Genomic DNA, 57,671 nt, shown 5'->3' with positions numbered 1-57,671 from the left:
GCGAGCATGAGGAGCACAGAGACGTTAATCTTTCTTATCGAGGCCATATTGCTTAATTCTTCTGTACAGTGTCCGGTCGGAGATGCCAAGCTCCTGCGCCGCTTTCTTTCTGTTGCCATTGTTTCTCTCCAATGCCTTTTCAAGCATCTGCCGGCTGAGGTCGTTGAGGTTGAGGCTCTCCGGCTCTTCGGCCTTGATTTCCTCCGCCACAGCATCCATTGCCGACGTTTGGTCGAACGGACGGCTCTGAGCATAGTTGCTGCCCACGACAGCCGGCATATGCGGTTCTTCGCCTATCATGCCGTGGTTAATGCCCGCCTGCCTGAGCTCGCGCTCCTCATCAATCTGCTTGCGCATCCCTGTGAGGTCGCGCCGCAGGTCGGAGATATTGCCACGCAACTCGTAAAGGATTTTATAGAGAATCTCGCGCTCACTCTCATACGAGTGCTGCCCGGGTTTATTGATAGTGGCAAGCTCTGTAGAGTCAGGATCTTCGGGGATGAAACGCTTGAGGTCTTCGGCGCTGATCTCACGTTTCTCGGAGAGCACCGACATTTGCTCAGTAATATTCTTCAGCTGCCTGACGTTGCCCGGCCATTTATATCGCAGCATGAGCTGTTTGGCGTCATCGCTGAGCGTGATCTTTGGCAACCGGTATTTCTCTGCCATCTGCATGGCGAAGAGGCGGAAGAGCAACAGAATGTCTTCGCCACGGGCCCGCAGCGGCGGCATCTGGATAGGGATGGTGTTGAGGCGGTAATAGAGATCCTCACGGAAGCGCCCCTCCGAGATGGCCTTGCGCATGTTGACATTCGTTGCCGCCACGATGCGCACATCGGTCTTCCGGATTTCCTGGCCTCCCACACGGATATACTCGCCTGTCTCTAAGACACGGAGCAGCCTGGCCTGCGTGGCCATGGGCAGCTCACCCACTTCGTCGAGGAAGATCGTGCCTTTGTTGGCGACACCAAAATAGCCGTCGGCCTCACCGATAGCCCCCGTATAAGCGCCTTTCTCGTGGCCGAAGAGCTCACTGTCAATGGTGCCCTCAGGGATGGAGCCGCAGTTGATGGCAAAGTATTTCTCCCTTCGCCGGGGCGAATTGTCGTGGATGACACGCGGGATGATCTCCTTACCCACGCCGCTCTCACCGACGATGAGCACGCTCAGGTCGGTTGGTGCCACCTGCAGTGCCACGTCAAGGGCATGGTTCAGCTCCTCGCAGTTACCCACGATGTTATAGCGTTGTTTGATTCTTTGCAGTTCTGTTGTGTTCATTGGGTGACAAAATTACATCTTTTTTCCGTAACGGCTGCAATTCTGACAGATTATTTTTCGTCCTTTTCAGAATCTTAGCCCTATTCACACCCTTGCCCCCGACCCAATCAATGATCGTAACGCAAAGAAGGAACAGGCGAGTAGCCTATGTATTTAATAACTATACGAAAGTATTTCAGTGCAGATTTTTATCAAAGTCCAGTTGCCTTTACAGTGTAATCGCATTGCCTTTACGCCGTAGACGCGTTGCCTTTACGCCGTAGACGCGTTGCCTTTACGGTGTAGACGCAACGCCTTTATGCCGTCATCGCGAAGCAGGCAATATAGTCAGGATTGTGGAGCGTGACACAGAGCCGTTTTCTCTCCCATGGAGCTTCGGAAAGCCATCGGGAGTTACGGCTGTGGCTTTGCCTCTTTTTTCTCAATCTTGATGAGCAACAGGCCAATGCCGACCCACAACAACTCGCGGAGACGCACGATGAGTGCCACGAAGATGCCGGCGGAGGCCGACAGCCCCAGTGCTGTGGACGACATGAGGAAACCGCCTTCACGGCCGCCAAGCTGTAGAGGAAGAAAGAAAAGAAGATTGGCAAAAAGAGAGGTAAAGGCAAGGATGAGGACGCAGTCGGGGAAGCTTGGCGAGGGCATGAGAACCAGCAGGATGAAGAAAATCTCCAATGCCGAGAGCACGCGGCAAGCGAGTTCCAGGAGTACGGAGGATACGAAAAAGACAGGTGTCTGCCGGTGCAGGGCCGCTATCTGCTGGTCGATGGTGTCGAGCTGTGTCCTGTGCCGGTCGATAAACGGGCGTGCCCAGCGGCTGACGAAAGGGATATGCCGGAGAAAGTTCATCAGCCTGTTGGCCATTCCCTTGCGGTAGCCTGTCATGAAAAACCAGATGCCTAACCCACAGAAAACCGCCGTAGCCGCCACCAGAGGCCACAGCGCCACGCCTATCGGATGGGTGACTAAGAGCAGCAACAGAGAGAGCAGCCAAAACCAGAAATGGCTGAAGATGTGGGTCATGGCGTAGAGGATGACCGATGAGGAAGCGCGCTCGGTGCCTATCTTCGGTGCAAGCTCCATGATGCGGTAAGGCTCGCCACCCATGAGGCCGCCAGGGGTGGCATAGTTGAGCGCGAAGCCGGACACCGTCACTTTGTAGAGCCACAGCAGGGAGACAGGGTGACGGGCATTGACCTTGGGAAGACTGTCATCAGAATGCTGACACACGCCTTTGATAATCATGAACCAGGAGGTGGTGTTGAGCACATACAGTGCCGCCCACAGTGCCATGACGACGAGAAACCAGTAGCCGGCATGGCTCAATCCCTGCCACACCTGGGCGAAATCGAGCTGCGTCACCATGACGGCGAGCACTACGACGCCGAAGATGAAAAACGCGTTCTGGTATTTTTTCTTCACGCTGTCGTTTCTGTATGCGTAGTGGCGGCAGACTGTGCGCTGCTGTCATTCTCCTCTCTCTTACCCGCGTCTTTGTGAGGTGCCCGCTTCTTGGGGATGGCAAATCTCACTTTCTCGCTCTCGTCCTTGCGCTCCTTATAGATCTTCTGCAAGGGGTTGGCGTAAGGCGCATCAAAGGCAGTGCGTCTCCGGAAACAGTCCACGGCAAGGTAGATGGCGTTTCTCATAGCCTGTGCATCGGCCTTTCCTTTTCCTGCAATGTCGTATCGTGGGGTGACATCGGGTGACGTGCTGATGATGGGAAGTCCTGCTAAGTAATGCACGTTGCCGTCAGGGTTGAGAGCCTTCAGGGGCGCGCGTCCCTGGTCTTCATACATGGAGAGGACGGCATCGAAGGCCATGAAGTCGCCATTGGCAAAGAACCGTTCACTCTGATAAGGGCCGAAGACACAGACGCCTGTGTCGGAAAGCTTCTGCAATGCCGGCGTGATGATCTCTTGCTCTTCCTTTCCTGGGTGGGCCTCTGAGTCGTTGGGATTGAGCGCCAGCACGGCAATGCGCGGGCTCTCAATGCAGAAATCGCGGCGCAGGGCGGTGTAGAGCATGGCCACTTTCTCTATGACGCATGCCGTCGTGATGGCTGCAGGGACGTCGCGCAGGGCGATGTCGCCCGTGAGAGATGACAGGCGCAGGGAGTTGCTCACCAGGATGTCAAGGCCTTTCTTGTTGCCGGAGACACAGCTCTCAATGAATCTCTCATTGCAGGGAAAGTTGAACCCGTCAACATGCATGTTGTCTTCCTCCACTGGTGCGGTGACGAGGACGTCGAAAAGGCCTTCCTTATAGTCGGTGATGGCACGGTCAAGGCTTTTGATGGCTGCACGGCTCGCGTCCTGTGACGGCATGCCAAGGTCGACCTTGATGTCCTCGTTAAATGCCATGAGAAGGTTGATGCGGTTGTCTTTGGCTTCGGAAGCGTTGGAGATGATGCTGAACATTTTCTTGTCGATGCCAAGCGCGTCGCAATGATAAGTAGCTATCTTGGGTGAACCATAGATGACAGGTGTACAGATGTCAAACATCATCGAAGACTCGAAAGCCTTGAAGATGAGCTCGTAGCCTATGCCGTTGGTGTCGCCGTGGGTTAATGCCACACGTATTTTCTTATTGTCCATGGGTGTTTATTGTTGAATCTTATGATGATTTACTTATTCCTTTTTGTTTCTTTTCTATTGGCCGAATACAGGGCCGCCTCTAATTGCCGGATGGCATTGCGCTTGTTTTTTGCCGGGGCAAAGACGAAGCCTTCCAGGATGACATTGCCCTTGCCGTGAGCTTCCGGCACCCGCCTGCTGACGAATGGACCGCCCATGTTGTCGCCCTCCATCTCCCACAGTCCGCGGAAGAACGTGGCACCTTTGTTCTGCATCACGGTCGGGGCTACCGTTGTCATCTGCATGCGATCCGTCTCACCCTTGATGTTCCTGCCCAAGGCACTGTCGCGGCATGCGATGAAGTCGGCCCGGGATGGCGTACGATAGACGACGAGGTTGTTCATGACCGTTGGCGAGTTGTTGCTCAGCCATAGGAAGTCCTTTCCTTTCCGGCATGCTGTCATATCCAATGGTATCCACATGCGGATGTGGAACATGCTGTCCACCATTCGCTCCGCTTTCACATTGCGATGCGTCCGGAGCAAGGACAGGGCCCTCCTCATCTCTGCCCTGCCAAGCAGGCGCAGCAGGGTCGGTGCCACGCTGCTGATGCTGTCGCCGATCATCCTCGCTGTCGGTGCCGTGACGGTAACTACCAGCTGTGGATCCGCCCACACGTTGCGCTCATAACGCACCCGCACGCTGCTGTACAACGCCGGTGAGGTCTTCACGACAACGATGTTGCGCGCTACCTTCAGTGATGCGTCGAAAGCCGAAGCACGGACTGACGACACGTCCCACTGTGGCTCGCTCTGCGGCAGTCCCGGCACGTCGGTCTGCAGAGCGCTGCTGATGATGCCGCCGCTGTCGCCCACGAGGAGCGTCTCAAAGAGCTTGCCACCCGAGGGAGGCAGCATGCTGCCATTGCGGCCGCAGGAAGAGCAGAGCAAGAGGATGCACAACACGACTGTACTGTGGCCGTGCCTGTGTGCCGGCCGCCAACCCTTAAGTATCGCATCACGTATTGTCATACCATTCATTGCTTTTTGCAGATGGTGGCCACCACTAAGGCACGGCCACGGCAAGGCGTCAACGCAGCGCATCAAAGCGCTTTGTGCTCAGCAGCCCGCAGGCAGCCTCGATGTCTTCGCCCCGACTCGCACGGATGGTACAGTAAAGCCCATGCGCCGTGAGATAATCCCTGAACGACAGCATCTTCTCTTCAGTGGCCCCGCGCAAAGGGACATTGGGGATCTGATGGAAACGAATGAGATTGATGCGGCAATCCAGCCCTTTCAGCAGCCTACAGATAGCCTCGGCATGGGCTTTGCTGTCATTGAGGCCCCCGAAAACAATGTATTCGAAGGTGAGTCGCCGCTGGTGGGCGAAGTCGTAGTTGTGCAACAGGTCCACCACCTCACTGATAGCCATGCCTTTCTCGGCCGGCATGAGCTGTTCGCGCTGCTCATGCAGCGGAGAGTGCAGACTGATGGCGACCTGGCAATTGCTCTCTTCGAGGAAACGTTTCAACTTGTCCTTGAGCCCCACAGAACTCACCGTGATGCGCTTCGGGCTCCATGCCCACCCATAAGGTGCAGTGAGAATCTGCGTGGAGCGCAACACGTTGTCGAGGTTGTCCATCGGCTCTCCCTGCCCCATGTAAACGATATTGGTGAGGTTGCCCGCTTCAGGCAAACTGTAAATCTGGTTGAGAATGTCGGCTGTGGTGAGGTAGCCATGAAATCCCTGCTTCCCTGTCTGGCAGAAAAGACAGTTCATTTTGCATCCCACCTCGCATGAGACACAAAGAGTGGCATGACCGCTTTCCTCGGGGATATAGACCGTCTCGACAAACCGTTGGCGCGCCATGTCGCCGTCTGTTGTCCGCACAGGGAAAAGGTATTTGACGGTACCGTCTTTCGACCGCTGCGCGTCAATGGGTACCATGCAGCCTATATCATATTGTTCGGAGAGGAGCTGACGGTTCTGCTTGGACAGATTGGTCATCTCATCGATGGAGGCTACGTGTCGCTCGTAGAGCCATTTGGCAATCTGAGAACCCGTAAAGGCGGGCATGCCAAGACTTTTTGCAACATCTTTCAGCTCGTCAAGCGTCAGGCCTAAAAGTATTTTCTTGTCCATGTAAGTACAATATGTACGGTGTTACATGTGCAAAGTTACAAACTTTTTCCCCGCTTTCGCTGAAAAATGTCGCAAAAGTGTTATTGAAAGTATAATAAAATGTCGATTAATTAATTCTTGTTGATGGGCAGACGGTAAGCACCCACAGCATTGATACACAACGGGCCGCGCGCGTCCAGGAACTTGACACGCACTTGCGAGGTGCTGACGGGGCGGAACCTGAGTAACCGCTTATAGCCCACCGTTGTGGTCTGGCCCGCATCGATGGTCTGCCATTTACCACTGCGGTCAAGATATTCCACCCTGAAGCGTTTCACGCGCTGGCCCAGGGGAATATACTCTTGAAGCATGAGGCAATTGAAGGTCTGCGGCTGCCGTAAACGGAAGGTCAGGGAGCCCTTGTTGACGCCATCGCCCGTGGCCCAGTATGAATCGTACTTCCCGTCTACCACGTTGGCCGGTCTGAATGCTTTGCCACGAGTCGTGCTTGCGGTAACCTTTGCCTTCGTCAGGAGGTTGACAGCAAAGGTCTTGTCGATAATCTCGCGGTAGCCGACAAGAGCCAAAGAGTCCTTCTTCGCGATTTTGCCATGGATGTTGACCGGTACATTCAGCAACAACGTGGCATTGCGGCCCACGCTCTTGAAATAAAGGTCGACAAGCTGTTCAGGCGACAATACCAGCTTGTCATTGGTGGTACTCCAAAACCAATTGGGCCGCCGGATGGACACATCGGCCTCGCCGTGCACCCAGTGAGAGCCGTCGGCATCGCCTTGTCCCAACACACGCTCATGATCTTCAACTCCGGCAGGAATCATGTGCTTGTCGGTGAGGAAAGCCCAGTCAGTCTCTCCCGCCACGCCATTCTCGTTGCCGATCCACCGGCTTCCAGGACCGCCATCGGTGTGAATGATGCACTTGGGGTCGGCGTCATTCAGCATCTTGAAAAGTGCTGGGAAATTGTAATAATGGACCTTGTCTATCGTGCGCTTCTCCCGTGCGCCGCCATAATAGCCGTCGCCGCCATTGGCACCGTCGAACCATACTTCAAAGAAGGGACCGTATTGCGTGAGGAGCTCTCTGAGCTGCTTCTTATAATAATCAACGTATTCCGGCGTGCCATAGCTGGCTTGGTGGCGGTCCCACGGTGAGAGATAAATGCCAAACTCCATCCCCTGCTTGCGGCACTCGGCTGCCAGTTCGCCCACAGCGTCGCCCTTGCCATGACGATAGGGGGAGGCCGAGATGGAATAATCCGTGTATTTGGTGGGCCACAAACAGAAGCCGTCATGGTGCTTGGCGGTGAAGATGATACCCTTCAGACCACCTTGGAGAAGCGTTTTGACCCACTGCCCGCAATCGAGTGTGTCGGGATTGAACACCGAAGGAGCAGCGTCGCCATAGCCCCATTCAAGGTTCAGAAACGTGTTGGTGGTGAAATGAATAAAAGCATAGGTCTCCATTTTCATTTGCTCTACTTGAGCCGGTGTAGGCAAAGGGGCAAGAGGAGCCGGAGCTTTCTGACCGTTTACATGAAGGCTTCCCGCCAATGCCACGGAAAGGAGAAGAGTAGATTTCAGCATGGTTCTATATAAAAAAGATAAAGATTATTAAATGATGATTATTCACTAAAAATGGCAGATAACCGATGCAAATTTAGCAATTATCCATCTGTTCAGCAAAAAAAGAGCAATCTTTTGAGATAAGAAAAGCGTTTTCAAGTTTTTTTAGGACATTATTAGTAATGTGTAGCATAAAAATAGCTACCTTTGCATGAAACACATTTCGTTCATCTTGCCTTTCATGTCAAATGCAGTCTTACATAAGCCCAATCCTTTGACAGAGCCTGTCGTTCACGTGGGAATAGTCGGCGGGCACACGATAAGCTTCAGTCTTAACGGTCCCTACACGCTCAATGGCACTCCCATGACGGGAGATCTTGAGGCGACTGTGGCGCACGGGCTCATCCATCTCAACGGAGAAGCTTATACATGCTTGCTTTTCTCGCCTGCCGGCGAGGAGTCCTCCTTCTCTCTCCATGACGTTACCATCGGCGTGAACTTCCATTGGGAGCGGAAAGAGACACAGACTTTTCGCGGCGCGCTGAAGTTGATCGCCGACAAAGGAAAGCTTTGGGCCGTCAATATAATTCAGGTGGAGCAATACCTGGAAAGTGTCATCTCCAGCGAGATGAGCGCCACATCCAACCTACCACTCCTTATGGCACATGCCGTGATCTCGCGGTCATGGCTGTTGGCACAGATACATGGGGATCCTGCAAAGGCCGCGAACGTGTCCGTTTCTGCCAGTCAGATAGCCCCCAGCCGTGTGGCAGAGGCAGCGACAAAGCGCATCATCAAATGGTATGACCACACTAACCATACGCTTTTTGACGTTTGTGCCGACGACCATTGCCAGCGCTATCAGGGTATCACGAAAGCGACATCGCCCCACGTCAAGGAAGCCATTGACCGCACTCATGGGCAGATTCTGGTGTTCAATGGAGAGATATGCGATACCCGTTTCTCAAAATGTTGTGGTGGCGCACTGGAAGAATATCAGTATTGTTGGGACGACAGGCCTAAGCCCTATCTGCGGGCCCTCGGCGACACGCCTTCGGAAAAGATCCCCGATCTCACCAATGAAGACAATGCAAGAAAATGGATTCTCTCTTCGCCTGAGAGCTTCTGCAATACTCAGGACAAGCGCATCCTTGGGCAGGTACTCAACGGTTATGACCAGGAGACAACCGACTTTTATCGCTGGCACGTAGTCTACACGCAACAGGAGCTGTCGGCTCTCATCAGAAAGAAACTCGATATGGACTTGGGTGACATCCTTCAGATCATTCCTCTGAAGCGCGGAAAAAGCGGGCGCATTTACGAGTTGGAGATAATAGGCACCCGTCAGTCTGTCATTGTAGGCAAGGAATTGGAGATTAGACGGATACTCTCAGAGAGCCATCTGCTGAGTTCCGCGTTTGTCGTAACGACGGTCTCCGGCCCTCTACGTGACGGCAAGACCATTCCCTCAGGCTTCCGGCTGGATGGTGCAGGATGGGGACACGGTGTAGGACTGTGCCAGATAGGTGCTGCCGTGATGGGTGACAAGGGATACGCCTACGATGATATTCTCCGGCACTATTACCCTAACACAAAAATAGAAACGGCATGGTAAACGTCAACCATCATATAAACACATCCGGAAACAAGCGTCGAAGTCCTTGGCTTTGGGTGCCCTCACTATCGTTTGCCGATGGTCTGCCCCCCGTTGCCGTCATGGTGGTCTCGCTTATCTTTTACAAGCAGATGGGACTCTCCAATTCAGCCATCACCTTTTACACCTCATGGCTGTACCTTCCTTGGGTACTCAAGCCTGTCTGGAGCCCTTTTATCGACCTCATCAAGACAAAACGATGGTGGGTGCAGCTTACGGAGATACTGCTTGGCGCCGCTTTCGGAGGCGTCGCCTTCACTATCCCGGCGTCATTCTGGTTTCAGGGCACCCTGTTCTTCTTTTGGGTGGCCGCCTTCACGGGCGCATCCCATTGCGTCGCTGCCGACGGCTTTTACCTTTTAGCCCTCAATGAGCGTCAGCAGGCATGGTTCATGGGCATCCGGCAAATGGCTGACCGACTGGCTACTATCTTCGGTCAAGGCGTGCTGGTGATGGTGGCCGGCAACCTGCAGGTTGTCTTCAGAGGCTCTATCAGTTATTCCTGGAGCCTCACCTTTTATGGACTTGCCGGCGTCTTCTTAGCTCTCTGGCTCTGGCACTGTCAGACTTTGCCCCGCGCCCATAACGACAAGCAGCATCCTTACGTCAGTGCGCATTCCATTCTGAGCGGCTTTGCCCTCACTTTCCGCACCTTCCTTCGCAAGCCTCACATCGTAGTGGCACTGTGTTTCATCCTGCTTTTCCGCCTGCCTGAGGCATTGCTGTCCAAGGTGAGCCTTCTCTTCCTCATCGATGCTACCCACAACGGCGGTCTTGGCTTAGCGCCGCAAGAGTATGGACTTGTTCAGGGTACTGTCGGAATGGTTGGTGTCATCATCGGGTCCATTGCAGGGGGCATCGTTATCAGCCGAGGCGGGCTCAGACGATGGATACCGCCCATGGTCGTTGCCTATGCGTTGCCTCCCTTTATCTACTTGGTTCTGGCTTATTTATTGCCACAGAGCCTGGCGCTGATCTCTGCGGCCGTGTTCATCGAACAGTTGGGAACAGGATTCGGGCTCACGGCGTATATGATGTTCCTCATCTATTATAACCGCGGTGAGTTCCGTACTTCTCACTATGCCATTGCCTCAGCGTTGATGACTCTTTCGTTGATGCTCCCTGGACTCGTCGCCGGCGGACTGGAGGAAATACTCGGATACCGTCGATTCTTCTTTCTGACACTTGTCGCGGTGATGGCTACATGCATCGTGTCTGCCCTCGTGTCCATCGAAGACGATCTCGCCATCGGGCATCAAGAACCTGAATGATTTTGATTCTAAATTCATATAAATGAAATATACACTTGTCACAGGGGCATCGCGGGGCATTGGGAGAGCCATTGCCCTGCTCCTGGCAAAGACGGGACAGCCCGTTATCATCAATTATCGTACCAATGAAGCAAAAGCCTTGGAGGTGAAAAGACTCGTGGAAGCTACTGGTACACCTGCCGAACTCTTAGCTTTCGACGTAGCCAATGAGGCTGAAGTCGATAGGGCCATGGATGCCTGGGAGGCCGCACACCCTGACGATTGGATCTCCGTTCTCGTCAACAACGCCGGCATTCGCCACGACAGTGTGATGTTCATGATGAGCGATGAAGAATGGCACAGTGTAGTCGACACGACCCTCAACGGTTTCTTTTATCTCACCCGCCGCGTGCTTAAACACATGATGCCACGGCACCGCGGAGGCAGAATCGTGAATATGGCATCGCTCTCAGGGGTCAAGGGACTACCCGGACAAGCCAACTACAGTGCCGCCAAGGCCGGTCTGATAGGTGCCACAAAGGCGCTCGCCATTGAAGTGGCACCGCGAAACATCACGGTCAACGCCGTAGCGCCTGGCTTTGTGGAAACGGACATGACCTGTGACCTTAATGAAGACGAGCTGAAAAGACAGATCCCCATGCGGCGTTTTGCCAAACCCGAGGAGATTGCTGAGGTGGTGGCTTTTCTGGTCTCACCTGCAGCCTCCTACATCACGGGAGAAGTCATCAACGTCAACGGCGGACTCTATACTTGAATTAATCGCTTCGAGGCAATGAAAAAGATTCTAACTATCGCTGTCCTCTTTCTGCCGCTTCTCGCAGGAAAGGCACAGACCGTAGACACCAGGGTGGTATCGTATAGCGTCAAATATGAGAAGGAGCACCTTTTCTTGCAGAAGGACTCTGATTACAATGTTGTAGATTATGATATTGAATGGCCTGAGGTTGCCGGATTCAGTAATGTTCCCGAACTCAAACGCTACATCAGCAGCGAGCTAACCGGCATCGCGACCGCAGACTATGACTCGTTGCTGGTAACTCTCCATCAAAGTTACGGTGCACCTGTGAGCAGCATGATGAAGACCATTCCTGACGACCGACGCTTCTGCTATGTCACAGCCACGGCCCGTATAGTGGGATACGAGCCCAATCACTGGATAGCCTATTATCTCAGTCTCAACGTTGAGCCCGGTAAGTTGTCAAGCAACAAAGCGTCTTCAGGAGAGCATGTCGTGGTCTATGACCTTTCCAGAAGGACCCTCTCCAATGTAAAAGACCTCATCAGTTCCAGTGTCGTCACCCGTAATGAGCCGCAGGACTTTTACGACCATCTGTTTGCGCCGCTCGATGACAATTTCTTCAATACGATGACTGGCTGTGAAGTTGAGGGCGTTTGGGTTGACGGTAGAAGCCTCAATTACCTTGTCCGCGCCTTTGTTGGCAGCAATAGCAGGATCTACACCGCTTCTATGCCGTTGGATACGTATGCCTACGCGCTTTCGAGACAAGGAAAAAGACTCTTTATGAAGAAGGCCGAGGCCATCGTGCCGAAAGCAATTACACAGCCATTAACGATAGATGGAGACTCTATATATAATAATGTGGAACAGATGCCGACCTTCAAAGGAGGAAGTGAGGCTTTCAAACAATACATGAGTTATGCATCCAAACCAGAAGTGATGTTGAGCGGGACGGTGAAAGAATACACGAGCTTTGTGGTTGACAAGAATGGGAGAGTGCGAGATGTGTGCGTGCTCAAGCCCATCAATCCTGTTCTCGACCGCCATGCCGCCATGACTATCAAAGGTTTGCCGGACTTTGTACCGGGGAAGATGAATGGTAACAATGTGGCAGTAAGACTCTATATGCCCATTACTTATCAGCCCTAATTAGGTCTCTTTTACATATAAATCATAGTAGATTAGTGGTTTTTAGGAATTGTTACTTTCAGAATGAAACTTATTATTATTGATTTATATCAATAATGATATACGATAAGTTTTATTTACAATAGTGTCATAAAGTGAGAAGCCTACTGTAAGAGGACGTTATGGACCGTTCACAACAGGCTCTGTAGTTTCTGACAAATGGTAAGCTGAATGGCGGTAATATAGAGAAAGATACTAATGTCGACTTTACAAACTGTAAGTTAAGAGGGCACAAAATATTGTTTTTGCATGAAAAGAAGTCTATGAGCCAACAGTTTAATGATGTCGAAAAATAATTATAAAATAACGTTAAGGAAAAGAACAAACCACATAAGAAATGCGTACCTTTGCACCGAAATAAAGAAAAACAATTATAATCTGGAAGGAGTAAACCTTATGAAGAAGATCATTTTGATGTCAGCCATGTTGCTGATGACAATTGTAAGTTTTGGACGCAGCCGTGTCAGTGAGAATGCCAAAGTGGTGGGTGACACCATCTACTATGACGCCAACCAGCGGAGCGTTAACGATGCACGGCAGGCAGCCTATTATCGTTTGCTGAAGACACAAAGCAACGGTCTCGCCAAAGAAGATGTGTTCCAGGACTATTACATGAACGGAAAGCTCCGTGCTGAAGGCGGATACAACTTCGTTGACCTGAGCAACGACAAGAACACCGTGCTCAATGGCGAGGTGACAACTTACTATCAGAACGGCAAGGAGAAACTGCACGGCACTTATGTCAACGGCAAGCGCAACGGATACTTCACCCTGCAGATGCGCGACGGCGGCGTTGCCGTCATGGCCTATAAAGACGGACAGTCACGTTACGACTACTTCATGGTGACCATGCCCGACGGCACACAGCAGAAACGCCCAATGAGCGACATCAAGTCATTGCTGTAATCATAAAGAAAGCATAATCTCTCTTACAATAATATACACTTTTATGATAAAAGATGATTCTTAATCTTTGCGATTAAGAACGGCATCTGACAGAAGCCTTGCATTCGTGAGAATGTGGGGCTTCTGCCTTTTATGACAATCGTTTCGTGGCCTATTCAGAGCATCAGCACGCGAATCTCGGCATTGCGCATCTTTTGAATCTCATTCATTGGCTTCTTGAAATAGACGCTCTGGATGGCTTTGTTGATGATGCCGTGGCCTACAGCGAGCACTACTTTGTCGGGATAGGTCGTTTTGATCCAGGTGAGAAAGTTCTGTGCGCGGCTTTTCATATGCTCCAGGCTCTCCACGTCGTCGGGCCATTCCGTATGCTCCAGGTCGGGAATAAACTTGCCTGTGAACGATCCCCAGTCACGTTCGCGTAACAGTGGGGTAGTAGTGATGTCGTCCTTCGCCACTCCGTGCGCTGCGGCAATGATGATACAAGTCTGGATAGCTCTGTGCAGATCGCTGGCTACAAAGGCATCAATCGGTTTGTCTTTCATTTTCCCTGCTACTTCACGGGCTTGTGCCTTACCTGTCTCATTGAGTTCACCGCCCTGCCAGCCCTGCAGGATCTGGGCGGCATTAGCCACAGTCTCGCCGTGGCGCACAAGATATAATTTAGTCATGCTGCCAAATCGTTATAATCGAGGTGCAAAATTACAAAAAATAACATTGTTTCGTCCATTGTTCAGGGAAAAAAGCCTATCTTTGCAATATGAAGAGTGAATTTGATAAAAGGCTATAGCATAAACTATGAAACCCTTTCGCAGTAGCATTTTCCGCGCCGTATGTGCGATCGCCATCGGCGCGTTGTTAGTCAAATACCGTGAGCAGACAGTGACGTGGATCACGGTTGTCGTTGGTGCTATCTTCCTTGTGAGCGGCATCATTAGTATCACGTCGTGGTTTGCTTCCAAGCGTAGAAACACAGACAGCAGCATGGACATTTACGATGCCCAAGGCCGTCTCATCAATGTGCCGGCGCCGCCATTCCCCATTGTGGGGCTGGGAAGCATCATTCTGGGCGGTGTGCTGGCCCTCTTCCCCAACAGCTTTGTCAACGGTCTCATGTATGTCTTGGCGGCAATGCTCATCTTAGGGGCGCTCACACAGTTTTTCAACCTCACCGTCGCACGGCGTTTTGCTAATATTGGCATTGTGTGGTGGGTCTTTCCCACCTTAGTGCTGCTTGTCGGCCTCGTTGCTGTGTTGAAACCCTCATTCATTGCCACCGCGCCACTGCTTGTCTTAGGTTGGTGCATGATGGTCTATGGAGTTGTCGATCTCATCAACTCCATCAAGATTCATCAGTGCCGTAAGCAAATGTCACAGCCCCATGGCACGCAGGATGCTGTGGCAGAGGAGGTCACAGAAGCGAAGCCTGAGGAACCAGCGTCTTGATATAATTGGTCAGCATGCCGATGCCCTTGACGTTCTCGCCGCCTTGTGGGATGATGACATCGGCAAAACGCTTCGTAGGCTCAATGAACTGCTCGTGCATGGGTTTGAGTACTTTCAGATAGCGGTCCACTACCATTGACACCGTGCGGCCGCGGTCAATGGTGTCTCGCTGGATGTTGCGGATGAGCCGCTCGTCAGAGTCGCAGTCTACGAAGATTTTCAAGTCCATCATGTCGCGCAGGCGCTTGTTGAGCAATGTCATGATGCCTTCTATGATAATCACCGGCTTGGGGTTCACGTGGATGGTCTCGGGCAGGCGGTTGCTGAGGAGGTAGGAATAAGTAGGCTGCTCGATGGCCTCTCCTTGCCTGAGCTCATTGACCTGGTGAATGAGCAGCTTCCAATCGAAGGCGTCAGGATGGTCAAAGTTGATGGCCTTGCGCTCCTCCTCCGTCATTCCCGTCGTCTCGTTGTAATAGGAGTCGAGGGGCACGACGGCGACATAGTCAGGGGGCAGCGCCTCCACGATTTTCTTTACCACAGTGGTCTTGCCGGAACCCGTGCCTCCTGCAATGCCGATAATTGTTGGATTGTCCTTCATGGTTGTGTATTTCTGAAATCTTATTCAATTATTCCAAGGTCGCAGAACATCCTCCTGTAATATGCGGCCTTATCCTCCACCTTCATGGGGAAAGCCCTGCTTGAGCTTGGCTCGCGGTAGAGACTGATGGTCCGGCGCTCAAACTCGAAGTTGATATGGCTTCCCATCTTCATCTTTTTCATTTCCCTGTTATCGATGCCATAGTGTTCGGAGAAGATGTTGGTAGCAAGCTGGCCTGCTGCCAATACGCCCCTGCAACGCGGCAGCGACCGCAGCATGCCGTCGAGATCGGCACGCTCCACCACTTCTAAGTCTTTGTCGGCTGCTGTGCCCGTGGTACGGCGAATGCGCAGGCACGTGTCGAAGATGGCGATGCCCTTCTCGGCGAGAAAGGCTCTCAGCGTATCAAGGCGGTAGGTCTTGTGGGATTCGTCCACGAAGTGCAGCTTGTCGCCAAAGAAGCATAACCCCACAATGCGCCACATGTCATTGGTATAGTTGGGATAATACCACTCCATGCACCAACGCTTGGGTGCCGGCGGAAAGGTGCCAAGCATCAGCAGGCGGGCTGTCGGGGGCAGGAATGGCTCGAAAGGGTGGGTCTCAATGTCTGTAGTTGTTATCATTTCTTCGTGTCCTTTTCCTCCAGGCACTTCTCCTCTGTCATATAAGAAGCGATGTTTTTTAGCTCCGCTTCCGTATAGTCAGGCAATGCGAAAATGTTCTCGTCCAGTGCAGCCGGCTTATTCTCAGGCTGTTCTTTAACGAGATAGACGACTGTCGGCAGGTGGTCGGAATAGCCGTCGAGCCATACGCCGCCGGCAGTGGTGCGGTGTGTGTTGCCCTTGTACTTTCCCTCCTTCTGGAAGAGGTAAGGCATGCGTTGCACCTCATTCTTGAAGAATTTCAGCGTAGAAAAGTCTTTCTTTCCATCCCTGTCAAGGAGACTCGGCGAGAGTATGATCTGGTCGAAGAGGTTCCATGAGCCCTGATATTGCAGTGTACCGGTGCCTTGCCTGACCAGCACATTGTACCAGGGGTTGTACATGTCGTCATCGCCCACCATGGACGGCTCCTCCTTGGCAGAGAGGATCACATGCATGCTCTTGTTGGTCGGGTCATCGTTCATGTCGCCCATCACGATGACCTTTGCCTGCGGATCCATCTTCAGGACGCGGTCTTTCAGTTCTTTGATCTGTGCGGCGCCTACCTCGCGATAGTAACCGTTGCTGAAGCGGCTCGGCAGGTGATTGACGATGACCACGACGTGCTCACCGCCTAACTCACCGCTGACGGCAAGAAAGCCGCGAGTACGGAAGAGTGAGTCCTGCTTTTCTGTGGGCACGTAAGGATAGAGGCGCACGCCTTTAACGGTGAACAGCGTGGGGTTATAGAGTAGGGCGCAGTCGATGCCGCGGTGGTCAGGACCTTCTACATGACAGAACTTATATCCACGCTCACTCAGCTCAGGCTGAGAGCAGAGATCCGTAAGCACCTTGTCGTTTTCCACTTCTGACACGCCGATGACCGAACAGCCTACCCTCGGAAGCATCGTTGTGCCCATGTCGCTGAGCGCGCGGGCCATGTTGTGCAGCTTGTGACTGTATTTCATGCCGTTCCATTTATAGGATCCCGAAGGGAGAAATTCATAGTCCTTCTTGCCTATGTCGTGACACGTATCGAAAAGATTCTCAAGGTTATAGAAACCTATGGCATAGACATTAAACTTCTTCTGCGCCGCGGTGGAAAAGCAGAAGAAAAGCGCTAACAGGAGTGCGGGGAAAAACTTTTTCATCTGAGTTTATTCAGCTAAATAACATGATTTACGTGCAAATGTCGTCATAATTTCTAATATATCACCAATTCTTCGCAGGAAATTTAGGATTCAATGGAGGAATATGGGCAACTTTACAATAAATTAATCGAAAAGGGAAAGATGGCACGCAACACATTGACCCTTTCAGTGGCTGTATCAAAAACATCATGTGACCACGCCGTGGTCATGCATTGACCAAGGTGTGGTCACATGATGACCACGGCGTGGTCACACGATGACCAAAGTGTGGTCACTGTGCCGCATGGGGCGCTTGGTGAGCACTTGCTCACCAAGTCTGCTATTAGTTCGGGTGCAAAGTTATCACCTTCTTTTCATGCGCGAGTCGTTTTCGCGTTTTCTTTTTAGGGAGATAATACCAATATCACATTTTTTTATTAGAAAACAGGCGAAAAAGAAGAATAATAGTTATCTTTGCATTTTCTAATTGTTATTAATCAATCATCTTTCTTATGCAGAAGAAGCTTATCATGGCCTTGGCTGCCTTGAGCATCGCCTCGGTGGGTTATGCCCAGCAAGACTCTGTCAATGTGGGTGAGCAGGCTTTCACCTTCACGGAGGCGCAGCTCGGCGAGGACGAGAACGTCACGCAGAGCGTGTCGATTATCTCCTCAGGCACCAACGCTTACGCCAACGAGGTAGGATATAGGTGGAGCCCTGTCAGGTTCAAATACAGAGGCTACAACGCCAAGTACAACGATATGTACATCAACGGAAATCCAGTCAACGATATCGAGCGTGGCGACTTCCGTTACTCCTTCGTCGGCGGACTCAACAACCAGACACGTGGCATGGAGTCGGCGCTGCCCTTTGAGAGCAACAATTTTGCCATGACATCCCTGGGCGGAAGCAACAACTACAACTTCCGGCCCTCGGTCATGCCTGTGGGTCAGCGGCTCTCTCTCGCCGGCGGCAACCGCAACTACACGCTCCGAGGCATGTACTCCTACAACTCCGGTCTCAACGACAAAGGCTGGGCGTGGTCGGCTTCCCTCACCTACCGCTGGGCCAATCGCGGCTACGTGGAAGGTACGTTCTACAACTCACTGAGCTATTTCCTCGGTGTGGAGAAGGTGTTCAACGACCATCACTCTCTCTCCCTCGTCACTTGGGGCAACCCCACAGAGCGTGGCACTCAGAGTGCCTCGACGGATGAGATGTACTGGCTCGCCAATAACTACAACTATAACCCCAACTGGGGCTACCAGAACGGCAAGAAGCGTAACGCACGTGTGGTCAACGACTATGCGCCGGCTGCCTTGCTGACCTGGGACTTCAAGATCGACGACAACACGAAGCTCACCACCTCACTGCTCGGCAAGTATTCCATGTACAGCAGCACACGTCTCAACTACAACAACACCACCAACCCGGCTCCCGACTACTACAGTCTCATGCCCAGCTACTTCTATGATGTGTGGGGCAACGGCTCCGGCTCAACGAGTGCCTCCGACCTCGTAGCCTGGACAGCAGCCCGCGACTACCTCATGGCGTCGAAGGCAAACAGGCAGATCAACTGGGACAGGCTCTACTACTCCAACAAAATGGCATCGGCACAGGGCGCTGACGCCATGTATTACCAGCAGGCCTATCACGACGACCAGCTCGCTTTCAGCCTCTCCTCTGCCTTGCACAAAGACCTCACAGCAAAGAGCGGACTCAATATCGGCCTGAATCTGAGCACTAACAAGGGCATGCACTATCAGACCATGGAGGACCTGCTCGGTGCCACCTCGTTCCATAACAGCAACTATTATGTCATCGGCACCTATGCCGAGAACGCCTCGCAGGTATTCTATGATCTCAACGACGGCAGTACGCCGAAGCAGGTGCGTAAGGGCGACCGCTTCGGCTACGACTATAACGTCTATGTCAACCGTGCACAGGCATGGACAAGCTATGAGACAAGGCTCAACGGTGCCCTTCTCTTTGTCAGTGGCCGCATTGGCGGAGTGGCTATGCAGCGCGACGGCAAGATGCGCAACGGTCTCGCTCCCAACAACTCTTACGGCAAGAGCGGCACGGCTCACTTCCTCGACGGCGGAGGAAAAGCCGGTATGAACATCAGCCTCGGACGCGGCAATACGCTCTCCTTAGGTGCCGGCTATGAGTGGAAGGCACCGACGGCAAACGTCGCTTTCTCTTCTCCACAGATCAATAATGACTTTGTAAAAGACCTCTCTACAGAGAAGATTTTTTCCTCTGAGATGGGCTATCAGTTACAGAGCAGTTGGCTGCACGCCAACATCCAGGCTTACTACACCCGCCTGCAAGACGTGACAGAGTACAGTATGTTCTATTATGACAGCAATAAATCCTTTTCATACGTCTCCCTCTCCGGCATCAACAAGCATTATTATGGTATAGAGGCAGGCCTCAACTTCAAGCTGTCGTCTACCTTCAGCATCAACACCCTGGCAACCGTCAGCGAAGCGAAGTACGCCAACAACGCCAACGTGTGCTACATGCTCTCCAACGACGGCAAGTATTACAACGACATTGTAGTGAACAAGAATATGCGTGAGGGCGGCACGCCGCTGTCGGCTTATTCCGTCGACCTCGCCTACCACTCTAATGGCTGGTTCATCGACCTCATCGGCAACTACTACGACCGCATCTATCTCTATTACACGCCCGTAAGCCGCTACTATTCCAACCTTCCGTTGCTGAAAGATGCCGCCGGCAACACGGTCATGGATGAGAATGGCAATCCCATGCACGACGTTTCCAGAGCACCGTCACAGGCTAAAGGCAAGGGCGGATTCATGCTCGATGCCTCAGTGGGCAAGAGCATCTATGTGGGCAAGCATCAGCTGTCCATCAACCTCATGCTGACCAACATTCTCAACAACCGCAAGCTTGTCACCGGCGGTATGGAGCAGAATCGCCAGACCTACGACGACAGCGGCGAGACGATACGCACCTACACCTTCCTCACTAACCCGAAGAAGTTCTATGTCAATGGCATCAACGGCATGCTCATCGTAACTTATAAATTCTAAGAAAGGAGTAAACGCTATGAAAATAAAAGCAACTTATCTGTTTCTCTTTGCCATGGTGTGCGGGCTTTTCTCGTCCTGCATGAACGGCGACTGGGATGAGCCTGACTTCACGGACGGTGCTCCTTTCGGCAACAACAGTCTCACCGAGCACAATGTCATCACCATCGCAGAGCTCATCAAGAAGTACCCCAACGTCTTTGCCTCCACTGATCAGAACAAGCAGATTGACGAGAATATCATGATCAAGGGGCGCATTACTGGCAACGACCTCGGCGGCAATATCTACAAACAGGTGGTGCTGCAGGACAACACTGCCGCCATCATCATTGCCGTCAATGAGGGAGGTCTCAACGGTTACCTCGCAGAGGGTGCCGAGATTCTCGTCGACCTCAAAGGGCTCTATATCGGCGGCTACCGTAAGATGCCTGAGATAGGCGCACCCTATCAGGGCAACAGTATCGGTCGCATGCAGAAGGACATCTGGAGCAAACACTTCAAGATCACGGGCTCGCCGGATGCCAATGCTATCCGGCCCGTCGACTTTGCCACCGTCAAGAGCAACATGAACGCCAACTGTGGCAAGCTCGTCACTCTGAAAGGCGTCACATTCAAGAACGCTGACGGCAAGGCTACTTTCACTTCAGGCACAGCCGTGGGCAACGCCGTCAACCAGGAGCTCGACGGCTACGGCACAAACGTTGTGGTCAGGACCAGCACCTACGCCGACTTCGCTGCCATGACACTGCCCTACGACGCCACAGCCAAGAAGAAACAGAGCGCCGACATCACAGGCATCGCCACACGCTACAACAACACCTGGCAGATCCTTATACGCAAGACCAGCGACATCAAAGTGAATAAATAACCATACGTAATATACACATTATTATTATAGATAATTATGAAAACGATATTCAAATTAGCCATAGCCTTGCTGGCTCTCTTCTCTTTCACAGCATGTTCCGACGTACCTATGCCATACGAGGAACCGGGCACAGGAGGCAAGGGAGAGCCAACGACGGAGGCTAAAGGCACAGGCACCGCCACCGACCCCTACAATGTGGCTGGCGCACTGAAAGTGGTCAACGCTCTCGCCGCAGGCGGGGAGACATCAACGGCTATCTATGTTAAGGGAGCCGTTAAGGAGATCAAGGAGATAGAGACTGAGAAATACGGCAATGCCAACTATTACATCACCGATGACGGCAAGAACGAGATCTACATCTTCCAGAGCTATTACCTTGGTAACCGTAAGTTCACTGCCGACGACAAGCTATCGGTAGGCGACACCGTCGTGGTATACGGAAAGTTCACCAACTACAACGGCAAGACTCCGGAGACCGTCGGCAAAGGTGCCAGTTATATCTATAGCCTCAACGGTGAGACTGCCGGTACCACACCTGTGACACCTTCCACTGGCGAGCCCAAAGGTTCAGGTACACAAGCCAGACCCTTCAACGCCACCGCTGCCAACGCGGCAGCCGCCCAGCTGAAAGACGGCGAGAAGAGAGAGAACGTCTACGTCAGCGGTGTCATCAGCAAGGTAGGCGACTTCAACTCAAAGTATGGAGAGATGAACTATTATATCTCTGACGACGGCAAGGAGAGCAGCGAACAGTTCTACATCTACAATGGTTATGGCAAGGATGGCGCCAAGTTCACGGCTGCCACAGACCTGAAAGTCGGCCAGAAAGTAACGGTTGTCGGAACGCTGATCAATTACAAGGGCAACACCCCGCAAATGCAGTACGGCTCCAAGATCGTCTCGCTCGAAGGTGAGGGAAACGGCAGCAGTACTGAACCGACCATAACCACAGGGAAAGGTATCACCATCAGTGGCACCACGGTAACACTGACCAACGCCAATGCAAACGAGGGTACAGAGAGCACGTTTATCGACTTGAGCAGACAGGGATATGAAGACACGAAGACAGTCACGGAAGCTAAATTCCCAGATGGCACAACCGTCATCTTTGGCAAGGGAGAAGCAACAACAGCACCAACCTTCTACACAAAGACCAAGGGCGTGCGCGTCTATCTCAACAACACCTTGACATTCACGGCTTCCAAGCCAATCGCAAAAATTGTCTTCACCTGCGACGTTTACAATGGCACCAACTGCGTGGGCAACGCCACGGCGACCGTCACTTTCTCTGGCAACAGCGTCGTGTACACCAATGCTGACCCCAGCCTTACCAAGGGTGGGGTGCAGCTGCGTGTTCAGACCATCACCATCACCTATGCCAAGTAAGACGACAGTGAACCCTTGCACCAAGCAACTGAAAGGAAAAGGAGACCGCAAATAAATCTACTTTTTTCTTTGGTGACTCAAAGAAAAAGCAGTAACTTTGCATCCGATTTAGCATTAGCATATAATTAATACATTACATAAAGATTAAAATGAAAAAAGGTATTCATCCAGAAAACTATCGTCCCGTCGTGTTCAAGGACATGTCCAACGGCGATATGTTCCTTACAAAATCTACATGCAAGACAACAGATACAGTAGAGTTTGAAGGTGAGACTTACCCAGTGGTAAAGGTCGAAATTTCCAGCAGCTCTCACCCCTTCTATACCGGCAAGAGCAAGCTCGTCGATACAGCAGGTCGCGTGGACCGCTTCATGAACCGCTACGGTAAGCTGAAGAAGTAATACTTTATTCACAAGTATACAGATTCGAGGGAGTGCGGTCGGACGTAGTTGCATATGCGTCCGTCCGCACTTTTGTGTTCAATAAACATTTTCCTACAAATCTCTACAAGAAAGATTCTTCTATGAAATACAGTTGGAAGACAATATCATCGCTGCTCTTTGCACTCTTTTTCCTCACCTTCTCATGCAGTGAGAACGACAACCTCCCCAAACCGGGGACAGACAACGGCACCACCGTCAACGCCAATGCCAACCCAACCACGGCAAATGCCAACTACGCTCGCCTGGAGTTCCCGCATATCAAGTTGGGCGGCAACAACCTCGTCATCGTACACTCCACGTCTGACTATGGTGTCAACTATTCCCTCGAATGGGACTGTGACAAGAAGGCTCAGCGGTGGTCGTGCTATGAAATAGATGCGACTAACAGTGTCGTCAATTGGAAAAGAAGCTATTGGAAGAACACCTCCTGGCAGGGCGATCCTTTCCAGGAAGACCCAAATATCCCTCAAGCCTACCGTACCACACTCAGCGACTATAGGGGCTCCGGCTACGATCGCGGACATATCTGTCCGTCAGCCGACCGCCAAAACTCTCGGGACGCCAATGAGCAGACCTACTATCTGAGTAATATGCAGCCACAGGTCCACGGGTTCAATGCCGGTGTATGGGAAAACATGGAGGGCCAGCTGCGCAACACATGGAACACATCTAAGTATCGCGACATCCTCTATGTCTGCAAAGGCGGGACCATTGATAACAGTTCACAGATAGCAGGTTACACGCCTAAAAGCAAGCTCATCGTACCCAAGTATTTCTTCGCCGCCATCCTCGCTGTGAAGAACGGACAGTATAAGGCTATCGGACTGTGGTTTGAGCACAAAGTCAATGATGATACCGACCTGTCCAAGTATGTCGTCTCCATTGATGAGTTGGAAAAGCTCACAGGCATTGACTTCTTCTGCAACCTCCCCGATAACATAGAGAACAAGGTTGAGTCGGCGTCAAAAAGCAAAATGCTCTCCGACTGGGGATTATAATCATGGGAAAAGTCATTGAGCGTGAGAAGCGTACCATTGCTTTCATGATACGGCTTTACTGCCGCTATCACCTTCATCTTTCACAGCCCGATAAGGTGCACGCTGAACTTATCGACTACTGTCAGCGCCGCCTTGACCGCTGTCATTGGCAAGACAGGAAACCGCCTTGCAAGTATTGCAGCTCCCATTGCTATGCTCCAAGGCAGCGCGAGGAGGTGAGGCGTGTCATGCGATGGACAGGGCCACGCATGATATTTTTTGCGCCAATAGAAGTTATCCGACATCTGTTCGGGAAGGGATAGCATTACTATAATGTAGGAAACTTATGCCTTGCAGAAGTTAATACCCAAGTGTCAGCTTTAGTAGTAAAAGTCATCTTTATTTGTTATTTATCCATTTTTGAGTAGGGTTTTGTGACCTTTTTTTGTGTTATGATATTCTTTATCCCCAAAAGTAGGTATCTGTGCTATTTGGTGTGTGTGGCCACAAGGATCGTCTTTTCAATACATGAAAAGGAATGTGCTGTTGTTTCAATCCCCATAAAAGAAGGGTTAAGCAGCCTGCTAATTTACTAATTTTTGAGTATTGCGTCATTTTTTGTTTCTTTTTAATTTTGCACTCAGAATATTAAGAAACAAGAACAATGGACAAACTTCTCTTTGGACTCTTTTCGGCAGCCCTTGCGCTTGGCAGCTTTCAGTGTGCACAAGCCCAGGTTAACGCCTCCGACTCTGTGATGAGTCATGCCGGCGGCCATCGTCTGAGTGTCGGTGGTTATGGCGAAGTGGCTTATAGCCGCAACTTTTACAGTGATAACGTCTACCGCTACTCCGAACCCTCTAAATACAAGAATGACAAGAGCTACGGCCGATTCGACATCCCCCACGCTGTCATCTATCTGAGCTACGATTTCGGTAAAGGCTGGAAGATGGGCTCGGAGATCGAATTTGAGCATGGTGGCACCGGCTCTGCCTACGAGCGCGAATACGAGGAAGGCGGCGAATGGGAGACCGAGACAGAGAAAGGTGGCGAAGTAGAACTTGAGCAGTTCTGGTTGCAGAAGACATTCTGCCGGGGCGTGAACCTGCGCTTCGGCCACATTGTCGTGCCCGTAGGTCTTAACAACTCCCACCACGAGCCACTCAATTTCTTTACGGTCTATCGCCCCGAAGGTGAGAACACCATTCTTCCTTCCACCTGGCATCAGACCGGTGTGAGCCTCTGGGGGTATCTCGGCAGGTTCAAGTATGAGGTACAGTTCCTGGAAGGTCTCGACGCGATGCACTTCGACCGTGACGGCTGGATTCACAAGGGCACCCATTCCGCTTTCGAGTTCGACCCCGCCAGCAAGTATGCTACAGCAGCCCGCCTTGACTGGTTCGCTACTCCGGGTGTACGTCTCGGTCTGAGCGGTTACTACGGTCACAGCATCAACAATACTTATATCAACGACTCTAACGACAAGCTCAAGGGCGCTGTGTCCATCGGCTCTTTTGATTTCACCGTCAACCGCTGGAACTGGATCGTGCGCGGACAGGCTACTTATGGTCATCTCGGCGATGCCTATAATGTGAAATATCTCTCGGGCCGCAGCACGAAGACCTCTCCTTACAGCAGTTCTGAGGTCGGCAAGAATGCCGTTGCCATCGGCGTAGAGGCTGGTTACGACGTGTTCTCACAGATTGAGAAACTGCGTGCCGACAACCAGAAACTCTATGTCTTCGGCCGTTACGACTATTATAACTCTTATGTCCGCGACAGTCGTCAGGCGGAGTATCCTTATGAGGCCAAGAACGTCATGAGTTTCGGCCTCAACTATTATCCTATCTCTCAGATTGTCCTGAAGTTCGACTACACCAAACGTTTTCTCAAGAGTCCCTGCAACGACGAGCCCGCCGTCAATTTCGGCATTGCCTACGAAGGGTTCTTCCTGTAATGGTGCAGCATGACCAATAGACCATACTAACAAACAAAATCACAGTTTATGAAAAAGATTTTCAAATCGGCGCTGTTCCTCATGGCAGCAGCCACGATGACTATGGGCATGGCGTCCTGTAGCAGTGATAACGACGACAACGGCCCCGCCGTTAAAGTAGGCGATCTGACCGAGGAGGATTATCTCTCCAAGACTGTCTCCGGTATTGTCAGCAACACCATCAATGCCACCTATGCAGAGATGGCTGTCAACGCCACCAACTTCTACAACCAGATGAAAACGCTGCGCGACGCTGTCGATAAGGGTAATGCCACACAGACAATGGTCGACAACGCCTGCGCCAGCTGGAAGGCGGCGCGCGCCTGCTACGAGAAGAGTGAGGCTTTCCTGCTCGGAGCTGCCAGCGACTACGACATTGACCCGCATATCGATACCTGGCCCCTTGACCTCTCTGCACTGCACAGTCAGTTGCTGAACACTACACAGCTCGCACGTTACACCACAGATGATGAGAATGCCAACATCGACAACATTCACGGAGACCTTAACCAGAACCTCCTCGGCTTCCATTCTGTCGAGTTCATCATCTTCCGTGATGGTGCTCCTCGTAAGGTAAGCTCTTTCAACAGTACTTATGATGACTATAACGATCGTGCCAATTTCATGGATATCAAGCCCATCAATGAGCTGAAGTTTGGTGTGGCTGTGGCGGGCGACCTCATGGGATCGATCTACGAGTTGGAGGTGTGTTGGTCAGGCGGAACGGCAGAACACAAGGCATGGCTGGACAGTCACGAGTGGAAGACAAGCATGCCGAGCAGCAGCCTCACTTATGGCGAGAACATGAAGAACGCCGGAAAGAGCGGCAGTCTTTACACGTCGGTGAAGAGTGCCGTCTCTGCACTGCTCGTCGGAGACCAGGGCTGCGGCGGTATCTGTGATGAGGTCGGTCAGACGAAGATGGGTAAGCCTTATGGTCTGAACACCAACTCAGAAAATGCAGAGAGCGATCCTAACTATATCGAGTCGCCGTTCAGCCACAATTCCCTGACAGACTTCTGGGATAATATCCAGAGCATCAAGAACATCTGGTTCGGTGGTTACAGCACGGATAACACAAAGACTGGAACCTATTCTTTCCACAACTACTTTGCTTCGCTCAACCCGAGCTTAGGCAAGGAAGTTGAGGCAGCCATAGATGATGCTCAGGCTAAGATCAAGGCTTGTCCCGTACCGTTTGTCAATAACTATAAGAATGCTCAGGTGAAGGCTGCCATCGATGCCTGCACGGCGCTGTCCAACAAGTTGACGAAGGCCAACGACTATATCCAGCAGCAGACGAAGTAAGGTTATTTCCATCATCATTTATCATCTATTGCGAGGGAGGCTCCGGTGGTAACTGTTCAGATGTTGCGATACAGGTGATCTCGCACCGCGGTTTAAGTTATATCGCGATGCCATATAACTTAGATCGCAAACCCGGATAAGGCAGACTGAGCGGTTACCTCCTGTGGCAGCCTCTGCAAATGAAATATAAAAACATTATGAATAGATTTTTTATTGTATGTGCGGGGTTCGTAGCGCTGGCCTTTGCATCCTGCAAAGACAATCCGGATTTGAATCCCGACAATGGCGGCAAAGGCGGTTCGGGGACCTCATGGGTTAAGGACTCTTTGGCTACGTTCTCCGATGCTGAATGGCTTCCGGGCGGCGAGAAGGGAACGACCTCCAATGAGCAGGGCTGCTATTCCAACCAGTCACCGGCTATCGACAACGAAGGACTCTACACTACCTTCAAACATGGTGAGAACTTCTTCGAGCACGATGCAAACTATTTCACGAAACCTTTCTGGGGCTTAGGTCCTGCCTGGGTTCGCACAGGCTGTGAGTACTGCCATCCGAGTTACGGTCACGGCAAGCGTCAGAACGAATACCGAGCCAACGAGATGGGCAACGGTTATCTGCTCGTTGTCTATCACCCCACAGCCGGCACCGATGCCAACGGCAAAGCTTATGCTGCCAACAGTTACATCTCAGAGGTGACGGGTATGCCGCAGACCAAGGCGATGGAACCGTTTAAGGCTCCTATTGATGAGAGCGGTATCCACATCACGTGGAAGAATGTGTCATCTATGCCCTCAGGCCTGCCGATGAAGTTCCCTGACGGTGAGAGCTATAGCCTTATCTATCCGGAGGTGACCATTGACCAGTCTGCTTTCAATACCGACCCCAAACCGACTAACTATGAGGTGCGCCTCGAGTCTACCATCGGCATGTACGGTACCGGTCTGCTCGACGCTATCTCTCAGGATTCCATGAAGGTACAGTATCAGAGGGAAGCTCAACATGCTGCCCTCAACCCGGGTATGTGGAATGCTGCAACCAACGACTGGGCTGCTTCGGCCTGGTATCCTCTTGCTGACGGCACAAAACGCGTGAAGAAGTTCACCTACGCCATGACACGCGCCACGCTGCTCGATGGTCCTGGCGGCAACGCTATCTGGAACATCACGAACGTGACACGCTCCGACCGCCACTATCTTTATACCACGAAGGCCTGGGCCAAGGCGATGAGTGAGGACGATGGTGTCGTCTCTTACATCCAGCAGCAGGGCAAGAGCCTCACATCACTGCTTCATCCCTACTATGGTGACGGCACGAAAGAGAGCATTGCTACACTCGTCAACAAACTGCTCGGACTGAACAGCAAGAGCGACTCGGCTACGTACCGTAAGTATTTCGTCGATGCCGCTCCCTGGAACGGACAGGAGGAGATGACGGACGAGAACTTCTATGAGTTCGGCATCTGGCACCGTGGTCTTGGTGTGCCAAGGGCCCGTAATCTCGACAGTGAGGAGGTACAGCGCGGTAAGAAACTCTTCTATCAGATGGGTTGCACATCCTGTCACCGTCCGTCCTGGACCATCAGGAAGGATGATGTATGGATTGACCCCGCCAGTAAGACTTATATGTCGCAGACTGGGGCGAAGATGGTCACTTATGACAACTCTGTCATCTGGCCTTATACCGACCTTGTACAGCACAAGCTCCACATGGCAAACAACATCCGTACAGGATGGTGCCGCACGACACCGCTCTGGGGTCGCGGACTGAGCCAGCAGGAGACTGGCAGAAGCGACCGTCTGCACGACTGTCGTGCACGTAATGTCGTCGAGGCCATCATGTGGCATGCTTACAGCAAAGAGAGCGATGCTTACTGGGCTGCGAAGAAGTTCTATTATCTGAGTAAGAAGGACCGCGACGCCGTCGTTGCCTTCATCAATGCAATCTGATACATTTTCATAATATTGTTCGGACCCTCTTGTGGAAGCGAACCTTCCGCAGGGGGATCTGTTTCCTTATCTCATCAACTAAAATGTACAAGTCGCTTTTGCCGGTTGTTTTGAGTGTTGTGCTGGTGCTTGCAGCAGCTTGCAGCAGTGAAGATTCCAACGACAATCCCGTAGAAACAATAACTTTAGAGACGGCGGTCACCCATGCCATCGACAGTGTGGTCATCCCTTCCTATCGTGAACTGGTTAAAGAGGAAGAATCTTACTATTCCCGGCTGTCTGATGCTGAGTATGCTTCTTTGACTCAGAGTCAATTAGAAGCAATTTGTAAGTCGTTCCTCCATGCGCGGAGCAGATATGAATGCACGGAGGCGTTCTTCTTTGGTGCGGATGCCCATTTCTATGTGGACGCCGATATCAACCAGTGGCCTTTGGACGTTATACGCTGCCGGCAGTTGCTTAGCAGCAATGCCCCCTTGGAGGATATGAGTGATTGGGACGCCAGCATCGTAGGATGGCATGGAATAGAATATGTGCTCTTCCGCAATGGGAGCCCAAGGAAAGTTGCTGACATCACTGAGAGGGAATGGAAATACCTTCAGACATTAAGCCGGAACTTGCGGCTGCGCTGCCTTCAGTTGCTTTGTGGATGGGACAAAGACGCACCTCAGATCTACCGTGATCTGCTCACGGCAGCCAGGCTCGAATACACGTCTCCTCACGGTAATGACTATCGCACTTACATGCTTGCGGCCTATACGCCTTTGCAGAACTTCAGTGCCATGCTCATTGGTGACCATGGACTGATGGGGCTCTCCGACGAGATTGCAGACACGAAGTTGGGTCGTCCTTACAACAACAACGATGCCAATTATATAGAATCGCCCTATAGTTATCAGAGCGTTAACGACTTAGTTTATAATGTCAAAAGCATCAGGAACTTGTGGTCGGCCTTAAAGCCTTATGTCAGTACAGTCTCTGCAGACAAAGCGAAAGAGGTGGATGCAGCTATTGACAACTTGGAGACTGCCTTGAAACTGATAAAGTCTCCTTTTGCACAGCATATCAGGGACGCAGAAGTTAGTGCTGCCATTGAGAAGAGTGAGGCGCTGTCGAAGATTCTCGACGAGACTAACGAATTAGTCACAAAGATTAAACAATAAGGAGTGCAAGGTGTCTGTTATAAAAACATTATGAATTTGTCAAGAATAAGAAAGCCCTTAGAGATTATATACGTGCTTTTGATTGTCGTCATGGCTGCTGCAACAGTCATCGAGAACGTCAAGGGCACGCTTTTCGTCCAGCAGAGTGTCTATGGATCCTGGTGGTTCATGGCGCTGTGGGCGTTGCTTGCGGCGCTTGCCATTGCCTATATCCTGAAGCGCCATGTGCATCGGTGGAACATCCTGTTGCTCCACGCTGCCATGGTCGTGATGCTTCTTGGCGCACTGCTCACCCACCTCACTGCCTATCAGGGTATCGTGCATCTGCGGGGCGACCAGCCGTCGAATGAGGTAGAGCAGATGACATCGATGACGGAGACCACACGCCGCACCTTGCCTTTCTATGTACGTCTCGACCGCTTCGAGAAGCTCAACCATGTCGGCACCGATGCGGCAGCCGACTATGTCACGCGCTTCGTCATCATGGACGGACCGCGCTCTGTCCACGCCCAGGTCTCAATGAACAAGATTTACCACTACCGTGGCATCCGTTTCTATCAGGCCAGTTACGACACTGATAACCAAGGCTCTTACCTGAGCGTGAACAGTGACCCTTGGGGTATACCAGTGACCTATACCGGCTATGCCCTGTTCTTCGTTGCCCTGTTGTGGTTGCTCGTGGATCCCAAGGGCACTTTTCGCAGCCTCTGCCGTGAACTCGCGGCCTCTGACAGTTTCGGAAACGCCTTGGGCATCATTCTGCTCCTCAGCCTCTCCCTGCCGGCAAAGGCGCAGACGACGATTCCCGAGAAGACAGCCGATCGTTTCGGCCATCTGCTCATCAACTACAATGAGCGTATCTGTCCCGTGCAGACCTTCGCTCTCGACTTCACGCAGAAGCTTTATGGCAGGCGAAGCTATGAAGGGCGCAGTGCCGAACAAGTGCTTTTCTCCTGGATATTCTATCCGCAGGAGTGGAATAATGAACCGTTTATCAGGGTGAAGAACAAGGAAATGCGGCGACAGTTCGGTTTGCCGGACCACGCCTCTGTCAACGCCTTCTTCCGCAATGGCAGCTATATCCTTGGACCGGCTCTCGTGGAATACGGTCAGGGCAACAACGATACGTTCCACAAAGCCTGTGCCGACATCGACGGCAAGCTTGCGCTCGTCATGCAGCTTCGTCAGGGCGATCCTCTGTCGCTCTTCCCTTACACCTTTCACGATGGAACGACACAATGGTTCTCGCCGTTCGAGAAATATCCGAAACGGTTGCCGCGGCGGGAGATTCTCTTCTTTAGAAATGTTTTTCCGCTTATCTACGGACAGCTCCTGCAAGGCAACAATGGGACAGTGGACGAGATACTGATGAAGATTGGCGAGTACCAGCAGAAAGAGGGCGGCAAGAGCCTTCCGTCGCGGCTGGCTTACCGCGCAGAGATCATCTACAACGCCTGCCCCCTCGCCACCGTTCTCTTCGTGGTCAACCTCACGCTGGGTATCCTCGGCATCATCCTCGTGTTCTGGAACCGTTTCTCATTCCTTCCGCTGAAGATATTGTTAGGCCTTTCATTTGCCGCTCTGACGTTCCTCCTCGCGCTGCGGTGGATCATCACGGGCAACATCCCGATGGGCAACGGCTACGAGACAATGCTCTCCGTGGCATGGATGACACAGCTTGCCACGCTCATATATATAATATGTACGCGCAAAGGCAGTGGACTGATGACGGCTTTCGCTTTTCTGCTCTCAGGTTTCTTTCTCTTGGTGAGTCATCTGTCGATGATGGACCCGGCGATGGGACCGCTCGTACCGGTGCTCAACTCTCCGTTGCTGAGCATCCATGTCAGTTTCATGATGATGAGCTATGCGCTCCTCGCACTGACGTTCCTCTGTGGTGTCATGGGACTGTTGTCTAAACGGCGTGCCGGACCGCTGCAGCTCCTCAGCCGCATCTTCCTCTATCCGGCCATCGTGACCCTCGGTATCGGTATCTTCCTCGGTGCGGTGTGGGCGAATGTCAGCTGGGGAAACTACTGGAGTTGGGACCCGAAAGAGACGTGGGCGCTCATCACTTTCATGATCTACGCCGTGGCGCTCCACACCCAGAGCCTCCCGTGGCTGAAGCTTCCGCACCACTACCATCTGCTCATGACCCTCGCTTTTCTGAGCATCGTCATGACCTATTTCGGTGTCAACTATTTCCTCTCCGGCATGCATAGCTACGCGTAATTATGGATCAATATCAGATATTTCACAGTCAGAGCGATGGTTCGTTTTCTGACCAGGCCGATGACCTGAGCGTACAGCTTCAGGCGTGGCTAAGTAATCAGGGCATCAGTCGTAACGATTTGCGATACAGTAAAGTATTCCTCAGTGACAGCTTCAACCAATATGAGAATCTGAAGCGGTCGTCGCTCTATCGCGATTTCCTCGCTGGCCACAACTGTACCATCGTGGGCCAGGCTCCCGCCGACGGCACGAAGATAGCGCTGCTCGTCAAGACGGGACAGGACGACGGTTTCCTCTTCCAGAGTCTTCGCCTGACCCCTGATGATATCCAGGACGACAGCAGTTATCTGCAGACGCTGACACTCTTCGAGCATTACATCAATGGTCTGAAAGAGAAGGGGTTGAACATTCGTGACCACCTCATCCGGACGTGGATATACGTGGCTGACATTGACGACAACTACGACGGCGTGGTGCGCGCCCGCAACGATGTCTTCCGGCGTTATGGTCTTACGGCGGAGACCCATTTCGTAGCGAGCACAGGTATTGGGGGCTATTCGCAGACACGCCATGCCAAGGTTGCCATCGACTTCCTCACCCTACCGGGTGTCCGTACTGATCAACTGAAATATCTGCACGCCACCTCCCGTCTCAATGCCACGCAGGAATATGGTGTGGCCTTCGAGCGCGGTACATGCCTCATGCTTCCCGACAAAAAGATGTATTATATCTCCGGCACGGCAAGTATCGACAGTAAAGGCAACGTGCTCTATCTCGGACAGGTCGAAAAACAGGTGGAGCGACTGTTGGGGAACATTGGGGCACTGCTTGCCGATGGAGGCGCTACGACGGGTGATGTGCAGTATTTCATCGTCTATCTCCGCGATTTTGCCGACCGTGCTGTGGTGGCAAAGTATATGCAGGTCCGCTTCCCTCACACACCGTTCATCCTCCTTCATGCGAAGGTCTGTCGTCCCGAATGGCTCGTGGAAATGGAATGTATAGCAGAAAAAAACAATTAATGTCATTGTGTTATATTAAAAAACAGTTACCTTTGTAGCACTTTATCATTAAAATTGATTATTTCGTAACCTTTAATTCTATAAAACAACAATGAAGAAACTGTTTTCTTTTGTGCTGCTCCTTGCAGCTGTATTGACGACAACCGTCCTTGCCTCTTGTGACGGTGACAACAATGACAACGCATCATCTTTCTCTGGAACCTATATCGGTACCGACAGTCTGAAGTTCGGAATGGGCACTGTTTCCTATAAGACCGCTGCCGGGAATGTGCAGTTCGTAGTGACTATGAATAGTGACGGTTCTATCAATGTCACGCTCCCCAGAGAGGCTTTCGACTTCTCTGATGCTGTTCCTATGGTCGGCAAGATTGTCCAGGGCGGTTATACCATCAAGAACATCCCTTACGACAGCACAAGGAAAGCATACTATCTCGATTATTCCAACAAGGCTTCAGCGAATGTCAGCATCTCTGGCATGAATTTGAGCAAGGAGTATACTGTCACCTTCGGTCAGATCACTGTCACTTTCACTGGCAGCACCATGACTGTTGTGAACGTGCATAAGTTCGGTAATATGCCTATGAAGCTCGCTGCCACATTCATTGGAACAAAATAGACATCTTACTGAAAAGAAATAGACATCTTACTTGCGGGGAATGGCGTTTTCGGCTATTCCCCGTTTTCTTTCGACTTTTATGCGATCGGCTGCCGAACGTCAGCCGATCGTTTGCCGAACGTCGCACGACTCGCCGTCACGTGTCGCACGATTTTCCGTCACGTGTCGCACGATCTGCTGTCACGTGTCACCGATGACGCTTTTGTTGTTTGTCTTTTACTGAAATCGCTTGTCAAAGTTCGACCAGGTTTACTGAATTGCTTGTCAATATTTAGTCAACTTTACTGTTTTGCTTGTCATCTTCGACCTTGCCTTACCGATTGGCTTGTCATAGCCGTTTTGACAGGGGAAGATGGATAATACCTGAGTGAGCCTTGCTTTCCGGCAACGTTCGTCGGGGCCCGATGCCCCGACGGACGTTTGGTGTTGATGGCGTAAACCCGTCGTTCACCTTGTTTCCGGCTCGCCAAAGTTACGGATTATTTTTCATCCGGACAAGAACAGCCGTTGGTCTTCTTCCATAAATTCTTGCCGGGCTCTTCATAGCGATATACGTTCATCGGAATCTTCATACCTATGCTCATGTGAGGCCGCTGATAGTTATGAAACGCTATGGCTTTCTCTATCCCAAGCTTCGCATGCTCATAGTTAAGAAACATATCCTCCAAATACAGTTTTTCTGTTTTGAGGATACCGTTCTGTCTCTCTGCAACAGCATTGTCCGTCGGATTATACCGTTCGGTCATGCTGATCTGAATATGATGTTTCCTCAGCAAATCAACATATGCGTAGCAAGCGTATTGGGAACCTCGGTCAGAGTGGTGTATCGTTCCGCAGAGGTTATCTCCCCCAGCCGTTTGTATGGCCATCTCCAAGGCCTTAACAGTATTCTCTGCCTCCAAGGTCTCAGATAGGCACCATCCTATTATCGCATGTGAGTACACATCTGTTACCAAGTGAAGATACAAGACATCACCCACTATCCAGATATATGTAATATCAGCTACCCATATGTGGTTAACATACTTAGCATCAACGCTTTGTATGAGGTTCGGATATTTATGATAAGGATGGTCAGAATCCGTCGTATACCTACGCTTGAGCTTAGGCAAGATGTATCCTTCCTCTGCAAGAAGGCGTAGAAAGGCATCTCGGCCATGAGTAATTTCCTCACCCAACTCCGCCCTTAGGATAATGTAGAGCTTTACGCAGCCTATACGGGGACATAACCAACGATAGTAGTCCACATTAGCACATATGAGTTTCCTGCGCTGACGCTCGGAGATTACCTTGCCTCTGTTCTTGTAGTACCATTGGCGTTTCTTGCCAAACAGTCCGCAGAGTGTCTCGACTGTAACATCGGGATATTCACTCCGCAGCGCCTCTACTGTTTGACACCACCTTTTTTTTAATATTGAGATACCTTCTTCTTTCTCCGCAATCTCTATCATCTTCTCGAAGGCACGGCTGCGCATCTTCTCATAGGCCAAGGCTTGCTCCAGATCGGAGATGCGCTTTTGAAGGATCTCTTCATTCGTCAGTTCTGCGTGCTTCATTCTATATTGGTCTATCACTTCCATTGGCAAAGATAACTCTTTTGCATCAACTGGGCAACTCTTGAGCCAATTAGATAAAGTCGTACGAACGATGTTCCACTTACGGGCGACAGCTGTTATTGACGAGCCGTCGGAATAGTAGTCACGAATAGCTCCTAACTTCACCGATAACGGGAATTTTGCTACTTTTGTTTTTCTTGTCATAGTCTTTTACTTCTTATGAAGGTCAGAACGTGACAAGCTAAATCCGTTCAAGACAGTTTGAAAACGCAAAAAGTGCAAGTAAAATTTGCTTGTTAAAGAAAGATTCTGTAATTTTGAAGCGTGATTATAAAAATGTAGTCATGAGGTTTAAACTAACTTTGGATATTGACTATATGGGAAATTATTAAATGTCTACGAAATGAGATTACATTTGAATACCACTTCTAATAATACCGTGGTACCATTTGGCTACCAGCAAAAACTTGTTGGTGCGCTTCATAGGTGGATAGGCAAGGAAAATGATATTCACGACAGAATATCTCTTTATTCATTTTCCTGGTTGCAAGGAGCAAAGGTTATAAAGGATGGCCTTACCTTCCCCCAGGGTGCAAGTTTCTTCATTAGCTTTTATGATGATGATTACTTGCGTAAAATAATGAAAGCTATTCTTTCTGATCCCGCAATGTTCTCGGGATTGACTGTAAAAGACATAACCATTGAAGACACCCCTTATTTACAGGGAAGAGAACTGTTCTATTGTGGTAGTCCGATACTGATTAAAAGGAAACTTAATACTGGACATGTAAAACAGTTTACTTATGAAGATGCTGAAAGTAACAACTGGATGGAGGAAACCCTTCGTACAAAGATGCGCAATGCGGGACTACCTGAAGACGAGACCTTGCAGATATACTTTGACACGACGTATACTAAAAGAAAAATTAAGCTTGTCACTTATAGAGGTATAGGCAACAAAGCAAGCCTCTGTCCCATCATCATTCATGGGAAGGAGGAGACGTTGCATTTTGCTTGGAATGTGGGAATTGGCAATAGCACAGGTATTGGTTTCGGTTCAATATATTAATTCAGAATGATGTACATAGTGACTTATAAAGGTGTTTTCGGTTTTATTAAGCCTTGGACAGCCGTCAGAGATAGCGAGACGTTCAGTCAGCAATTTCTCACACCGTCTATTATAGAGGGTATAGAAAAGAAACTTTTTCCGATACTGCTTGACAAAAAAGGTATCTATAAGATACGACGTCATAAACTGAGTTATGAGTCAATGAGTATTCAGCAGGAAGTGACTCAGACCCGTGGATGGAATCACGGCAAGAATGGATACTACAGAGATCGTTCCATCTTGAACAGAGATATACTGCTGCGTCCTACACTGCTTTTAGCTTTTGACAGTAAAGAAGATGCTGTGGTAGCCTCCAAGCAACATATATGTTTGTGCAGGAATGAGGATATACTGTTACCAGAAGTCTGCGTGAAGGAAATGACGGAGGAACAGTTTTCCCAGTTTCCCGGTTTTGAATTGAGATTTGGTAAAAGCGAAAATTCTTTTCTTGTGGGTTATAATCGGTTTAATGACAATGATCCTATGTACGGCTGGATAGAATATGCTGGGCAGTCATTGCTTGGATAGTATGAACAGACACGATGAGATATTAGGTAAGAGTGCAAAGAACGGGTCAGTAACATTATATCGTCATCTGAGCGATGTAGCAGATGTAGCTGTTGCCATTGCACGGAATGAGGGTATGGACGAGAGTATCGCCCGTGAAGGAGCATGGCTGCATGACATTGGCAAATGCAGCCCATTGTTTCAATGCTCACTCAGTCCATCTTATATAAGGAAACCTGATGAGGTATTCCGACATGAGATAGCATCTTTGTTTTTTATATCATTAGTTCCTGAAGACCATCGTAAAGTTGTGATAGAGATGGTGGCCGCTCATCATAAATCGGCATATAAAGATGCGCGTGAGTTGGGAATAATAGATTTGGATGAAGATGAGGACTCCTTTCAGATTCATGCTAAGAGATTCTCAGAATGGGTTAATACAGCACTTGACATTCTGCAAAGTTTAGGCATGCAGATCCGTCCACTGTCATTGGAAGAAGCTGAAGCTAATTATGAAGAGGCAGTAGACTATTGTAGAGCTATGAAGTTCTGCTGTTCCCCATGGCGCGGACTGCTGATGGCTGCTGATCATATGGCTTCGGCCTTGGATAAACGTATGGAGATGCCTGTTTCACGGCTTTTTATCAAGCCCGATCTGTCATTTTATAATCGCAAGAGCCCACTTTATCCATTATCTCTTGTTTCAGCCGATGACCATCGCAAGAGTACAATAGTCACGGCGCCGACCGGTGCTGGCAAGACTGATTTCCTATTTCGGAGATGCCAAGGAAGGGTGTTCTACACGTTGCCTTTTCAGGCTTCCATCAATGCCATGTACGACAGGGTGAAAAAAGACCTTGCCGACACAAATGCACAGGTGTATCTTCTTCATTCCGCTTCGGGCATCAAGGTGAAAGGAGGCAAGGTGGAAGAGCAGATTATGCAGAGGCACGTAGGGGCTTCGGTAAAGATAATGACCCCACAGCAGATGGCATCTGTCGTGTTTGGTATCAAAGGATACGAGGCAATGGCATTGGATCTGAGAGGATGCGACGTGATACTTGACGAGATTCATACCTATTCGGATGTGATGCAGGCCATAGTGTTACGTATTATTGAGATTCTTGTAAGCTTGGGTTGCAGGATCCATGTAGGAACAGCGACGATGCCTTCCTTCCTTTATAAAAAGATCCTCGATTTATTGGGTGGAGAAGGATCTGTCTATCAAGTCTCGCTGCCGGAAGATACTTTGGTAACATTCAATCGCCATCGTATTTTCAAACTCATGTCAGCTGAAGATTCATTTGCGGTGATAAAGACAACTGTGGAAGAAAAGAGAAAGATACTGCTTGTGTGTAACCAGGTAAAGCGCGCGCAGCAACTTTTTGAAGATGTGTCCACGCTCTATCCAAACACGCCTGTAATGCTTATTCACAGCAGATATAAGAGAGCAGACCGCTCTTGCTTGGAAGAAGAGCTTAAAAGCCGGTTCAACCGGATGGATAGTGAAGCATGTATCGTGGTTTCTACGCAGGTGGTGGAGGTGAGCCTCGATATTAGCTTTGATATGATGATCACAGAGTGTGCACCGATAGACTCACTTATCCAGAGGTTTGGTCGAATAAACAGGAAACGTACCGAAGCTACCATTGGGCACTACAAACCGATTTATGTGATAGCACCACCCAACGACGATAAAGAGGCCTTGCCTTATAAGACAGAGATCCTGAAAAAATCGTTTGAGGTATTGCCGGATAGGGGCAATGTGCTTGAGGAAACAAATGTGCAGGCAATGATAGACGCCGTTTACCCTATAGAAAACTTCAAGAATATCGATTATAGCGGAGTGGTCTTTTCCAATGGAAAATGGCAGCTAAAAGGCCTCTGTCATTATCCAAAATCGGCATTGCTCGACATGCTGGATATCAACTCGGCAGTTTGCATTACTGAAGCCGATAAAGAGAAATATTTATCCTCTGATGCCATGGTGAGAACGGAGATGGAGATACCGATAAGCTATCATTCCATAGCGCACAGAAATTTTGACCAGATTGACCAGGGGCTGAGGCCGTTCATCATTCCCAATAAGGCCTATGACAAGCAGAAGGGTCTACTGATGGAAATGGCAGAAAGAGAATATTATCAATCTTACGAATTTCTTTAATAAATAGCATATAATTATGATAACATCAAATATAGGGCGAAAGTTCCTGAAAGCCTATAACGAAAAGTATCATACTCAATATGATGGGAAGACATTTTTTACATATGTCTTCTTCCCGTTGTTCTTTGACCATCATAAATATATGATGACTGCGGGAAACTCGCCGTTTGAGAATCCGAAAATCAGTTGGGAGAAAATGCTCAAAGGACAGATTCCTTTTGAGACAAAGGACAAAAGGGAGCATCGGTTCGAAGATTTTATAAATAAGGTAGAAAATGGATTCCTGGACGCCAGTGTGGCTTGGGGCTATCCAGCTTCGGATGAACGTGAATTTCAGACGACATCCAGTCAGAAAACGGATATCGACCTATCCATTGGTCAGGAAGATGTATATCTCTCCTGGGTAGGAGCAGCCTTGGGTGTAGGCGTGCAAGGTGGCATGTCTATCCTTTTTAATGATTCACAGGTTTGGCTCGATACTTTTGAAGGTTGGACATTTTATCGAAAGATACTCGACGGGACAGATTTATTGCGAGGTAATCAGATAAACACGTGGAACGGCCAATGGCTGGCGCATCGTTACGATGTATTGATGTATGCTGCCGACAATCCAATGGCAAACTTCAGTCCGTTCGACACTCCGAAGAATGAGATACTGTCAGTTGCCGTCGTGCCTTGGAACAACCTGATTGTCAATATGGCGCGGAGTTTGAAAAACCAACAGTTGTTGGGATATATATACAATTTTGGGCAGACCAACACTACTGTGGGCTTCATTCCTTTTTTCCTTGAGAAGATTCGTCGTCCCATGCAACTCTACCGTAAGCTGTTCGGTATTCAGAACTTTAAAAGTGCCCTTAAGCTGTGGGGAACGGCAGTGGGACTGCGGGAACTGTGTCGATCAGGTGCCATTGGGCTTAAGGCTATGGAACCTAAAGGGCTGAAACCGTACATGGATGGTAAAAAACTTCCCAAGAAGGCGCGGGATGAGAAAGAAACAGTTACTTATGATGTATACAAAACTTGGATATTAGCTATGTTAAACAATGAACAGTTATGGGACAAGTCCCAAGAGTTGGCCAAGATTCTTGAACAATGCTCTGTTAACAAGGATAAGGCGCTTAGTACAAAAGCAAGAAATGCGGTGAATAACGTTCTTGCTACAAACAACAAAAGAGGTTTTATTGATGCAATAACCTCTATCGTAGGCTCGCTGTCGGACCCTGCTTCGCTGTGTAGTATCGTAAAGGATGTGCATGAGATGCCTACCGACAATGTGCCTTACTTCCTTACGCTCGTACGTTTTCAGTATGCAGCTATCAATAATAAATAATATATATATGAATCAGAATCCTTTCATTTATCTCAGAGGGCTCAAGCATGCTGAGTTCACTGTGTTCTGTGTTGAAGATGGTCAGAAGAACTATTACGACCCTCAGTTTGGTGTGCGTGTGCCTTATTCAAGTGGGCAGCAAGTAAAGCGTTCCGTTATGGCAGCACTGACTGATACACTTCACGTAGAGCCTTCACCTACAACGTTCGTATTTGACAAAGACAAAAGAGGAACATTGGGAGAGGGAGAAGTGCTATCGGTTTGCGATCCTCACTATGTGGATCAGCTCTTAGGTGGATGGATGAGAACACCTAAGGGGGGCAAAGAAAAGACTTTGAAACGTAGAAGTCCGCTAAGCATCTCTGCCATGACACCTTTGCACCCGTTGCTTGCCGCTGTACCGAAAGAGAATATCAGCTTCGACAGAACAGACCGGCCCGATGTTCATAAGGTTGTGGTGAGAGACGCCGACGGTAAAGAACTGTCGGAGGAACAGATTGAGATGTTTCTGAACGGGGCTGACCGTAGTTTTCTTAGAAAGTGGATTCCGGACAATGCTCGTGCTACAGGCCTCTTTACCTACAATGTCTCTATTGACCTGAGACGCCTGTTTTCAGTGACTGTCAATCAATTGGAACCGGAAATTTCTGTTGATATGATAGAACAACTTAAGAAAGACAGTTGGAAGGAGTCAAAAAACGTGTTTGGTCAATGCCTCGTCATGCCGCGAGAGAAGAGGGAAGAAGTGATACCTGCTCTTGCTGATGCCCTTATCAACTGGCACATCTCTTCCAACCAGTCGCGCACTTTCAGTCTGATGGAAACGCTTGCCATTGCCATAAGCGACAACGCCAACACGTTAGCTGCGGCAATACGTGCTAAGTTGATTGATGATGTCAATCATCCAAAGGCTAAGCCCATTGTTGATGAGCATGCCGGAGCCGATGTGTTTGTTACCCTTCCTTGTGCCAACTATATTGTCACTGAGAGTGAGAGTTCTGATGCATTGCGGAAAGCGAAAGAAGATCTTGTAAAGCGGCTCTCCGACTTCGACTATGAAAACCAATTCTGACTAGCGATTTTGACTGTTATAAGGGAGCCTTTTCAAATAGGCTCCCGCTTTGCCTATGACAATTACCGGCACTCATTTCAACTATTATCAGCTCTGCCATCGCAAGCTATGGCTGTTTGCCAATGGTATCAATATGGAGCAGGAGTCGGACCTCGTGTATGAAGGGAAACTGATTCACCAGGAGAGCTACCCACAGCGGTCCTCAAAATATGAGGAAGTGGAGATAGATGGCATCAAGGTCGACTACTATGATGCTAAACATAAGGTTATCCATGAGATCAAAAAGTCGAACAAGGTTGACAAAGCTCATGAATGGCAACTGAAATACTATATGTATGTTTTTGAGCAACATGGCGTGGAAGGTGTGAAGGGGCTCCTTGAATATCCTGAGATGCGGAAGACAGAAGAGGTCATCTTGTCGGATGCTGACAGGGAAGAGATAAGGAAGATGATGACGGAAATAAGCGATATCATTGGTCATGAAGGATGTCCGTCTAGGGTGAAGAAGGGCATTTGTAAGAACTGTAGTTACTATGAGTTCTGTTATTCTGATGAACCGGATATGAATAAAGATAATGAGGAGGGTAAGAAATGAAGCGAACTTTCTATTTATTTAATCCCGGTATCATGGAGCGTAGGGACAACACCTTGAAGTATACACCGGTAACTCAGGACGAAAAGGGAGATGAGATAGTCCAACAGTCTCGCTTTATTCCTGTGGAAGACGTATCTGAGCTCTATGTCTTTGGCAGTTTGAGGGCAAACAGTGCCTTTTACAGTTTCCTTGGACAAAAAGATATCCCTGTGCATTTCTTCGATTATTATAAGAACTACACCGGTAGTTTTATGCCCCGGGATGGACTGCTCTCTGGCAAGGCTTTGCTCGAACAGGTGAAGGCTTATCAGAATAAGAAGCGGCGTACGGACATTGCCCGGAAGTTTATTCAAGGTGCAGCATGGAATATGGTGCTGAACTTAAACTACTACAATCGGCGTGGGAAAGACCTGCAGCAGTATATTGATGATATAAAGGCATTGGCTGAGACCTTGGCGGATGCAGAAGATGTAGAGGAAGTGATGGGGATAGAGGGCAACATACGAAAGATCTATTATTCGGCCTTCGACATTATTCTTGATGACTTTACAATGGGCGCTCGTACCAAGCAACCGCCGGAGAATGAGGTTAACGCCCTTATTTCTTTTGGTAACATGATATGTTATACGGAGACGTTAAGGGCTATTCATCAGACACAGCTCAATCCGACGATAAGCTACTTGCACTCGCCGGGAGAAAGGCGCTATTCACTGTGCCTTGATATCTCGGAGATCTTCAAGCCTATCATCGTCGACCGTGTCATCTTCAGGGTCCTCAATAAGCATGCTTTGGGCAAACAGCATTTTGACCATGAGCTGAATTCGTGTCTGCTCAATCAGAAAGGCAAGATGATCTTTGTTAAAGCGATGGAAGAACGATATGATGAAACCTTCCGTCACCGTTCCCTCGGACGAAATGTGAGCTACAGACATCTCATCAAACTGGAATGCTATAAACTGCTGAAGGATATCCTTGGGATAGAAGTGTACAAACCGTTTAGAATGTACTGGTAGCTTATGTATGTGATATTGGTCTATGATGTCGGTCAGAAGCGGGTCGCCAAGATGCTTAAGCTCTGCCGGCAGTATCTGTCTTGGATACAGAACTCGGTCTTTGAAGGAGAGATCTCCGAGCCGAAGCTCCGTGAGCTTAAAGCCAAGATCCAAGACATCTATGAGCCGAGGGAGGACAGTGTGATCGTTTTTTCCAATAAGATGAGCTATAACATGGATAAGAAGATCCTTGGTAAGGAGCGCATGTCAACTGATAACTTCCTCTGAAAGTTGTCGATGTAGGTCTCAGCCGTCTCCTTATTTACTTCAACGACACACCAAAATGCTCTTTGACATGTTGAAACAATAGTAGATAAAGGGAGTTGTCGTAGACCGCCTTTCCTAATATTTTCTCACATCGACATGTTTTTTTGTCATTTTTCTGTATCTTTGCACTCACAAACCCCAGTAAACAGTGACCTTCGTCTTCTTGTCGATGTGGGTTTTAATCGCACCTTTATGGAATTGAAACCGAGAAGCTCCATAAGGCTATCAAGACAAAACAGGTTTTAATCGCACCTTTATGGAATTGAAACGTGGTTCCTAACTCGGAAGAGTGGTACGACCAACAGAGTTTTAATCGCACCTTTATGGAATTGAAACAGTGGTTACTAGGTGATTATCAGCGTCAATTGCTTGTTTTAATCGCACCTTTATGGAATTGAAACGTTGATTGATGATGATGTTGATTTTCGCGTTGTAGGTTTTAATCGCACCTTTATGGAATTGAAACGAAGCAGAAGAAGAACCTATTTTTCCGGGTTTCATATGTTTTAATCGCACCTTTATGGAATTGAAACCGAGAAATCGCAGAAGCAGTCAAATCAACAGAATGTTTTAATCGCACCTTTATGGAATTGAAACGCATCAGGAACAGTGAAACCAAAATGCGCAGAGACCGTTTTAATCGCACCTTTATGGAATTGAAACAAGGAAGTTTCTTTAACAACGCGGGAATTACAATCAACGTTTTAATCGCACCTTTATGGAATTGAAACTGAGGTTGCGCTGAAGCTCTTTTACGCTCTGGGAAGTTTTAATCGCACCTTTATGGAATTGAAACTAGCTTGTGCAGTAGCAAGAACACCTTGCTTTTGAAGGTTTTAATCGCACCTTTATGGAATTGAAACAGAGCCTGCTGCGTAGAAACAGCAGCATTCTGAAGTTTTAATCGCACCTTTATGGAATTGAAACTAATATATATATATACATAAGTCTCTCGAAACAAAAAAGTTTTAATCGCACCTTTATGGAATTGAAACTACGCTGGCGCATGACGGTAGTCAGCTTCGTCTGAGTTTTAATCGCACCTTTATGGAATTGAAACTAGGTCGCTACTTGCCCTTTTTTTTTGAATCATCCGGTTTTAATCGCACCTTTATGGAATTGAAACCTCAGTACCGTCTGCACAGGCTCGCCGGCTGACAGTTTTAATCGCACCTTTATGGAATTGAAACATCAGGTGCTTTTGCTCCTCGACGGACGGATTGAGTTTTAATCGCACCTTTATGGAATTGAAACTGATCAGCCAGCGGCTCTCAACGACCATCCCCGTGTTTTAATCGCACCTTTATGGAATTGAAACCCCTTAATAGTTGTTCGGTTCGTGTTAATGATAAGTTTTAATCGCACCTTTATGGAATTGAAACGCTCCTGCGGCTGGTGGCTCTGCTGCACCTCCGTGTTTTAATCGCACCTTTATGGAATTGAAACACGTGCATATCTACTCCGAGTGTCTCACAAGTTCGGGTTTTAATCGCACCTTTATGGAATTGAAACCGATGAATCTGACCGCGAATGTGTCGACATCGATGGTTTTAATCGCACCTTTATGGAATTGAAACTGGTGACACGGAGCGTGTCGATGCACTCCAACGTGTTTTAATCGCACCTTTATGGAATTGAAACCCGTGAGAGAATGAGGGGTGATGTCATCACGGGTGTTTTAATCGCACCTTTATGGAATTGAAACAAATGCGCAGAAATCTGAGACTTATAATCAGACTTAGTTTTAATCGCACCTTTATGGAATTGAAACAAATGAGTTAGAACGAAGCGAGTATCAACGAGCAGTTTTAATCGCACCTTTATGGAATTGAAACTTCGACGATTAGTCAAAGCAGAATACTGTTGAACGTTTTAATCGCACCTTTATGGAATTGAAACTAACGATTAGACAAAACTGTAGAAGCGTACTGAGGTTTTAATCGCACCTTTATGGAATTGAAACGATTGTCTGTGATGGATTCGTTAAGAATCCGTCTGTTTTAATCGCACCTTTATGGAATTGAAACAGGTTTGCTTGCAGGTAAAGGTGTGATTAACGGTAATGGTTTTAATCGCACCTTTATGGAATTGAAACACTGCTTCTACTGATTCTTTTAATAATCAGTCGTTTCGTTTTAATCGCACCTTTATGGAATTGAAACACGCGATGATGAGTGTATCGGCTACGGCAAGCAAGTTTTAATCGCACCTTTATGGAATTGAAACTCGCGATATTGTAGAGGATAACCTTGTTTGCAACGTTTTAATCGCACCTTTATGGAATTGAAACTTGAGCGCGTCTGCGATAGCCTTCCATTCGGCGGGGTTTTAATCGCACCTTTATGGAATTGAAACGGAGGAGAATGACTGGTTCGGTGCAACAGGGTTGGATAGTTTTAATCGCACCTTTATGGAATTGAAACCAGTATCAAGTGACGGCACTATCTCCTATACTTCGTTTTAATCGCACCTTTATGGAATTGAAACAGGCTACCGATGCGAGCAACTCCGTGGTATCCGAGTTTTAATCGCACCTTTATGGAATTGAAACAAAGCATCAATACGTGCTCCCTCACAACAGGCAAGTTTTAATCGCACCTTTATGGAATTGAAACAATGGTTTTCAAGAAAACCAAAAAAACCAAATGGTGTTTTAATCGCACCTTTATGGAATTGAAACACACGGGAAAGTATTCTGCTGCGACCAACACGGGGTTTTAATCGCACCTTTATGGAATTGAAACTAAGGTGTTGCTCTCCGTTGCGGGCGAAGTAGACGGTTTTAATCGCACCTTTATGGAATTGAAACGTGGTTGTTAGGTGATTATCAGCGTCAATTATTGCTTGTTTTAATCGCACCTTTATGGAATTGAAACTGCGAGGAATGGACAAACTGGTGAACATTATCAAGTTTTAATCGCACCTTTATGGAATTGAAACGCCCTCATCACGCGTACAGTCATCGACACGGCGGTGTTTTAATCGCACCTTTATGGAATTGAAACAAATTCCACCCCTCACCTCCAAGTAGGACTGGGTGAGTTTTAATCGCACCTTTATGGAATTGAAACGAAGCCTTATCAGGGCAGGGGCGGAGGTGGTTCTTCAGTTTTAATCGCACCTTTATGGAATTGAAACGGTTAAGAAGGCGCAGATGGCCTTTGCCAGTATAGAGTTTTAATCGCACCTTTATGGAATTGAAACGGAGGTCATCAGGCAGCAGCAGGCGATGATGAAGGTTTTAATCGCACCTTTATGGAATTGAAACATAGATATGGACGGTATGATTGCTGGAGGAACGGATGGTTTTAATCGCACCTTTATGGAATTGAAACACGGAAACGTGACAACAGAAGTCACGCACATGGCGTTTTAATCGCACCTTTATGGAATTGAAACTCTAAACGACAGTTTAAGCGAGGTGTTTCCCACCCGTTTTAATCGCACCTTTATGGAATTGAAACACTGAATCATGTGCTCTCGGTTCTGTTTCGTTGTCTGTTTTAATCGCACCTTTATGGAATTGAAACGAAGAAGAAAATTTAGGACTACGAAGCGTACGTTCGTTTTAATCGCACCTTTATGGAATTGAAACAGTCATGGAGACGTCATTCGAGGTGGAGAAGGTAGTTTTAATCGCACCTTTATGGAATTGAAACTGGTGAGTCATAGCCGCTGCGGTAAGACTGTGAGAGTTTTAATCGCACCTTTATGGAATTGAAACTTTGGTCGGTGAAGTTCAGATGTGCTCCGCTCTGTGTTTTAATCGCACCTTTATGGAATTGAAACCATGGAAGGATCAGCACAAGCGAAGATGGAAGAAAGTTTTAATCGCACCTTTATGGAATTGAAACCTGTTATGTTCGTCTAACGATGGCAAAGTTAGTATGTTTTAATCGCACCTTTATGGAATTGAAACAGCAAGTCCTGAAGCGGAAGTAGAACCTATCTTGCGTTTTAATCGCACCTTTATGGAATTGAAACATAACTTCATTGACTATGTAAATAAGGGCATTGACAGTTTTAATCGCACCTTTATGGAATTGAAACAAAAAAGAAGAGGTAGATAAGGACGGCATACCTTGTTTTAATCGCACCTTTATGGAATTGAAACCTGCGCGTCCGACTGTCCTTTTATACCTTTAATCTGTTTTAATCGCACCTTTATGGAATTGAAACCTACAGACAATCTGAGAAGCATCATCATAAACGCAAGTTTTAATCGCACCTTTATGGAATTGAAACAAATGCGCAGAAATCTGAGATTTATAATCACTTTTAGTTTTAATCGCACCTTTATGGAATTGAAACCTCAAAACAGAAGAAGCATACTGAGAGATACCAGGTTTTAATCGCACCTTTATGGAATTGAAACACTATCAGCATTCAAATAAGCATCATGAATCTGAGAGTTTTAATCGCACCTTTATGGAATTGAAACTTCGCATATACCAAATTCGGATTCAGGCCAGCAGCGTTTTAATCGCACCTTTATGGAATTGAAACTTGCGCATCCGACTGTCCTTTAATACCTCTAATCGTTTTAATCGCACCTTTATGGAATTGAAACTGCGAGATGACATAAAGATGACACCTTTGAGAAGGGTTTTAATCGCACCTTTATGGAATTGAAACTTGTGCATCCGACTGTCCTTTAATACCTCTAATCTGTTTTAATCGCACCTTTATGGAATTGAAACGTTGTACACGCTTATCGAGTCCAGTCTCGGCTCGTAGGTTTTAATCGCACCTTTATGGAATTGAAACAAGATTCAATTGTAAAGCATGAAGACGGCACGTGGAGTTTTAATCGCACCTTTATGGAATTGAAACGCAGATAGTCCGTGAAATTCTGATAGAAGTATTTGAGTTTTAATCGCACCTTTATGGAATTGAAACTACAGGCGTACGCATTACTGGATCGTGTTGCTTTGTTTTAATCGCACCTTTATGGAATTGAAACTCCCGTTCGTCCCGCCGTTGATGGCTTTCGTCAGGTTTTAATCGCACCTTTATGGAATTGAAACGGCCGTTAAGTCAATGTCACCCCCCAAAAAATTGTGGTTTTAATCGCACCTTTATGGAATTGAAACATAGATTTTGACATTTTTTCCTGATATTCAGCATGTTTTAATCGCACCTTTATGGAATTGAAACAGATGAGACGATAAAACAGTAGAAGCATACTGCGAGTTTTAATCGCACCTTTATGGAATTGAAACTTGATATACCTCTGCGGCTTCTTGCCTGAAGGCGGTTTTAATCGCACCTTTATGGAATTGAAACGAAGGATGGTCGAAGACCTTCTGGTCTATCATAATGTTTTAATCGCACCTTTATGGAATTGAAACGTCGTAGCTTCTTTCCTTCGCCCTCATCCATGCCGTGTTTTAATCGCACCTTTATGGAATTGAAACATCTTGACGATCGTGACATCCTGGTTATGACGGAGTTTTAATCGCACCTTTATGGAATTGAAACTACGGAGCCCGGCGAGCATATCGATGCACTTGCAAGTTTTAATCGCACCTTTATGGAATTGAAACTACTGATGAATAAATAAAGCTGATTCATTATCATGTTTTAATCGCACCTTTATGGAATTGAAACTACGTGTGAGCTTGTCAAGTACTTGCGGCATATATCTGTTTTAATCGCACCTTTATGGAATTGAAACTTTCAAGTACCATCCTCCACACTTCGGGCTCTACGTTTTAATCGCACCTTTATGGAATTGAAACCATCATGAAGCACGACAGGGGTGACTTCATGATGTGTTTTAATCGCACCTTTATGGAATTGAAACTGCTGTTGTTGAGGGAGCTGATGTCGTCATCCAGCGTTTTAATCGCACCTTTATGGAATTGAAACGGCCATCACGGGGCAGAAGAAGAACGGCAAGAGCGTTTTAATCGCACCTCTATGGAATTGAAACGTGTGCATCTGGAAGACGAAGAGGTCGCGTGCCTGTTTTAATCGCACCTTTATGGAATTGAAACAAATTTATCCGGTGACCATCATCGTCATCATCATGTTTTAATCGCACCTTTATGGAATTGAAACCTCGTACTGCTGATGATCGTGTAAAAGGTATTAAGTTTTAATCGCACCTTTATGGAATTGAAACTCGTACGGGAGGTGAAGGCGGGCGTGGCAGAAGCCAGTTTTAATCGCACCTTTATGGAATTGAAACGGCCATCACGGGGCAGAAGAAGAACGGCAAGAGCATTTTAATCGCACCTTTATGGAATTGAAACTGAGGCAATACGGAAGGAGTTCGAAGACTGCAACAGTTTTAATCGCACCTTTATGGAATTGAAACACTCTTCCTGGCCTCAGCCCCGCCCTGCACGAGTTTGTTTTAATCGCACCTTTATGGAATTGAAACCGCCGAGGTATTTGTCTGGAGTGTTTTTCAGCGTCGTTTTAATCGCACCTTTATGGAATTGAAACGACAAATCTCACCATCTGGGGTAAGGCGGTGTTTGTTTTAATCGCACCTTTATGGAATTGAAACATGAAAATCACTTCGGGGTATCGGTGCCTTGAGCTTGTTTTAATCGCACCTTTATGGAATTGAAACCAGGATATCGGCGCGTAGGGGAGAGCGCGGCGGTGGTTTTAATCGCACCTTTATGGAATTGAAACTATTGCACGAAACGCGCACGCGGCAGCCATGAAAGGGTTTTAATCGCACCTTTATGGAATTGAAACTCATGCGCAGGAACCTCGATATATGCGTATATCGATAGTTTTAATCGCACCTTTATGGAATTGAAACTCTAAAAAACCCCGTCTACCCCCCCGCAGATCCTGTTTTAATCGCACCTTTATGGAATTGAAACTTTAAAGGAGGCATATTGCACGGACGGAATCAACGTTTTAATCGCACCTTTATGGAATTGAAACGGAATAACGATTTTGTTCGCCGATGCATAGAACCGTTTTAATCGCACCTTTATGGAATTGAAACCGAAGCCGTAGGCGAGCGCCAACGGGGGCGGAGTGTTTTAATCGCACCTTTATGGAATTGAAACATTGAGACCGAGATAAGCAAGTTCTTTGCAACGGGTTTTAATCGCACCTTTATGGAATTGAAACTAAGGAGTTGTAATTACATGCAATATGTCATTTTGTTTTAATCGCACCTTTATGGAATTGAAACGGACAAGCAGGAATACAAGCAGGATATCTTCTACAGTTTTAATCGCACCTTTATGGAATTGAAACGAATCTGGTCAAAGAACAAAGACAATGCGGTGTCTGTTTTAATCGCACCTTTATGGAATTGAAACATACACTGTATTAAGCATAAGCCCGCAATCGTCGAGTTTTAATCGCACCTTTATGGAATTGAAACGAGTGTGTCACGCTTCTTCATCAGCTCTGCCTTCTTCTGTTTTAATCGCACCTTTATGGAATTGAAACAAAAGAAGGTCATACACTGCCAGTGAAGCCACCTGTTTTAATCGCACCTTTATGGAATTGAAACAAAATTAAAAGTGTCGAATTTTTAATTTTATTCAGTTTTAATCGCACCTTTATGGAATTGAAACTCCCATGCTCGAAGAGGGCGAGGAATACAACGGCTGTTTTAATCGCACCTTTATGGAATTGAAACGCGAAACAAAGATCATCGTCCGGATTAAACTTGGACCAGTTTTAATCGCATCTTTATGGAATTGAAACAGGGTTTCAACTACGTGAAGCTGTCGGACCTTTATGTTTTAATCGCACCTTTATGGAATTGAAACACTTTAGATACTCTTTGGCTGTATCCTGACATGTGTTTTAATCGCACCTTTATGGAATTGAAACTGCGACATTTGCGCCCCAGCTGCTCGGCTGCTATCAGGTTTTAATCGCACCTTTATGGAATTGAAACCTGTTTATGCTTCACAGTGACAAACTGTTCAGAAGTTTTAATCGCACCTTTATGGAATTGAAACAGGAAGGAAGAGGTAGATAAGGACGGCATACCTTTGTTTTAATCGCACCTTTATGGAATTGAAACTCTTGTGATAATCATTTTTCTTATTCGCAAAAATAAGTTTTAATCGCACCTTTATGGAATTGAAACTATTATTATGATACTATCAATATTCTACTGTTATGTTTTAATCGCACCTTTATGGAATTGAAACTTGGCTCACGCCCCATGTCCTCTATCCCCAGCATGGTTTTAATCGCACCTTTATGGAATTGAAACTGAAGCGCAGCCTCACGGAAGGATGAAGAAAGGCTCAGTTTTAATCGCACCTTTATGGAATTGAAACAACGGCGGAGCGGAGGCGGCGGCGAAGCGCCCGCAGCCGTTTTAATCGCACCTTTATGGAATTGAAACGTAGTCATGCGGCAGGATATCGGCGCGTAGGCAAAGTTTTAATCGCACCTTTATGGAATTGAAACATGCTACTTTTAAATTTGTGTTTTTCACTTCTCTGTTTTAATCGCACCTTTATGGAATTGAAACGAGTTTGATAGTTTAGGTTTTGAGCCTGTTAGGTTGGTTTTAATCGCACCTTTATGGAATTGAAACTACTCACCGACAGCGAAATACTTGAAATTACTCGGTTTTAATCGCACCTTTATGGAATTGAAACTAGCTCTCAAGCTCCTCAGAACGCAATCCAGCACTGTTTTAATCGCACCTTTATGGAATTGAAACATCAATATCACAAAGACGCTTGGAAGTGGAGAAATGGTTTTAATCGCACCTTTATGGAATTGAAACGAGCCCATACAGGTATCAAAAAGAATAGCTGTAACGTTTTAATCGCACCTTTATGGAATTGAAACTGTTGAGAGAAGCGCCTTTACGCAAGAGCAGTAAGGGTTTTAATCGCACCTTTATGGAATTGAAACAAGGGTGAGGGGTGATTACATAGATAAACAACAAAGTTTTAATCGCACCTTTATGGAATTGAAACTTGATATGATTGATAATTTATACATTAACGAGTTTGTTTTAATCGCACCTTTATGGAATTGAAACGGAACAGGAAGAGAATGCCAAGGCACTCTTTCATGGGTTTTAATGGCTCAGTACCAATAGTCCGTGGATAGATTAACTTTATTATCCGAAGATCGTTGCAACTCTGTACATGAAGAAAGGAAGGTCTTGTATACCTCTGACTTGTGCTCTGAAGCCCTTCGTCTTTGAGTTGAGGGACTCTGCAGAAGCATTGGTCGATCTGTTGTTAAAGTAGTTAAGAACTTCCTCCTCTCTGTACTTGATAGCATCCCTGGCTACTTTGATCTCACGCAGGTTGGAGTTAGCTACACGCTGATACCACTCATGCAGTTTCACTCTTGCAGTCTCCTTGTTAAGGCTCTTATCTCTGAAGATAGCTCTAAGACTGCACACATGTCCGTATGCTTCCTTTATCTTCGGATGCATGTCGAACAGCAGGTTGGCTCTTTCCCTTTGCTTCTCGCCCCATTTGTCACCGCTTTGCATAAGTAGGTACCGGCTCCTCGTAAGCAGTTCTACATGAGTATCACCGTTGGACAGTTCTTCGGGCTTGAACCGCTGATTAAGTCGCATCGGCTTACGGCCACGCTTCTTGCCCTTGTAGTTCTTCGGATGGTTCTTCCTGTAGTACTTGCGGCGTTTGGCACGCTTCTCGAGTTTTTTTCTGTGTTCAGTCTTCTGTTTGTTCTGCTCCTTTATGGCTTCGCGCTTCTCTCTCAGACGGACCTCCTCTACGGCATCTGTACAGCGCTTGATGATGTGGAAGCAGTCTACGACAATCTCTGCGTTAGGGAACGCTTTGGTGGCTATGGTATACATGCTGTCTGAGAAGTCCATCGTAACCTCTTTTACAGCAAGACGTTTCTCTTCAGGTATCTGCATCAGGACCTTGATGACATCAGACGCCTTAGTTCCGCTCACAGAGGCAACAAGAGTACCGTGCTTACCGTGTCCTGCCTTGTTGGATTCAAACGTTCTGAGGTCTTCATGAAGCAGAGTCTCATCGATACTCAGGCAATCTCCCATGTTCTCAGGAAGCAACACCCACTCAGCTGCGTGGTCAACCTGATCCCAGTCTTTGAAGCCGCTCAGACAGTCCTTATACGCCCGTTCAAGTTGGCGACCGTCAATCTTGTAGATCTGCGCCACGGAACGTGCCGTGACCGGGTACGTATCCAAATATTTTTTTTAAGACATCAGCGAACTCCTTCGAGTAGCTGGTGCCGTTGGCAACTAAATCATAGCGATTAAGAACTACATTATGGCCTTCACTGTCTATCCATCGGCGACGTCGCACATGCAGGATGACCTTGCGGTCACGTACAGGGAAGTCTGTCACTTCACGGCTCTCTGTGAATCCGTTAGGCTTAAGGTCATGCCACTCATCAGAGCGTGTATCTCGCTCATCAAGATAGATGTGGAGCTTGATCTTCTCTGCTCCGGTCTCTGCATATTTACCTGTATGCTCTTCGCTGACGTCTGTCACGTCAAAGAAATCCAAGATACCATCTGGAAGCAGAAAGCTAGCCAGAGTCTTATAGTCGAATGTAGAAGTCTTCTTTCCCATGAGTGCAAAGGTAATGCTTTCTCATTGCATTCATCACACAGACAGACAAGAAAAAACAGGCTAACTCGGCAGCAGAGGCTCAGACAAAGCTGGTTTTAATCGCACCTTTATGGAATTGAAACTGAGAAGCTGAACGGTACCGACATCAAGACATTCAGGTTTTAATCGCACCTTTATGGAATTGAAACAGGACACCCGCACCCCGAAACAAAAGGAGGCGTTGTTTTAATCGCACCTTTATGGAATTGAAACCCATCAAATTATCACAATATACGGGGTATGAGTTTGTTTTAATCGCACCTTTATGGAATTGAAACCACAACAGGCAAGTGAGTTGCCCACTGACTGAAAGTTTTAATCGCACCTTTATGGAATTGAAACTGAAGAAGTGCTACATCGATACAGCCGACACGGGGTTTTAATCGCACCTTTATGGAATTGAAACTACAACCAAATTCAAGCAAAACAACCATTTGCTTGTGTTTTAATCGCACCTTTATGGAATTGAAACTACATAGAGGTAAGCATAGAGCGAGGTCGATGTGGAGTTTTAATCGCACCTTTATGGAATTGAAACAGAGGTAGCATCGTGGTACAAAGGAGGCTTACCGGTTTTAATCGCACCTTTATGGAATTGAAACAGCCCGACTACTCAATCAAGTAATGAGGATTTTCGTTTTAATCGCACCTTTATGGAATTGAAACTAAGTCGCTGATACGTGATGCCAACCGCATACATGTTTTAATCGCACCTTTATGGAATTGAAACTTGCTACGCTTCGTGAGTTCTTTAACCCAACTTGCAGCTTTTAGCCCATATGTCCGGCAAGACTCTTAAACTTTGTCAACAAAATCACTATTTTGACCGATATTTGCCCGATTTTCCGCTCTTTTGGACTGTTTCCCTCGTAAAAAATATTAAGCGATTCGTTACCCCCCTAAAATGTGTGGTACATCGGGTGTTGCATGGTGCCAAGATTTTACCTAACTTTGCACCGATGTATATCAAGGTCCAAACAAGAACAAAAGTCGGTACCGACGGGAAGAAGCATTCCTTCGTTTACCCGAGGCTGTACGAGTCTTACCGTGATTGTGACGGTAAGATTCGCCAGCATTATCTCATACCGCTTGATCTTGACGATCTTCCGTCCTGGAAAGATCGCTATGCCATGTGTCATGTCCTTAATGACATGGTAGTCAATGGTCCTTCTCTCCATCTCAATGAGACTCCAGTCACCTGTAAGGCCAGAGAGGTTTACGGTCAGCTTGCCGAAAAGGGCTTGCTGGGTGATGCAAAGAAGATTGAGGAGAAGAACCGGCGGCAGCAAGCTGCAGCTCTTGTCGAAGAGTCCTTGAAGAATGTCCGGCCCCGTCAGGCAGGAGCTGAGTTTGTTTGCCTCGAAGCCCTGAGGCGTCTGAAACTGAGAAGCTTTCTGTCTTCCAAAGGATGGAGTAAGAGCAAGATCGACCTTGCGATGATACAGATTGCCGCACGCGCTATCTATCCTTTTTCTGAGCATAAAACAGTCAGACTTCTTCGTGACAACTCTGCTCTTTGTGAGTTCTTTGGCATAGAGCCGAAAGAGATTACCAAGGACAAGCTCTACAGAAGTTCTCTCGACCTTTATTCTCTTCACGACGACATTGAAGACTACCTCCATGATCGTGTATGCTGCATGTTCGAACTCGAAGACACTGTATATCTTTTTGACTTGACCAACGCATACATGGAGTCTACGAAGATATCTAAGCTCCGTCAGTTCAGCCGTAGCAAGGAGAAGAGGACCGATTGTCCGATAGTCGTTCTTGGAGCAGTTGTCAACAAGGATGGCTTTCTGGTTCGTACCATGATCTTCTCTGGCAATACTGCCGACTGTGCGACAATGCAAGATATGATGAAGTCATTGAATCCTCCTTCTTCAGATGGAAAGAAGAAAATCGTAGTCATGGATGCGGGCATATCAATTGAGGATAACCTGAAGTGGCTCCGCGAGAACGGTTATGACTATATAACCGTGCGTCGTGGTGGTTCAACTGATGACTATAAGATCATTGGTGACCATACAGTTACTGTAGAGGATGTCAAACACCAGAGTATAGAGATCCAGTTCGCCGAGATCGAGAATCTCAATGATACGTTGTTGCTCGTTGACAGCCATGCCAAGACTCTCAAGGAAAAGAGTATGCATGACAAAGCTGCATGTCGTTTTGAGGATGGCCTGAAGGCCATCCAGAAAGGTATCATGACTAAAGGTGGAACGAAGAAACGTGACAAGGTCAATGAGCGCCTTGGCAGATTGAAGGAACGCTGTTCATCTGTACAGAAGGATTATGATATCACCTTTACCTATGACGACAAGGATGTTGTGACAGATATGACTTGGACCCGTAATCCGGAGAAAGTATCTCTTCGTAGCAGTGGTGAGGGTAAGTACTTGGTACAAACCAGCCTCAAGGGGTATAGTGAACAGCAGATCTGGGAGTTTTATAATGTCATTAGAAGGGTCGAAGCTGTCTTTGAAACCTTGAAGACCGATTTGGACATCCGTCCTATCTATCATCAGAGCGATGAAGCCATCAAGGCCCATTTCAATCTGGCCGTACTTGCTTACTGGGTGGTATCAACTACGCAATATCAGTTGCGACGGAAGGGATGCAAGATGTCATGGCAGGAGGTAAAGAGAATTGCCAGTACACAAATTGTAGTAAGCACTATCGCTAAGCGGATTGACGGTAATGAGGTAGAAGTACGGCAATGTACAGAGCCTGAGCAGCTGCTCTCTGATCTATACAAGAAGCTCGAGTTGACCTCTCCGCCGTTAAAACGAAGGCGAAAAATTTGTGTGGTACATTTTTCTGAAGTCAAAAAAATCGATACTTGAAAATCAGAGAGTTAGACGCCTATAGGCTGCAAGTTGGGTTAAGCTTACGGAGGTTTTAATCGCACCTTTATGGAATTGAAACTCGCGTAGTCGTGCTCATACAGGGCACACACGTCGTTTTAATCGCACCTTTATGGAATTGAAACTTTTCCGAGCTGTACGGTTGAAAATCCCATCATCCAACCATGCGATAGCTGATTTTCTGTTTTGTGATCCATTCTTCGATTTCTCCGTTAATCATTGACGCGGTAATTACGGCAAGTGCACTGCTCCCTTTTTCTGACCATGCCATGCCGTTGTGCTTTTGGCGCATTGCCACGACTAAGTCATTAGCTTTCTCTACGCGGTTACTTGAAATTCGGAGTTTCAATTCATGGCGCAACGCATAGCATGTTAAGTTGGGGGACTTGCGACATATATAATCTTTGAGTTCTTCTA

General features: G+C 48.2%; 43 protein-coding genes and 2 CRISPR repeat arrays (1 of these 45 cut by a window edge). Of the genes, 28 read left to right on the top strand and 15 right to left on the bottom strand.

Going from position 1 to position 57,671, the window contains the following annotated elements; all coding sequences use genetic code 11:
• From lptE to PREMU_RS10460, 7 genes are all read right to left on the bottom strand, one after another.
• A protein-coding gene (lptE, locus tag PREMU_RS10490; protein ID WP_007575189.1) for an LPS assembly lipoprotein LptE crosses the window boundary here: on the bottom strand, window positions 1-47 show its start. The gene continues 475 nt to the left of window position 1, outside the view; 47 of the gene's 522 nt are visible here — the first part of the coding sequence; it begins with the start codon at window positions 45-47; its stop codon lies off the left edge, out of view.
• A complete protein-coding gene (locus PREMU_RS10485; protein ID WP_007575187.1) occupies window positions 25-1,278 on the bottom strand; it encodes a sigma-54 interaction domain-containing protein in 1,254 nt (417 codons plus the stop codon). The genes lptE and PREMU_RS10485 overlap by 23 nt, the downstream gene beginning before the upstream one ends.
• Before the next feature lie 393 nt (window positions 1,279-1,671).
• Window positions 1,672-2,703, bottom strand: coding sequence for a lysylphosphatidylglycerol synthase transmembrane domain-containing protein (locus tag PREMU_RS10480; RefSeq protein ID WP_007575186.1), 1,032 nt, complete (start codon window positions 2,701-2,703; stop codon window positions 1,672-1,674).
• The gene (locus tag PREMU_RS10475; RefSeq protein WP_007575184.1) at window positions 2,700-3,878 is read right to left on the bottom strand and encodes a PdxA family dehydrogenase; all 1,179 of its coding nucleotides are present in this window, start codon (window positions 3,876-3,878) and stop codon (window positions 2,700-2,702) included. Before PREMU_RS10475 ends, PREMU_RS10480 begins: the two co-directional genes overlap by 4 nt.
• A gap of 29 nt (window positions 3,879-3,907) precedes the next feature.
• A complete protein-coding gene (locus PREMU_RS10470; protein WP_050796417.1) occupies window positions 3,908-4,897 on the bottom strand; it encodes a DUF4837 family protein in 990 nt (329 codons plus the stop codon).
• A 49-nt stretch (window positions 4,898-4,946) separates the two neighbouring features.
• Window positions 4,947-5,999: a dual-specificity RNA methyltransferase RlmN gene (gene rlmN / locus PREMU_RS10465; RefSeq protein ID WP_007575180.1), complete on the bottom strand. Its 1,053-nt coding sequence runs from the start codon at window positions 5,997-5,999 to the stop codon at window positions 4,947-4,949.
• A 110-nt stretch (window positions 6,000-6,109) separates the two neighbouring features.
• Window positions 6,110-7,582 (bottom strand): alpha-L-fucosidase, encoded by a 1,473-nt coding sequence (locus PREMU_RS10460; protein WP_007575177.1) that lies wholly within the window; start codon window positions 7,580-7,582, stop codon window positions 6,110-6,112.
• Between the two features lie 190 nt (window positions 7,583-7,772).
• Here PREMU_RS10460 and PREMU_RS10455 point away from each other — a divergent pair, with 190 nt between their 5' ends.
• From PREMU_RS10455 to PREMU_RS10435, 5 genes are all read left to right on the top strand, one after another.
• On the top strand, window positions 7,773-9,176 hold the full coding sequence (locus tag PREMU_RS10455; protein WP_007575175.1) for a SpoIID/LytB domain-containing protein: 1,404 nt from the start codon (window positions 7,773-7,775) through the stop codon (window positions 9,174-9,176).
• Window positions 9,170-10,486, top strand: a complete 1,317-nt coding sequence (locus tag PREMU_RS10450; protein ID WP_007575173.1) for an MFS transporter — start codon at window positions 9,170-9,172, stop codon at window positions 10,484-10,486. Before PREMU_RS10455 ends, PREMU_RS10450 begins: the two co-directional genes overlap by 7 nt.
• A 22-nt stretch (window positions 10,487-10,508) precedes the next feature.
• Window positions 10,509-11,240: a flexirubin biosynthesis SDR family reductase FlxB gene (gene flxB, locus PREMU_RS10445; RefSeq protein ID WP_007575171.1), complete on the top strand. Its 732-nt coding sequence runs from the start codon at window positions 10,509-10,511 to the stop codon at window positions 11,238-11,240.
• 18 nt (window positions 11,241-11,258) lie between these two features.
• Complete coding sequence (locus PREMU_RS10440) at window positions 11,259-12,374, top strand: energy transducer TonB (protein ID WP_007575169.1); 1,116 nt, start codon at window positions 11,259-11,261, stop codon at window positions 12,372-12,374.
• Between the two features lie 435 nt (window positions 12,375-12,809).
• Entirely contained in the window at window positions 12,810-13,319 is a 510-nt protein-coding gene (locus tag PREMU_RS10435) for a toxin-antitoxin system YwqK family antitoxin (protein ID WP_040558949.1), read from the top strand.
• A 155-nt stretch (window positions 13,320-13,474) separates the two neighbouring features.
• Here the strand turns inward: PREMU_RS10435 and PREMU_RS10430 are convergent, their stop codons facing one another.
• A complete protein-coding gene (locus PREMU_RS10430; RefSeq protein WP_007575165.1) occupies window positions 13,475-13,990 on the bottom strand; it encodes a histidine phosphatase family protein in 516 nt (171 codons plus the stop codon).
• 127 nt (window positions 13,991-14,117) lie between these two features.
• On the opposite strand from PREMU_RS10430, the gene PREMU_RS10425 reads away from it, so the two are divergent.
• Window positions 14,118-14,765 (top strand): DUF308 domain-containing protein, encoded by a 648-nt coding sequence (locus PREMU_RS10425; RefSeq protein ID WP_007575163.1) that lies wholly within the window; start codon window positions 14,118-14,120, stop codon window positions 14,763-14,765.
• Here the strand turns inward: PREMU_RS10425 and udk are convergent.
• Genes udk through PREMU_RS10410 form a run of 3 tightly spaced genes read right to left on the bottom strand, consistent with a single transcriptional unit; the run spans window position 14,731 to window position 17,161 of the window.
• Window positions 14,731-15,366 (bottom strand): uridine kinase, encoded by a 636-nt coding sequence (udk, locus tag PREMU_RS10420; RefSeq protein WP_007575161.1) that lies wholly within the window; start codon window positions 15,364-15,366, stop codon window positions 14,731-14,733. The genes PREMU_RS10425 and udk overlap by 35 nt on opposite strands.
• 20 nt (window positions 15,367-15,386) lie before the next feature.
• Window positions 15,387-15,992: a uracil-DNA glycosylase family protein gene (locus PREMU_RS10415; RefSeq protein WP_007575159.1), complete on the bottom strand. Its 606-nt coding sequence runs from the start codon at window positions 15,990-15,992 to the stop codon at window positions 15,387-15,389.
• Window positions 15,989-17,161, bottom strand: coding sequence for an endonuclease/exonuclease/phosphatase family protein (locus PREMU_RS10410; RefSeq protein ID WP_007575158.1), 1,173 nt, complete (start codon window positions 17,159-17,161; stop codon window positions 15,989-15,991). The genes PREMU_RS10415 and PREMU_RS10410 overlap by 4 nt, the downstream gene beginning before the upstream one ends.
• A gap of 491 nt (window positions 17,162-17,652) precedes the next feature.
• Between PREMU_RS10410 and PREMU_RS10405 the strand changes: the two genes are divergently transcribed.
• The 13 genes from PREMU_RS10405 to PREMU_RS10345 all read left to right on the top strand — a co-directional run bounded on the left by PREMU_RS10405 (window position 17,653) and on the right by PREMU_RS10345 (window position 34,156).
• The gene (locus PREMU_RS10405) at window positions 17,653-20,202 is read left to right on the top strand and encodes a TonB-dependent receptor (protein WP_007575156.1); all 2,550 of its coding nucleotides are present in this window, start codon (window positions 17,653-17,655) and stop codon (window positions 20,200-20,202) included.
• Window positions 20,203-20,218: 16 nt separating this feature from the next.
• The gene (locus tag PREMU_RS10400; RefSeq protein ID WP_007575155.1) at window positions 20,219-21,067 is read left to right on the top strand and encodes a DUF5689 domain-containing protein; all 849 of its coding nucleotides are present in this window, start codon (window positions 20,219-20,221) and stop codon (window positions 21,065-21,067) included.
• A gap of 36 nt (window positions 21,068-21,103) precedes the next feature.
• Window positions 21,104-22,453, top strand: coding sequence for a hypothetical protein (locus PREMU_RS10395; protein ID WP_007575154.1), 1,350 nt, complete (start codon window positions 21,104-21,106; stop codon window positions 22,451-22,453).
• A gap of 149 nt (window positions 22,454-22,602) precedes the next feature.
• Window positions 22,603-22,854 (top strand): type B 50S ribosomal protein L31, encoded by a 252-nt coding sequence (locus PREMU_RS10390; protein WP_007575153.1) that lies wholly within the window; start codon window positions 22,603-22,605, stop codon window positions 22,852-22,854.
• A 122-nt stretch (window positions 22,855-22,976) separates the two neighbouring features.
• Window positions 22,977-23,894 (top strand): DNA/RNA non-specific endonuclease, encoded by a 918-nt coding sequence (locus PREMU_RS10385; protein WP_007575152.1) that lies wholly within the window; start codon window positions 22,977-22,979, stop codon window positions 23,892-23,894.
• A 2-nt stretch (window positions 23,895-23,896) separates the two neighbouring features.
• A complete protein-coding gene (locus tag PREMU_RS10380) occupies window positions 23,897-24,196 on the top strand; it encodes a nitrous oxide-stimulated promoter family protein (RefSeq protein ID WP_007575151.1) in 300 nt (99 codons plus the stop codon).
• A 341-nt stretch (window positions 24,197-24,537) separates the two neighbouring features.
• Window positions 24,538-25,830, top strand: coding sequence for a TonB-dependent receptor (locus PREMU_RS10375; RefSeq protein WP_007575150.1), 1,293 nt, complete (start codon window positions 24,538-24,540; stop codon window positions 25,828-25,830).
• A 48-nt stretch (window positions 25,831-25,878) separates the two neighbouring features.
• The gene (locus PREMU_RS10370; RefSeq protein WP_007575149.1) at window positions 25,879-27,177 is read left to right on the top strand and encodes an imelysin family protein; all 1,299 of its coding nucleotides are present in this window, start codon (window positions 25,879-25,881) and stop codon (window positions 27,175-27,177) included.
• A gap of 197 nt (window positions 27,178-27,374) precedes the next feature.
• Complete coding sequence (locus tag PREMU_RS10365; RefSeq protein WP_007575148.1) at window positions 27,375-29,123, top strand: di-heme oxidoredictase family protein; 1,749 nt, start codon at window positions 27,375-27,377, stop codon at window positions 29,121-29,123.
• An 83-nt stretch (window positions 29,124-29,206) separates the two neighbouring features.
• Window positions 29,207-30,286 carry an imelysin family protein gene (locus tag PREMU_RS10360; RefSeq protein WP_083819242.1) on the top strand — a complete coding sequence of 360 codons (1,080 nt, stop codon included), beginning with the start codon at window positions 29,207-29,209 and terminating at the stop codon, window positions 30,284-30,286.
• A 30-nt stretch (window positions 30,287-30,316) separates the two neighbouring features.
• On the top strand, window positions 30,317-32,518 hold the full coding sequence (locus PREMU_RS10355; protein WP_007575146.1) for a cytochrome c biogenesis protein CcsA: 2,202 nt from the start codon (window positions 30,317-30,319) through the stop codon (window positions 32,516-32,518).
• Window positions 32,519-32,520: 2 nt separating this feature from the next.
• Entirely contained in the window at window positions 32,521-33,540 is a 1,020-nt protein-coding gene (locus tag PREMU_RS10350) for a Rid family hydrolase (protein ID WP_007575144.1), read from the top strand.
• Between the two features lie 91 nt (window positions 33,541-33,631).
• Window positions 33,632-34,156: a calycin-like domain-containing protein gene (locus tag PREMU_RS10345; RefSeq protein WP_040558301.1), complete on the top strand. Its 525-nt coding sequence runs from the start codon at window positions 33,632-33,634 to the stop codon at window positions 34,154-34,156.
• Window positions 34,157-34,635: 479 nt separating this feature from the next.
• On the opposite strand, the gene PREMU_RS10340 is transcribed toward PREMU_RS10345, so the two are convergent.
• Window positions 34,636-35,916 carry an IS3 family transposase gene (locus PREMU_RS10340; protein WP_007575143.1) on the bottom strand — a complete coding sequence of 427 codons (1,281 nt, stop codon included), beginning with the start codon at window positions 35,914-35,916 and terminating at the stop codon, window positions 34,636-34,638.
• Window positions 35,917-36,115: 199 nt separating this feature from the next.
• Here PREMU_RS10340 and cas6 point away from each other — a divergent pair, with 199 nt between their 5' ends.
• From cas6 to cas2, 8 genes are read left to right on the top strand one after another with little or no spacing between them, the layout of a single operon-like run.
• Window positions 36,116-36,781, top strand: coding sequence for a CRISPR-associated endoribonuclease Cas6 (cas6, locus tag PREMU_RS10335; protein WP_007575141.1), 666 nt, complete (start codon window positions 36,116-36,118; stop codon window positions 36,779-36,781).
• A gap of 9 nt (window positions 36,782-36,790) precedes the next feature.
• Window positions 36,791-37,348, top strand: a complete 558-nt coding sequence (locus PREMU_RS10330) for an RNA-binding protein (protein WP_007575139.1) — start codon at window positions 36,791-36,793, stop codon at window positions 37,346-37,348.
• A gap of 1 nt (window position 37,349) precedes the next feature.
• Window positions 37,350-39,491, top strand: coding sequence for a CRISPR-associated helicase/endonuclease Cas3 (locus tag PREMU_RS10325; protein ID WP_007575137.1), 2,142 nt, complete (start codon window positions 37,350-37,352; stop codon window positions 39,489-39,491).
• 16 nt (window positions 39,492-39,507) lie between these two features.
• On the top strand, window positions 39,508-40,824 hold the full coding sequence (locus PREMU_RS10320; protein WP_007575135.1) for a hypothetical protein: 1,317 nt from the start codon (window positions 39,508-39,510) through the stop codon (window positions 40,822-40,824).
• Between the two features lie 7 nt (window positions 40,825-40,831).
• The gene (locus tag PREMU_RS10315) at window positions 40,832-41,896 is read left to right on the top strand and encodes a hypothetical protein (RefSeq protein ID WP_007575133.1); all 1,065 of its coding nucleotides are present in this window, start codon (window positions 40,832-40,834) and stop codon (window positions 41,894-41,896) included.
• A 55-nt stretch (window positions 41,897-41,951) separates the two neighbouring features.
• Window positions 41,952-42,491 carry a CRISPR-associated protein Cas4 gene (cas4, locus tag PREMU_RS10310; RefSeq protein ID WP_007575131.1) on the top strand — a complete coding sequence of 180 codons (540 nt, stop codon included), beginning with the start codon at window positions 41,952-41,954 and terminating at the stop codon, window positions 42,489-42,491.
• Entirely contained in the window at window positions 42,488-43,504 is a 1,017-nt protein-coding gene (gene cas1b / locus PREMU_RS10305) for a type I-B CRISPR-associated endonuclease Cas1b (RefSeq protein WP_007575129.1), read from the top strand. The genes cas4 and cas1b overlap by 4 nt, the downstream gene beginning before the upstream one ends.
• 3 nt (window positions 43,505-43,507) lie before the next feature.
• Window positions 43,508-43,771, top strand: coding sequence for a CRISPR-associated endonuclease Cas2 (gene cas2 / locus PREMU_RS10300; protein ID WP_007575128.1), 264 nt, complete (start codon window positions 43,508-43,510; stop codon window positions 43,769-43,771).
• A 214-nt stretch (window positions 43,772-43,985) separates the two neighbouring features.
• Window positions 43,986-52,805: a CRISPR direct-repeat array (repeat unit 30 nt; unit sequence GTTTTAATCGCACCTTTATGGAATTGAAAC).
• A gap of 81 nt (window positions 52,806-52,886) precedes the next feature.
• Here cas2 and PREMU_RS10295 read toward each other — a convergent pair.
• Entirely contained in the window at window positions 52,887-53,963 is a 1,077-nt protein-coding gene (locus PREMU_RS10295) for a transposase (protein WP_040558298.1), read from the bottom strand.
• Window positions 53,911-54,351 carry an ISAon1 family transposase N-terminal region protein gene (locus PREMU_RS15730; protein WP_050796365.1) on the bottom strand — a complete coding sequence of 147 codons (441 nt, stop codon included), beginning with the start codon at window positions 54,349-54,351 and terminating at the stop codon, window positions 53,911-53,913. The genes PREMU_RS10295 and PREMU_RS15730 overlap by 53 nt, the downstream gene beginning before the upstream one ends.
• Before the next feature lie 92 nt (window positions 54,352-54,443).
• Window positions 54,444-55,120: a CRISPR direct-repeat array (repeat unit 30 nt; unit sequence GTTTTAATCGCACCTTTATGGAATTGAAAC).
• Between the two features lie 229 nt (window positions 55,121-55,349).
• Here PREMU_RS15730 and PREMU_RS10285 point away from each other — a divergent pair.
• Window positions 55,350-57,233, top strand: coding sequence for an IS1634 family transposase (locus PREMU_RS10285; protein WP_050796413.1), 1,884 nt, complete (start codon window positions 55,350-55,352; stop codon window positions 57,231-57,233).
• Between the two features lie 175 nt (window positions 57,234-57,408).
• Here PREMU_RS10285 and PREMU_RS15305 read toward each other — a convergent pair.
• The coding region (locus PREMU_RS15305; RefSeq protein ID WP_007575123.1) for a hypothetical protein at window positions 57,409-57,671 on the bottom strand (263 nt) is incomplete at its 5' end.

Source organism: Hallella multisaccharivorax DSM 17128 (assembly GCF_000218235.1).
Classification (GTDB): domain Bacteria; phylum Bacteroidota; class Bacteroidia; order Bacteroidales; family Bacteroidaceae; genus Prevotella; species Prevotella multisaccharivorax.
The sequence above is the reverse complement of the archived record's forward strand: the minus strand, read 5'-3'. Positions and strand labels throughout refer to the sequence as shown.

What these genes read in the sequence shown, in the direction of transcription:
- PREMU_RS10485 (WP_007575187.1), bottom strand. Translation starts at nt 1,278, where the DNA reads ATGAACACAACAGAACTGCAAAGAATCAAACAACGCTATAACATCGTG.
- PREMU_RS10475 (WP_007575184.1), bottom strand. Translation starts at nt 3,878, where the DNA reads ATGGACAATAAGAAAATACGTGTGGCATTAACCCACGGCGACACCAAC.
- PREMU_RS10470 (WP_050796417.1), bottom strand. Translation starts at nt 4,897, where the DNA reads ATGAATGGTATGACAATACGTGATGCGATACTTAAGGGTTGGCGGCCG.
- rlmN (WP_007575180.1), bottom strand. Translation starts at nt 5,999, where the DNA reads ATGGACAAGAAAATACTTTTAGGCCTGACGCTTGACGAGCTGAAAGAT.
- PREMU_RS10460 (WP_007575177.1), bottom strand. Translation starts at nt 7,582, where the DNA reads ATGCTGAAATCTACTCTTCTCCTTTCCGTGGCATTGGCGGGAAGCCTT.
- PREMU_RS10455 (WP_007575175.1), top strand. Translation starts at nt 7,773, where the DNA reads ATGAAACACATTTCGTTCATCTTGCCTTTCATGTCAAATGCAGTCTTA.
- PREMU_RS10450 (WP_007575173.1), top strand. Translation starts at nt 9,170, where the DNA reads ATGGTAAACGTCAACCATCATATAAACACATCCGGAAACAAGCGTCGA.
- flxB (WP_007575171.1), top strand. Translation starts at nt 10,509, where the DNA reads ATGAAATATACACTTGTCACAGGGGCATCGCGGGGCATTGGGAGAGCC.
- PREMU_RS10440 (WP_007575169.1), top strand. Translation starts at nt 11,259, where the DNA reads ATGAAAAAGATTCTAACTATCGCTGTCCTCTTTCTGCCGCTTCTCGCA.
- PREMU_RS10435 (WP_040558949.1), top strand. Translation starts at nt 12,810, where the DNA reads ATGAAGAAGATCATTTTGATGTCAGCCATGTTGCTGATGACAATTGTA.
- PREMU_RS10430 (WP_007575165.1), bottom strand. Translation starts at nt 13,990, where the DNA reads ATGACTAAATTATATCTTGTGCGCCACGGCGAGACTGTGGCTAATGCC.
- PREMU_RS10425 (WP_007575163.1), top strand. Translation starts at nt 14,118, where the DNA reads ATGAAACCCTTTCGCAGTAGCATTTTCCGCGCCGTATGTGCGATCGCC.
- udk (WP_007575161.1), bottom strand. Translation starts at nt 15,366, where the DNA reads ATGAAGGACAATCCAACAATTATCGGCATTGCAGGAGGCACGGGTTCC.
- PREMU_RS10415 (WP_007575159.1), bottom strand. Translation starts at nt 15,992, where the DNA reads ATGATAACAACTACAGACATTGAGACCCACCCTTTCGAGCCATTCCTG.
- PREMU_RS10410 (WP_007575158.1), bottom strand. Translation starts at nt 17,161, where the DNA reads ATGAAAAAGTTTTTCCCCGCACTCCTGTTAGCGCTTTTCTTCTGCTTT.
- PREMU_RS10405 (WP_007575156.1), top strand. Translation starts at nt 17,653, where the DNA reads ATGCAGAAGAAGCTTATCATGGCCTTGGCTGCCTTGAGCATCGCCTCG.
- PREMU_RS10400 (WP_007575155.1), top strand. Translation starts at nt 20,219, where the DNA reads ATGAAAATAAAAGCAACTTATCTGTTTCTCTTTGCCATGGTGTGCGGG.
- PREMU_RS10395 (WP_007575154.1), top strand. Translation starts at nt 21,104, where the DNA reads ATGAAAACGATATTCAAATTAGCCATAGCCTTGCTGGCTCTCTTCTCT.
- PREMU_RS10390 (WP_007575153.1), top strand. Translation starts at nt 22,603, where the DNA reads ATGAAAAAAGGTATTCATCCAGAAAACTATCGTCCCGTCGTGTTCAAG.
- PREMU_RS10385 (WP_007575152.1), top strand. Translation starts at nt 22,977, where the DNA reads ATGAAATACAGTTGGAAGACAATATCATCGCTGCTCTTTGCACTCTTT.
- PREMU_RS10380 (WP_007575151.1), top strand. Translation starts at nt 23,897, where the DNA reads ATGGGAAAAGTCATTGAGCGTGAGAAGCGTACCATTGCTTTCATGATA.
- PREMU_RS10375 (WP_007575150.1), top strand. Translation starts at nt 24,538, where the DNA reads ATGGACAAACTTCTCTTTGGACTCTTTTCGGCAGCCCTTGCGCTTGGC.
- PREMU_RS10370 (WP_007575149.1), top strand. Translation starts at nt 25,879, where the DNA reads ATGAAAAAGATTTTCAAATCGGCGCTGTTCCTCATGGCAGCAGCCACG.
- PREMU_RS10365 (WP_007575148.1), top strand. Translation starts at nt 27,375, where the DNA reads ATGAATAGATTTTTTATTGTATGTGCGGGGTTCGTAGCGCTGGCCTTT.
- PREMU_RS10360 (WP_083819242.1), top strand. Translation starts at nt 29,207, where the DNA reads ATGTACAAGTCGCTTTTGCCGGTTGTTTTGAGTGTTGTGCTGGTGCTT.
- PREMU_RS10355 (WP_007575146.1), top strand. Translation starts at nt 30,317, where the DNA reads ATGAATTTGTCAAGAATAAGAAAGCCCTTAGAGATTATATACGTGCTT.
- PREMU_RS10350 (WP_007575144.1), top strand. Translation starts at nt 32,521, where the DNA reads ATGGATCAATATCAGATATTTCACAGTCAGAGCGATGGTTCGTTTTCT.
- PREMU_RS10345 (WP_040558301.1), top strand. Translation starts at nt 33,632, where the DNA reads ATGAAGAAACTGTTTTCTTTTGTGCTGCTCCTTGCAGCTGTATTGACG.
- PREMU_RS10340 (WP_007575143.1), bottom strand. Translation starts at nt 35,916, where the DNA reads ATGACAAGAAAAACAAAAGTAGCAAAATTCCCGTTATCGGTGAAGTTA.
- cas6 (WP_007575141.1), top strand. Translation starts at nt 36,116, where the DNA reads ATGAGATTACATTTGAATACCACTTCTAATAATACCGTGGTACCATTT.
- PREMU_RS10330 (WP_007575139.1), top strand. Translation starts at nt 36,791, where the DNA reads ATGTACATAGTGACTTATAAAGGTGTTTTCGGTTTTATTAAGCCTTGG.
- PREMU_RS10325 (WP_007575137.1), top strand. Translation starts at nt 37,350, where the DNA reads ATGAACAGACACGATGAGATATTAGGTAAGAGTGCAAAGAACGGGTCA.
- PREMU_RS10320 (WP_007575135.1), top strand. Translation starts at nt 39,508, where the DNA reads ATGATAACATCAAATATAGGGCGAAAGTTCCTGAAAGCCTATAACGAA.
- PREMU_RS10315 (WP_007575133.1), top strand. Translation starts at nt 40,832, where the DNA reads ATGAATCAGAATCCTTTCATTTATCTCAGAGGGCTCAAGCATGCTGAG.
- cas4 (WP_007575131.1), top strand. Translation starts at nt 41,952, where the DNA reads ATGACAATTACCGGCACTCATTTCAACTATTATCAGCTCTGCCATCGC.
- cas1b (WP_007575129.1), top strand. Translation starts at nt 42,488, where the DNA reads ATGAAGCGAACTTTCTATTTATTTAATCCCGGTATCATGGAGCGTAGG.
- cas2 (WP_007575128.1), top strand. Translation starts at nt 43,508, where the DNA reads ATGTATGTGATATTGGTCTATGATGTCGGTCAGAAGCGGGTCGCCAAG.
- PREMU_RS15730 (WP_050796365.1), bottom strand. Translation starts at nt 54,351, where the DNA reads ATGGGAAAGAAGACTTCTACATTCGACTATAAGACTCTGGCTAGCTTT.
- PREMU_RS10285 (WP_050796413.1), top strand. Translation starts at nt 55,350, where the DNA reads ATGTATATCAAGGTCCAAACAAGAACAAAAGTCGGTACCGACGGGAAG.